Origin of the sequence: Mesorhizobium sp. B263B2A (assembly GCF_020165775.1) — a bacterium.
GTDB classification, from domain to species: Bacteria; Pseudomonadota; Alphaproteobacteria; order Rhizobiales; family Rhizobiaceae; genus Mesorhizobium; species Mesorhizobium opportunistum.
The window spans coordinates 1-54,800 of sequence record NZ_JAIUIU010000016.1 but is presented as its reverse complement, the minus strand read 5'-3'; the positions used below and the strand labels follow the sequence as shown (position 1 = coordinate 54,800).

Here is a 54,800-nt window from a genome sequence, read left to right as displayed (position 1 = left end):
GGACGTCAACAATCCCGGCATTGGAGATGTCGAGCTTGAGCGATTGTCAGGCTGTCCGCGAGAGCATCTCGAGTTTCATCTCTGGTACATGAAGGCAAAGGGTTGGATCGCAAGGATCGAGAACGGGACGATGGCGATCACCGTTGAAGGCATCGACCGCGCCAATTCCGATCATCGCCGTGACCCGACCACCAAACTCCTGGACCACACGGTCGCTTGAAACTCGCGCTTGGCGCCGGCCGGGCGGCGTATCCGCGGCGATGAGGCGCGTGGCGGTGCAGCGACGGTCCGATTTGCTCAGTCGGCTCGCTGGGTGCGCTCCGCGAGGGCAAATGCCTGCAGGTTCCTCGCCTTGCCGACGTCCTGATCCGCATTTGCGATGATCGAAAAGAAGGCCGCCCTGGCGATATCCTTCTTCGAGGCGCCGGGATGCTCCTTCTTGGCAGCCTTGACGAGCTGCTTGGGAGACATGTCGGGCGTGACGACCCTCATGAGGGTGTCACCGATCGCACTCATTTCATTTGCGTCCATGATGGGCATCCCCTGCTGATTGCAAATGCCACGATAGCAAGGACAACTCGCGGCCGCCAACATGGTTCTTGATCAACATGGGCCTTGAAACGAAAAACCCCGCCGGCAGGGACCGGTGGGGTTAGTCCTGGGAGGACGCGCGTAACGCTGCGTTCGTCGACCGCGCGTTCCCTCTATATCGCCCGCGTGCGACACCGATGTGACACGCAGGCGGGCGGCTGCTCCATGCCCGGCATAGTCGGACGATCGGCATCAAGCCTTTGGAAAGGAGAGATGTGGTTCTCTCGGGAAGCGCAAGCGCTGGAGGCGCTGCCGAAAGACGAGGCGATAGGCGGGCGAATGGATATCTTTGGCATCAAGACGCTGTTGATCTGCGCGCTGATCTTCATTCCGTTCGAACATCTGTTCGCCGAGCGGCCGCAGAAGATCTTCCGCAAGGGCCTTGGTGTCGATCTGCTCTATCTGATGTTCAACGCCTTTGTCATAAAGGTGGCCATGGTCATCATGGCGGCGGGTATCCTTGGCGTCGTTGCAATCCTCATCCCGCGATCGGTAACGCAGGCCGTCAGTGGCCAGCCTATCTGGCTTCAGGTTGCCGAAATCACCCTGGTCACCGATATCGGCGTCTACTGGGCGCATCGGGCCTTTCACAAAATCCCGGCACTTTGGAAGTTCCACGCGGTTCACCACGGTATTGAGGAGTTGGACTGGCTCGGGGCCTTCCACTCCCACCCGGTCGACGCAATCGTCACCAAGGCGATATCGCTGACCCCGATCCTTCTGCTTGGCTTTTCGGAAGGCGCGATCGCCGTCTTTTCGTTTATCTATCTCGGGCACACGATGCTCGTTCATTCGAACCTGCGGATTCCGTTCGGCCCGTTGAAGTGGCTGATCGCCGGCCCGCAGTTCCATCGCTGGCACCATGCCAACCAGCGCGAAGCCTATGACAAGAACTTCGCCGGGCAGTTGCCCTTCCTCGATCTGGTGTTCGGCACCTACAACGCCACCGGCGACAAGGTGCCCGACAAATACGGCGTCGACGATCCGATCCCGTCCACCTATTTCGGCCAGGTCGGCTATCCGTTCATGCCCCGCAAGAAACCATCGGATCGCGTCGCGCCAGGCCCCGAAACCCGGCAGCCGGCATCGACGGAGCACGGCCCGTTGCCGCCGGTCTTGCCCGACATTGGCGGCATCGCCTGATTGCCTCGAGGCCAGGGCGCCTTTCCACGGGCAAGCATTTTGCGTCGAATCGGCTAAGTCTTGCGGCATGAACGAGACCTCACTCTATGCGCCGGTGAAGCGGTTCCTCGAAAGTCTCGACTTCGTCGTGAAAGGGGAAATCGGCGGCTGCGACATCGTCGCGCTGCGCGAGGGTGAACCGCCGGTCGTGGTCATCTGCGAGCTGAAGCTGCAGTTCAATCTGGAACTGGTGCTGCAAGGCGTCGACCGTGCGGCCGCCTGCGACGAAGTGTGGCTGGCGGCACGCATGTCGGCGCGCGGCAAGGGGCGCGAAAGCGACGCCAGGTTCCGCAATCTCTGCCGCCGGCTCGGCTTCGGCCTGCTCGGCGTGACCGCGAACGACCGGGTCGAGGTGCTGCTCAGCCCGGTCGCATTGGCGCCGCGCAAGAATGCGCGCAAGCGCTCTCGGATCGTCGATGAGCACCAGCGCCGTCGCGGCGATCCGGTCGTGGGCGGCGGAACGCGCAATCCGATCATGACCGCCTACCGCCAGAGCGCCCTCACCTGCGCCGCCGCGATGATGGATGGACCCAAGCGGCCGCGCGACCTGAAGGCCTTGACGCCGATCGCGCCGAAGATTCTGCAGCACAATGTCTATGGCTGGTTCGCGCGTGTCGACCGCGGTCTCTACGACCTCACCGATGCCGGCCGCGCCTCGCTGGTCCGCTGGCCGCAGGCTTCGCACGATGAGGCCGACACGAGATTTTGATTGCGCCGCCCCCCTGAAAGCGGGCGCTTGCCGAGCATGAAGCGCCCCGCTTGGTTGATTTGTCAGATAAAATATGCTGCTAGTCCCGCCCATGAATAGACCCTGCATGATGGCCATCGCGTCCCTGGCGCTGGCTTTTCCGGCCAGCGCGATGGACAACGCATTGCGTGCCGGACTGATGAAACTCGATCCGCAAACCCGCCTAGAACAGCGCTGCGACGCCGAGGTCCTGGACCGGATCACGCATGACGATCGCAAGTTCAAGGCCGACCGTGTCGTTGCCTATGCCTTCGCGACGCCCGAGATGAGCGCCGACGCGATCAAGAGCTCGGGTGCGGCGTTCCGCAGCAAGGGACAATGGTACCGGCTGAAATTCAAATGCCAGACCGGGCCGGATCATATGGAAGTTCTCCAGCTCCGCTACCGGATCGGTGACGAGATTCCCGAGACCGACTGGGCGAAGTACAATCTCTACGACTAGCTCGTCCGCCGGCGATTGCTGACACCCCTGTAATGCCACGGCCACGAAAGTGGTTTTCAAGCGTTGTCCATTGCTGCGTCTTGACGCCAGCGGACCATGCCTTTAGGCCCGTCTGGACAGTCGACGACGAACACTCGGCGCGAACGAGCAAGGGCCTCCTGGTCGATGGAAATATTCACTGCCGCGGGCTTATCGGCTCTTCTCCAGGTCATCGCCATCGACCTTGCGCTCGCCGGCGACAATGCCATCGTCATCGGCCTCGCCGCGGCGGGTCTGCCCGTTAACCAACGCAAACAGGCCATTCTCGTCGGCATCGCGGCGGCCACCGTTCTGCGCATTTTCTTCGCCCTGATCACGCAATGGCTGCTGACCATCGGCCCCATTCTGCTCATCGCCGGCGGCCTGCTGCTGCTCTGGGTCTGCTGGAAGATGTGGCGCGAACTGCGCGTCAGCCACGAGCAGGAGCGCGATGCGACCGAAGCGCTGTCGAATGGCGACTTCGACAAGGACGGCGTCATTGGCGGCAAGGGACCGAGCAAGACCTTCTCGCAGGCCGCGTGGCAGATTGTCATCGCCGACGTTTCGATGTCGCTCGACAACGTTCTGGCCGTAGCCGGAGCGGCCATGAACCATCCGACGGTGCTGATCATCGGGCTGGCCTTGTCGATCGCGCTGATGGGCTTTGCCGCGTCGTTTGTCGCACGCCTGCTGCACAAATACCGCTGGATCGCCTATATCGGCCTGGCGATCATCCTCTACGTCGCGGTGAAGATGCTGCTTGATGGCGCCGTGCAGCAATTTCCCGATCACTTCGCCTTCCTGGCGCCATGGTTTGGACCGGGAGGCGGCCACTAACCGCTCCTGGAGCAGCCCTGCTCGCGACGGTTCGCAATGTCCTGGCCTGTCGTCCGGTTTGCTTGATCAGGCAAGCCATGCTATTGCGCCGCGCGTATTGGCTTCTGCCAAGCGCCTCAGACCGACATCTATAGCGACTTGAGGCCGGCCCGTTTCGGCCTGTACCCCCATTGGAAACTTGCCTATGTCCGCCCCTCGCGTCAGTTTCGTCAGCCTTGGATGCCCGAAGGCCCTTGTGGACTCCGAGCGCATCATCACGCGGTTGCGCGCCGAGGGCTATGAGATCGCCCGCAAGCATGATGGCGCGGATCTTGTCGTCGTCAACACCTGCGGCTTCCTCGATTCCGCCCGCAACGAGTCGCTCAACGCCATTGGCTCCGCGCTGTCGGAAAACGGCAGGGTCATCGTCACCGGCTGCCTCGGCGCCGAGCCGGACGTGATCCGCGAAAAGCATCCCAACGTGCTGGCGATCACCGGGCCGCAGGCCTATGAGAGCGTCATGGCCGCCGTGCATCAGGCCGCTCCTCCTTCGCACGATCCCTATATCGACCTTTTGCCGCCGCAGGGTGTCAAGCTGACGCCACGCCACTATGCCTATCTCAAGATTTCGGAAGGCTGCAACAACCGCTGTACCTTCTGCATCATTCCGGCTCTTCGCGGCGATCTCGTCTCGCGGCCCGCTGCCGACGTGCTGCGCGAGGCCGAGAAGTTGGCCAAGGCCGGCGTCAAGGAACTGCTCGTCATCTCGCAGGACACCAGCGCCTACGGCATCGACATCAAGTACCAGACGTCGATGTTCGGCGACCGCGAAGTGCGAGCGAAATTCCTCGATTTATCGGAGGAACTGGGCAAGCTCGGCATCTGGGTGCGCATGCACTACGTCTACCCCTACCCGCATGTCGCCGACGTCATCCCGCTGATGGCCGAGGGAAAAATCCTCCCCTATCTGGATATCCCGTTCCAGCATGCCTCGCCGCAGGTGCTGAAGAACATGCGCCGGCCCGCGCACGGCGAAAAGACGCTCGAGCGCATCCGCGGCTGGCGCGACGTGTGCCCCGATCTCGCCATCCGCTCGACCTTCATCGTCGGCTTCCCCGGTGAGACGGACGACGATTTCGAGATGCTGCTCGACTGGCTGGACGAGGCAAAAATCGACCGCGCCGGCTGCTTCAAGTACGAGCCGGTCCGGGGCGCCCGCTCCAACGACCTCGGCCTCGAACAGGTGCCGCAGGAGATCAAGGAAGCGCGCTGGCATCGTTTCATGCAGCGCCAGCAGAAGATCTCGGCGACGCAGCTCGCCAAGAAGGTCGGCAAGCGCCTGCCGGTGCTGATCGACGAAGCGCACGGCACATCGGCAAAGGGCCGCACCAAATACGACGCGCCCGAGATCGACGGCTCGGTCCACATCCAGTCGCGCCGTCCGTTGCGCGCCGGCGACATCGTCACCGTCAAGATCGACCGTGCCGACGCCTACGATCTTTACGGTTCGGCGGTCTGACGGCTGCCGAAAGGGCGCCTTTGCGGCACCCTCGTTTTGGCAATTTTTTCGTCAGAGCTTCACGGACTGGATTGCAGACAGGGACCGGTCGATACCCTGATTGAGGGTCTTGTCCAGTCGCGAGCCGGCGGACTGGCCTTCGATCACCGACAGCCTCGCGGCAAATCCCAGATGGTAATCCACGAACCACTCGGGCCGCGGCTCGGGCTCCGGAAACGGTCCCCACCACGGAGGTAGCTTCGGCAGCTTTGGTAGCGTCGGGCACCAATCGTCGAGGTCGCTCAGCACCCCTTTCATGTCGAGCCCGCCTCGCTCGGCGATCCATGCGTGGCGCACGAATTCGTCGGCTATCGCGGCGCCCAGCTCGTGAGGCGGGAGCGGCTGAGGATTGAGGGCGATTTGTGCAAGCCGCCCCTGTGGTCCGCGCGGAATGACGTCATAGATGGCTGGAATACGCCTACCAATAATGGCTAGGAGTTTTTTATTCAATTGCATAAGATTTTCTCCTGCTGACGTTCGTAACGCCGGCCAATTTTGTCCGGGTCGCAAGATGAACATGTAAGTAAAAAGGCAAATGCGTCTGTGAAGGCGGTCACGGAACTGCGTTACAGACAATTGCGCCCGGCCGGATGCTTCTGCCGCCATTTACCAAATTTCGCGATGGTTCAGGCCTCTTAACCCGCTCAGCCGCGATCCGCACTATGGTCTCAGGACCATAAATGCGGGAATTCGGATGGATACCAGACCTGCCGGGCAGGATTACATCGCGACGCTGGACCTGCTCAGGCTGGCCGCGGCACTTGCCGTCGTGCTCTTCCACTATTTTTTTCGTGGCGCGGCCGCCGAAGGTGTACTTGCCGTGGGCTATCCCGATGCCGCGCCATTCGCCATCTATGGCTACCTCGGCGTCAATCTGTTCTTTCTGATCAGCGGCTTCGTCATCGCGTGGTCGGCGGAAAGCCGCAGCTGGCACCAGTTTGCGATCGCCCGTTTCGTTCGCCTCTATCCCGGCTTCCTGTTTTGTATGACGATCACCTTCATCGTCATCGCTTCGGTCGGTGCACCGCTGTTTGCAACCTCTCTCAGACAGTATGCCGCCAACCTGTCGATGTTCGCGCCGGCTCTCGGCCAGCCTTTCATGGACGGCGTCTACTGGTCGATCGTGCTTGAACTGGTTTTCTACGGATGGGTGACGCTGGCCCTGCTCACCGGTGTTTTTCAGAAGCGCAAGCTTGGGTTGATCTTCATCTGGCTGGCGATATCGGCGTTGAACGAATTCTTCGTCGGCAGTCACGCGGCAAGGCTGTTGTTCATCACCGAGTTCGGCCCGTTTTTCGCCGCAGGCGTGCTGGTCCACCATCTGCATGCGCATGGCCGGTCGTGGCCGGCCTTGGCGCTGCTTGGCGCCGCTTTCCTGTTGTCCTGCGGCACGCTTTCGGTGACGCAGCACTGGATGCTGAATGAATATGGCCTCGCCGTTTCGCAGCGCCCTCTCTGGGCCGCCAATGTCGTCATGCATGGCGCGTTGATCGGCGCGGTCCTGCTGCGCGATCATGTCAGGCCGTCCGCTCTGACGCTGGCGCTCGGCGGGCTGACCTACCCGCTCTACCTCCTGCATCAGAACATCGGCTATCTCGCCATCGATGCCGCCGCACCGTTGATTGGCAAATGGCTCGCGGCGTTCGGTTGCATCGCGGTTCTGCTCGCCTTTTCCTGGGCGATCTGGCGCTACTGGGAACGACCGGCTCAACGGCGGCTCAAGACGTGGCTTGGCCATGCCGTGGAAGCCGTCCTGGCAAGGTTTCGGGCCGCTCCTGGCCGAGCCCAACCCGCCAAATGACCAACCCACCGAATGAAAAGGGCGCCGCGCGGCGCCCTCTCCGTTCGATATCCGTGCAAGCTTACTGCGGCAGCTTGTCGTCGACGCCCTTGACGTAGAAATTCATGCCGAGAAGCGTGCCGTCGTCGGCGACTTCGCCGTCCTTCAGCCATGCCGAGCCGTCCTGCTTGGCGATCGGTCCGGTGAAGGGGTTCCAGCCGCCAGCGATCTTCTTCTCGGTCGCCTCGGCCATCGCCTTAACGTCGTCTGGCATGTTGGTGTAGGGCGCAAGCTTCACCGCGCCGTCCTTGATGCCGAGCCAGACATTGTCCGGCTTCCAGCTGCCGTCGATGGCCGCCTGGACCCGGCTGATATAGTACGGACCCCATTCGTCGGTCAGCGAGGTCAGCTGCGCGTTCGGCGCGAACTTGATCATGTCGGAAGACTGGCCGAAGCCGTGCAGCTTGCGCTCTTCGGCCACCTGCAGGGCAGCGGTCGAATCGGTGTGCTGGACAATGATGTCGGCGCCCTGGTCGAACAGGGCCTTGGCGGCATCCGCTTCCTTGCCCGGATCGAACCATGAGTTCACCCAGACGATCTTGGCCTTGAAGTTCGGGTTGATCGACTGCGCGCCGAGCATGAAGGAGTTGATGCCCATCACCACTTCCGGGATCGGGAAGGAAACGATGTAGCCGGCGACGCCGGACTTCGATTCCTTGGCAGCGATCTGGCCAAGCACGTAGCGGCCTTCATAGAAGCGCGCATTGTAGATGCCGAGATTGTCCGATGTCTTGTAGCCGGTGGCGTGCTCGAACATCACCTTCGGGAACTTCTTGGCGACCTTCACTTCGGCGTCCATGAAGCCGAACGAGGTGCCGAATATGATCTTGCAGCCCTCGCGCGCCAGCCGCTCGAAGGCACGGTCGGCATCGGGACCTTCGGAGACGTTCTCCAGGTAAGCGGTTTCGACCTTGTCGCCGAGCGCCTTCTCGACTTCGAGCCGGCCCTGATCATGCTGGTAGGAGTAGCCGAAATCGCCGATCGGGCCGGTGTAGACCCAGCAAGCCTTCAACTTGTCGGCAGCCTCCGCTGACGCCGCCAGCGACAAGGCCGCTGTCGTCGTCATCAGGGCAATAAGCAGTTTCTTCATTGTGTTACCTCTCTGTGTTAAGCCTTGGAGCTTCCCGTTTTCTATTGTTGTCAACGATCCGGAACGAATGGCTGCCCCAGGGATGCCGGCGTGTTCATCATCGTCAGACGCTTGTTGCGCGAGATTAGAACGAGAACCACGACGGTTGCCAGATAGGGCAGAGAAGAAAGCATCTGCGAGGGCACCGGAATGCCAAAAGCCTGTGCATGAAGCTGGCCAATCCACACCGCGCCGAAGATGTAGGCGCCGGCCAGCACCCGCCACGGCCGCCATGACGCGAACACCACCAGCGCCAGCGCGATCCAGCCACGGCCCGCGCTCATGTTCTCGACCCACTGCGGCGTATAGACCAGCGACAGATGGCCGCCGGCAAGGCCGGCGCAGGCGCCGCCGAAGATGACCGAGAGATAGCGGTAGCGGATGACCCTGATGCCGAGCGCATGCGCCGAGGTATGGCTGTCGCCGATCGAGCGCAGCGTGAGCCCGGTGCGGGTCTTGAACAGGAACCACATCACGGCGGCCGTCAGCGCGATCGAGATGTAGAAGATCGGATCCTGGCCGAACAGCAGCCTGCCAACTATGGGTATGGAGCTGAGGCCGGGAATATCGAGATTGGGCAACCTGACGCCGGGCTGGCCGACGAAGCTGGTCCCGATCATGCCGGAGAGGCCGAGGCCGAGCAGCGTCAGCGACAGGCCGGTCGCCACCTGGTTGGTGGCCAGCGACAGCGTCATGACGGCAAACAGCAGCGAGAACGCCGCCCCCATGGCGATCGCCGCCAAAAGGCCGATCCAGGGCGAGCCGGTCAGGTAGCCGGCGCCGAAGCCGCCGACCGCGCCCATGATCATCATGCCTTCGACGCCGAGATTGAGCACGCCAGAACGTTCGACCACCAGTTCGCCGATCGCCGCGATCAACAGCGGCGTCGCCGCCGTGGCGATGGTCAGGAGGATGTTGACGGTGATGTCCATCAGCGGGCTTCCTTCAACTTTGGCGCGGCTTCGAGCTTTGCAGGAGCTTCCTGTTTCGTCAGCGCCAGGCCGATCAGGCGGATGCGGTAATGGATGAGCGTGTCGCAGCCGAGCACGAAGAACAGCAGCATGCCCTGGAAGACGCGCGCCACCTTGTCGGAAATGCCGAGCGCGCTTTGCACCGCCTCGCCACCGAGATAGGTCAGCGCCAGCACCAGGCCGGCGGCGACGATGCCGAGCGGATTGAGCCGGCCAAGGAATGCGACGATGATGGCGGTGAAGCCGTAGCCGGGCGAGATCACCGGCTGCAATTGCCCGATGGCGCCGGAGACTTCCGAGATGCCGGCCAGACCTGCCAGCGCGCCCGACAGCAGGAAGGCGAAGAACACCATCCGGCTGAGGCCGAAGCCGGCGAAGCGCCCTGCCCTCGGGCTGGAGCCGAGCACGCGGACTTCGAAGCCTTTCAGCATGCGGCCCATCAGGATCCAGATCAGCACCGCGGCAACCAGCGCGAAGACGAAACCCCAATTGGCGCGTCCGGCGTCGGGCATCAGTTCCGGCAGCACGGCCGAGTCGCCGAACTGGATCGTCTGCGGAAAACCATGGCCTTGCGGATCGCGCCATGGGCCACGCACCAGCCAGTCGAGGAAGAGCTGGGCGACATAGACCAGCATCAGGCTGGTCAGGATCTCGTTGGTGTTGAACTTGGTCTTCAAAAGCGCCGGGATCGCCGCGTAGGCCGCACCGCCGACCATGCCGAGCAGAAGCATCAGCGGCAGCACCAGCGGCCCTTCGAATTGCGGAAACAGCACCGGAATGGCGGAGCCGAAGATGGCGCCGAAGATGAACTGGCCTTCGGCGCCGATGTTCCAGATGTTGGCCTTGTAGCAGACGGACAGGCCGACGCCGATCAGGATCAGCGGCGCCGCCTTGATCGCCAACTCATGCAACTGCCAGACCTGGCTGATCGGCTCGATGAAATAGATCCGGAACGCAGTCAGCGGGTTGACGCCGAGCAGCGCGAACAGCACCGCGCCGGCAATGATCGTCAGCGCGAAGGCAATGAACGGCGAAAGTGCCGAAAACAGCGCCGAGCGCTGCGGGCGTTTGACGAGTTCGAGGCGCATCATGCCGTCTCCAGCGTGTGTTCGGCGTGGCCGGGCTCGGCGCCGCCCATCAGCAAGCCGATCTTCTCGAAGGTTGCTTCGGCGATCGGCAGCGGCTTGGAAAGTTCGCCATTGTGCATGACGGCGATGGCATCCGATATTTCGAACAGCTCGTCGAGATCCTGGCTGATGACCAGCACCGCCGATCCGCTGCGCGACAGTTCGATCAGCGCCTGCCGGATGTGAGCGGCGGCACCGGCATCGACACCCCATGTCGGCTGGTTGACCACCATGACGCTGGGCCGGCGGTCGAGTTCGCGGCCGACGATGAACTTCTGCAGATTGCCGCCCGAAAGTGCCGCGGCTTCCGGATCCGGCGCGCTCTTGCGCACATCCATCGCTTCGATGATGCGTTGGGCGGCGGCGTAGACAGCACCGCTCTTCACCATGCCGCCGGTGCCGACAAAGGCCTTGCCGTCGGTTGCATGGCGCGACAGCAGAAGGTTTTCCGAAAGTTTCATGCGCGGTGCCGCGCCATGGCCGAGGCGCTCTTCCGGCACGAAGGCGGCACCCAGCAGCCGCCGTCCGGTGATGGTGAGGCCGCCGGCATCCTTGCCGCGGATGCGCACCGAGGCAGAATCCTGTTGCAGGACTTCCCCCGAGACGGATTCGAAGAACTCGCCCTGGCCATTGCCGGCGACGCCCGCGATGCCGATCACCTCGCCGGCGCGGACATTCAAGCTGATGTTCTTGAGCGGAATGGAGAACGGCGTTGCCGGTTTGCGGGTAAGGTTGCGGATTTCGAGCAGCGGCTGTGCGGTTTCGATCCCCTCGACCGGCGCGCGCACCACGGCCTGCACTTCGTTGCCGACCATCATGCGGGCCAGCGATGACGCCGTCTCCTCGCGCGGGTTGCAGTGGCCGACCACCTTGCCGTGCCGCAGCACGGTCGCGCGGTCGCAGATGCGTTTGACCTCTTCCAGCCGGTGCGAAATGTAGAGGATCGATTTGCCTTCCGCGCGCAGCCGCTCCAGCGTCTCGAACAGCTTGTCGGCCTCCTGTGGCGTCAGCACCGAGGTCGGCTCGTCGAGGATGATGAGCTGCGGCGTTTGCAGCAGGCAGCGGATGATCTCGATGCGCTGGCGCTCACCAACCGACAGGTCGCCTACCAGCGATTCAGGATCGAGCGGCAGGCCGTAGCTGTAGGAAAGCGCCCTCGCCTTGGCGGCGATGCTGCTGATCGGCGAGCCGTCATCCAGCGACAGCGCGATGTTCTCGGCCGCGGTCAGCGCCTCGAACAGCGAGAAATGCTGGAACACCATGCCGATGCCGAGCTTTTTCGCAGCACCTGGACTGGTGATCCGGACCGCCTGGCCGTTCCAGAAAATCCCGCCGGAATTGGGTTCCAGCGAGCCGAACAGCATCTTGACCAGCGTCGACTTGCCGGCGCCGTTTTCGCCGAGCAGCGCGTGGATTTCACCTCTGGCGATGTTGAGATCGATATGATCGCACGCCGTCAGTGTGCCGAATATCTTGGTCAGGCCACGAACCTCGAGCAGGTTCGCCCCATCATGATTTGCACTCACAGTGCCTCCCATCCGTATTGCCGGATATGTTCTGTGTTCCCGCAAGCATGGTAGGCGCCGCCGGCTCTCAACGGAAAGCGGCACGCGTCTTGAAAGAGCTTCAAGAATTTCAGCGGAAATTCAAGGGATAACAAGGCTGGCGGGACTAAGGAACGAGAATTGTCGTTCCGGTGGTCCTGCGGCCTTCGAGATCCGAGTGCGCCTTGCCTGCATCCTTCAGCGCATAACGCTGGTTGATCTTGATCTCGACGGCGCCGCTCAGCACCACCTCGAACAGGGCCTTCGCCGAGGCGTCAAGGTCCTCGCGCTTTGCGTTGTAGACGAACAGCGTCGGCCTCGTGGCGAACAAGGAGCCCTTCTGGGCCAACAGCGACATCGAGAACGGCGGGATCGGCCCCGAGGATTGGCCGAAGCTGACGAACATGCCGAGCGGCCTCAGGCAGTCGAGCGAGGCCGGAAATGTGTCGTTGCCGACCGAATCGTAGACGACGTCGCATTTCCTGCCGCCCGTGATGGCCGCGACGCCGGCGACGAAATCCTGTTCCTTGTAATTGATGACATGGTCGAAGCCGTGCGCCCTGGCGAGCTCGATCTTGTCGGTCGAGCTTGCCGTGCCGATGACGGTTGCGCCCAGATGTTTCGCCCATTGGCCAAGGATGAGCCCGACGCCGCCGGCCGCGGCATGAAACAGGATCGTGTCGCCTGCCTTCACCTTGAAGGTCCGGCGCAGGAGATATTCGGCGGTCATGCCTTTCAGCATCATCGCCGCGGCCTGTTCGTCGCTGATGCCATCCGGAACCTTGACGACCCGGCTGGCATCGATGACGCGCTCCTCGGCATAAGCACCTGTCGTCACCGCATAGGCGATCCGATCGCCCGGCTTCAGCCAGTCGACGTCCTGCCCCACCTTCAGCACCACCCCGGCGGCCTCGCTGCCCGCGATGAGCGGGAATCCGCCCGGCGGCGGATAGAGGCCGGAGCGATGATAGACATCGATGAAATTGAGGCCGATCGCCGTATGCCTGACCAGGATCTGCCCCGAACCCGGCTGGCCGGGATCGGCATCCTCGTAGGTCAGAACTTCCGGGCCGCCATGGGCGTGGATGCGGATCGCTTTGGACATGGATGGGCTTCCTCGAGACGTGGGCTGGTCAGGCCTTCTTGGCACCAAGATTTGGAAAGAACTGCATGATGCCACCGATGCAGGCGAGGTAAAGCCCGGTAACGGAAATACCGATCTTGGTGAACGTGCCGACCTGTTCGCCAAGCACGCCGATCTGGTCGTAGAAGGCCGCGAGAGCCGCCTGCGCAAGCGCAAGCGCGCCGAAAGCGCACCACAATAGCGTCATTGTCAGATTGATGCGCCGCAGCCGCACCACCCGCACCGGGTGAATGAAATTGATCGGGACGAAGGTCAGGATGCCGGCCACCACCACCACCGCGAACGAAACCCATTGTCCCGGCTCGATGACAAACAGCGTGAACACCACCATGTTCCAGACGACGGGGAACCCCTTGAAGAAATTCTCCTTCGTCTTCATGCCGGTGTCGGCATAGTAGATCGCGCTGGAGACGACGATGATCGCCGCCGACAGGAACGACAGGCCCTCGCCCATGAAGCCGCGCTGGTAAAGCGCGAAGGCCGGGATCAGCACATAGGTCACGTAGTCGATGATGTTGTCGAGCATTTCGCCCGACCAGGTCGGCAGGATTTCCTTGACCTCGAGTTTCCTGGCGATCGGCCCGTCGATGCCGTCGACGAACAATGCCAGCCCGAGCCACCAGAACATAGCAGTCCAACGCTCTTCGCTCGCCGCCACAAGCGACAGGAAGGCCAGGAACGAGCCCGAGGCGGTCAGCAGATGCACCGAGAACGCCCTTGCCTGCGGCCAGGTGACTTTCTTCCTCGGCCGCGGAATCCGGTCCGCGATCTTCTTGGCGGCTTTTCTGGCAGCCGTATTCCTGGCCGCCAAGTTCCTGGGCGCCGAGTTCTTGGGCGCCAAGTTCTTGGGCGTTGTGTTCTTGCTCACGGGCCCCGCCAATCCAGCTTGCAGATTTCGGCCGAGCGGCCGGCAAAATTCCAGTTGCGGCCAAAGGCCCGCATCTTGCTCTTGTCGGATTTGGCCACGATGATCTCCGGCGCGATCCAGTATTCCGAATTGCTGATCACCGTATCCTTCTCGCGATCCTTGCCCGCTATCGGCGTCACCGCCCCGTCGATGATCTTCGGTATCTGGAAGATGCGCGTCTTGTCCCGCGTCTCATAGGTGATCGGGACCTGTTCGACGCCCAGGAATTTTCCGACGAGGATCGACAGCAGCGACGTGGTCCCGCCCGCCTTGCCGGTGAAGATCTTGGTCAGCGCCTTGACGGCGTAGATCGAGGCGCGTTGGTCGATGAACAGGCCCGCGGTCCAGTTGCCGCGGCTCATGTAGCCGGGGATTTCCATGACCAGTCCCAGGTTGAGGCCGGAGAGGTCGACCTCTCCGAAATGACCGGCATCGATACGGAAACCCGCCCAGGTCTGGCAATAGCCCTCGGTTGGCGGATGACTGCCAAGCGACAACACGCAAGGGCAAAAAACCGTGCAATTGCAGGAGAGTACGAGCTCTCCTTTCATTGCCCAGCCCGGATCTGTCATTGAATTTCCCCCACTCAAAGCGAGACTACTAGCAGCGCGGCTGCCCAGACAAGCAGTATCGCACCGGCCAGCCGGGTTGGAAGACGGCTCGCCGTTTGTTTTTCGATGAGGGTGAACAGACCGATCAACGCCATCCAGAAGACGTTCATGACGCCGACGGCGAACATCACCAGCATCAGCGCCCAGCAGCAGCCGAAACACCATAAGCCTTGCGCAACTCCGAGCCGGAAGACGCGGACGGCTCTCGCGCTCCAGTTCGAAAACAGGATCGAGAACGGGTTCCGGCATTTCTTCAGGCAGGCCTGCTTGAGGCCGCTGAACTGGTAGAGGCCGGCAACCAGCAATGCGAAGGCGCCGGCGATGCCCAGCACCGGATCGTACATCTGGCCGGACGCGGCGGATGCATGCACCGCAAGCGTCAGCACCGCGAACATCGCGGAGGCGAGGAACCAGACGCTGAGATACCCTGCGACCAGCACCAGCGGGTGGACGACGGGTTCCCCCTTGATCCGTGCCGTATCGGCGATCTCGCAATAGGTGCGGATCATCGGCGCCGCGGAAGGCAGCATCGCCGCGATCGCCATCAGGAACCACATCAGGATGAGCGCCAAGGCGCGCGGGCCGATGCTTCCCTCCAGCGGCGCCGGCGACAGGCAGAGCGCGAAGAACCGTTCCAGGACATCGGGCAGCGGCAGTTGCGGCAGGTGGCGCAGCAGAGCGTCGCCGGGCGCGCTGCCGCCGGTCTCGGCGCCGCGGATCGCCATAGCGGCCAGGAACAGCCAGGCAAGCGCGATGCCGGCGCCCACAACGACGTTGACCGTCAAGCGCGGGTTGCGTGCAATGTCGGCCATGGCGCGGCCGGCGCGGTCGAGATGGCTGAAGTCGTCCTGGTGGCCGGTCATGGCAACCGAATGGGCCGAATCGCCGCGTTGATCAAGCCGCATGATCTGACCTATATGCTCAGCAACTGGCAGGCCGGGTGGCCCGCCTCGCACAGCAAGCCGGAAACCGATCTTGGAGCGTAAGCAAACAGCACGGATACTGGTCGCCGGCACAGGGCCGGCGGGACTGATCGCGGCACTTGCCTTCGCCGATGCCGGTTTCCGGGTAACGCTCGTCGGGCCGGAGGCTTCGGTCCCCGATGGGCGCACCACGGCCCTGATGAACCCTGCTTTGAAGGTGCTTGAACGGCTCGGCGTGCTCGAAGACATCAAGCCCAACGCCGCACCCTTGAAAGTGATGCGCATCGTCGATGCGACCAGCCGGCTGATCCGCAGTCCCGTCGTCACCTTCCGCGCCAGCGAGATCGATGAGGACCAGTTCGGGCTCAATCTGCCCAACGCCGTCTTCGGCCCCGCACTGGCCAGCAAGGTTGCCGCGCATCCGGGGATCGAACGGCTGGTGTCGATGGTCAAGACCTGGCATCTCGACGCCGACATGGCCCATGCCGCTCTCGCCGACGGCAGCGAGGTCGGCGCATCGCTGGCGGTCGCCGCCGATGGACGCCTGTCGCCCGCCCGCGAGGCAGCGGGCATTTCGACCGCGTCGCGCTCCTATCCTCAAGCCGCGCTCGTCCTGAACTTCCATCATAGCCGCGACCACGCTTCCACCTCTACGGAGTTCCATACCGAGACCGGTCCGTTCACGCAGGTTCCGCTGCCCGGCGATCGCTCGAGCCTCGTCTGGGTGGTCAAGCCCGAGACCGCCAGGGAGCTTGCCGCATTGGACGACGCAGCGCTCTCGTTGCGGGTCGAGCAGCAGATGCAGTCGATGCTGGGCCGGGTGACCGTGGAGCCGGGCCGCCAGATTTATCCGCTTTCGACCGTGACCCCCCTGCGCTTTGCCCGGCATCGGGTGGCGCTTGTCGGCGAGGCCGCCCATTTGTTCCCGCCGATCGGCGCGCAGGGTCTCAACCTGGGCATCAGGGATATTGACGATCTGGTTGGAATCGCGAGCGAAAATCGTGAAGACCCCGGCGAGCCCAAGGCGCTGGCCGCCTACGATTTCAAACGCCGGCCCGACATCCTGGCGCGCAGCAGCGCTGTCAATCTGCTCAACATGTCGCTGCTTTCCGACATGCTGCCGGCGCAGATGGCGCGCGGTGCCGGTCTCGGCGTGCTCGGGGGCGTTGCACCGCTGCGTGCCTTTTTCATGCGCGAGGGACTTCGTCCCGGCAGCGGCTTTGCAGCACTTGCGGGTGGCCTGCGAAAACCGGTGCGGCGAAACTGACGATCTTGCGGATTTTGCCGCGATATCGCGACTTCAATCAAAAACTTTGCTCCGCGCGCTGCGTAGCTTGAAGACGCTAAAAACGCTTCGGGATTGAATTGACTCGGAGTCTGCGCCAAATAAAGCCAAGGAATTCAGTGGTGAGTACGATGAAAACGGCCAAATTCGCGATCGGACAGGTGGTTCGCCACCGGTTGTTTCCGTTTCGTGGCATCATTTTCGACGTCGATCCACAATTCGCCAACACCGACGAATGGTACGAGGCCATCCCCGCGGACGTGCGGCCAAGCAAGGATCAGCCATTCTACCATCTGCTCGCCGAGAATTCGGAAACCGAATACATCGCTTACGTATCCGAGCAGAATCTGCTGGCGGATCAGTCGGGCGAGCCGGTTCGCCATCCGCAGATCAAGGAGATGTTCGACAAGAGGCCGGATGGACGCTACGAGCCGAAACGGCAGTCCAGACACTGATTTTCCGGCATTCCGGATGCGGCCAGGAACGAAAAAAGCGGGGCATGGCCCCGCTTTTTCTTTGGCTTCGGTATTGGCCCGATGCCGGTGATCAGTTGGCGGTCTTCGCCTTGTCCTGTTCGTCCTTGAGCTTCTTGGCGAAGTCCTGGTTGTTCTTGGCGACGAAGTCCTGCAGCTTCTTCTGCCGGTCCTCGATGTCCGACTGCTGCAGCGGCGGGCCGTCATAGGCGCCGCTGAAGCCCTGCAGCGCGATCTTGATCGGGTTGGCCTGGTTCTGGAAATTGATCGAGGTCAGCGTGATCCCCTGGCCCTTCTTGAACGAGGCGACAAGCTGGTCGGTCAGCGGCACTTCGGCCACGCAACGGTCCGGGAAGCAGATGACATAGTCGAGCTTCTGCGCCTTGCCGGTGTCGATCTGCAGGCCGATGCCGGGAGGCACGAGGCGGCCCGTCGGGACCGTCACCTGGAACACCTTGCGGTTCACCTTGCCCTTGAGCTCGATCAGGCTGACACCGGTGACGAGCTGGCCGTTGCCCGCGGTGACGATATTCTGGACGTTGCAGATGTCGACGTCTTCCTGCTTGGTGCAGGCCTTGAACCAGCCCTGTGGAATCTGCGGCTGCTGCTGTGCGGAAGCAGCGGGAAGCCCTGCACCCAGAAAGCCGACCACGCCCGCGGCCATGACCGAAAGGCGGTACGCATTGCTGTTCAGGCTCGTCATGTCGTGCACTTCCTCTCAAATAATCCCGGGACCGGCTTCTTCGCGCCGCGTGGTCCAGCTACCTGTTGCCGAAATGAGGCAACAGAATGACTTCGGACGGCGTGTTACACTGCAAGTGGTGTCGAATCCAGCCCGCCCACTTGTAATTCTTGATGACACCATTGGCCGGCACGCAGCCGCCTCATGCTAGTGTGCGCATCGAATCATCAAGCCGACCTGTTAAGGAGACGGTCATGGGCCGCGTTCTTGTTTGGCTGATCACCGCGATATCGTTTCTCACCCTGCCGCAGCCAGCGCTTTCGGCGCCAAAATACGCCATTGCGATGCAGGGCGAACCGGCCCTGCCGCCGGACTACACCCATTTCAGCTATGTCAATCCCGACGCGCCGAAGGGTGGCAACATCACCTATTGCGTCGTCGGCAGTTTCGACAACCTCAACCCTTTCATCCTGAAGAGCCTACGCACGACGGCGCGCGGCATGATGGACACGATCTTCGGCAATCTGGTCTTCGAGCCGCTGATGCAGCGCAGTGCGGACGAGGCTTTTACCCTCTATGGGCTGCTGGCGGACAGCGCCGACATGGACCCGGAGCGCAAGAGCATTGAATTCCATCTCAACCCGAAGGCCAAATGGTCCGACGGGCAGCCGGTGACACCCGAAGACGTGCTGTTCACCTATGATGTCTACACGCAGAAAGGCCGTCCGCCCTACAGCGACCGCATGGCCAGGATCGCCAAGCTGGAAAAGACCGGCGACCACAGCGTGCGCTTCACCTTCAACGACAAGGCCGATCGCGAGTTTCCGCTGATCATCGCGCTGACGCCGATCATCCCCAGGCACGCCTTCGCCATGGACACGTTCGACAGGACGACGTTGAAGCCGTTGATCGGCAGCGGTCCCTACACGATTGCGCAGGTGCAGCCCGGCCAGCGCGTCGTCTTCAAGCGCAATCCCGACTACTGGGGCAAGGACGTTCCCGCCAAGCGCGGCTTCGACAATTACGACCAGATCACCATCGAATATTTCCTCAACGCCAACGCCAAGCTCGAAGCGTTCAAGAAAGGCCTTTGCGCCATCGACGATGACGGCGATCCGGTCAAGCGCGAGCGCGATCTCGACTTCCCGGCGTTCCATAAGGGCGAGGTGGTCTCTGAAACCTTCGACACCGGCATTCCGCCTGTGGTGACCGGCTTCTTGTTCAACACCAGGCTGCCAAAGTTCTCCAATCCGGTGGTTCGGCGCGCGCTCGGCATGCTTTACGATTTCGAATGGGCCAACAAGAACCTGTTCGGGGGCAAATACGCGCGCACGATGAGCTATTGGCAGAACTCCGAGCTTTCCGCGCTCGGCCATCCGGCCGACAACAGGGAAAAGGCGCTGCTGGCGCCCTACCCCGGCCGCGGGCCGGCCGACGTGATGGACGGCACCTGGAAACCGCCGGTGACCGATGGTTCGGGCCAGGACCGCAAGGTGTTGAAGACGGCTTTCGATCTCCTGAAAAGCATCGGATACCACCTGCAGGGCGGCACGATGCTCGATCCCGACGGCAAGCCATTCGGTTTCGAGATCATGACCTCTTCGCAAGACGAGGAGCGCCTGGCCGGCATCTACCAGCGCACATTGGAGAAGATCGGCATCAACGTCAGCATCCGCAGCCTTGACGGCGACCAGATCCAGTCGCGCAAGCAGCGTTTCGATTTCGAGGTGCTGGTCGGCTCGAGCGGCTTCAACAATTCGCTCTCCCCAGGCATCGAGCAGATCGGGCGTTGGTCGTCCAACGCCGCCAGGACCGAAGGATCGTTCAACCTCGCCGGCGTCGCCGACCCGGCGATCGATGCCGCGATCGAGGCAATGCTACGGGCCCGCTCGAAGGAAGATTATGTCGCCGCCGTCCGCGTCCTCGACCGGCTGCTGATCTCGGGCAACTACATGGTGCCGATGCAGTACAACACGCAGCAATGGCTTGCTTACTGGAATTATCTGGAACATCCGAAGAAGACGCCCATATTCGGTTATCAACTGCCAACATGGTGGCGCAAGCCGAACTGAAAATCCGGAGATCGAGATGAGCGAAGCGAACGCCATAACCGTCGATGTGGTGTCGGACGTCGTCTGCCCGTGGTGCTTCATTGGCCAGAAGCGGCTGGACAAGGCGGTCGCCGCGGCCGGCGATGTCGAAGTGCACATACGCTGGCGGCCATTCCAGCTCGACTCGACCATTCCGCCCCAGGGCAAGGATCGCCGTGAATACATGCTGGCCAAGTTCGGCAGCGACGAGCGCATTCGCGAAATTCACGCCCGCATCGAGCCGCTTGGCGAGGCCGAGGGCATCTCCTTTGCCTTCGACGCCATCAAGGTGGCGCCCAACACGCTGGACGCGCATCGCCTGATCCGTTGGGCCGGCGCCGCCGGTGAGGCCGTGCAGAACAGTCTGGTGCGCCGCCTGTTCCAGTTGAATTTCGAGCAGGGCGTCAACATCGGCGACCATGCCGTGTTGGTCGAAGCCGCCCGCGAGGCCGGCATGGATGCGTCCGTCGTGGAGACATTGCTGCCGACCGACGCCGATGTCGAAGCGGTGCGCACCGAGATCGCTACCGCCGCGCGCATGGGCATATCAGGCGTGCCGTGCTTCCTGCTCGAAGGCAAATATGCCGTGATGGGCGCGCAGGATGCCGACACCCTGGCCGACGCGATCCGTCAGGTGGCGGCCGCCAAGGCGCGTGGCGAGTTGGAGAAGGTCGGCTGAGCCGATCACGGGCCATTTCCGGCTGCCGGCAAAGATAGCGGCGGCAAGGAATCAGGCATCCAGAACGGCGTGTTTTCGCAAATTCGGATTGGTCCGCCGCGAAAAATCGGCCTGCCGGGTAAGCCAAAAGAGTAACGAAACCGTGTAAATGCCTTCCCCAAGGGAAGGTGGAGGCGTCTCGGCTCGCCATCGGGTAATCACTTGAATTTATTGTGTTAAATTGCCCTTTCGTCGGCTTTCGCGCGCCGCTGGGAAAGCCCGTCCTGTTGCCTTGTCGACACGCTCGCCACCACAATCCGGCTGACCCCCTACAAAAATTAATAGAAAATGATCAATTGGTGTTACCATCCGTAACAAAAGAAAAAAGGTTTGGGCGGGATCGTGATTCGGATCGGCAGACGATCGCAGGAGTCAGTACCGGATGGACTACACCGCGGCGCCGCAGGGCAGTCGCTTTTGACGCCGGTATCCTCGATGCGCAGTTTCTGGGGGCTCATGCGAGCCTACTGGATCTCGGATCGCTGGAAGGAAGCCTGGACGCTGACAGTGGTGATCGCACTGCTCACCGCGGCATCCAGCAAGGCAGGCGTCTGGTTTGCCGAAGCGTCCGGTGAACTGGTCAATTCGATCGCCTTCTTCCACGACGCCGCCAACACCACGCCGCTGCGCACACTGCTGGTCAACGCCGGCATCCTCGTATTGCTGGTCGTGCTCAAGGACGCCGGCTTCACGGGCGTCCGCAACCTTGTCTCGGTAACCTTGCACCGCAAATGGCGCGGTTGGCTGGACAGCCGTTTCAACGAGGCGCTGCTCGACGGCAACCACACGCATTTCCATGCCCAGCATGCGTCGACCGGCGGCAGCACGCCTGCTCCCGACAACATCGACCAGCGCATCCAGGAATCGATCAAGGACATGACCGGCGGCGCCATTGGGCTGGCCATGGGTGTGCTTGGCGTCGCCACCTCGCTCTATTTCGTCGGCCAGAAGCTGCTTGAAAACTCCGTCGAGGTGAAAGGGCTTGAGTTCCTCGGCAGCTATGGCAGTGCCGTCCTGGCCTTCCTGGCGGTCGCCACCTACGTGCCGTTGAACACATGGATCGCGGTCAGGCTCGGCAGCCTGCTCGAGCGCCTCAACGTTCGCATGCAGCAGGCCGAAGGCAGCTACCGCGGCGAGCTGACGACGTTCCTGCGCCGCAGCTTCCATGTCGCGGCATCCCACGGTGAGGGTGTGCAGAAGAGCATGCATCGCCGGCTCTATGTCGACATCGACGGAACCTGGTCGCGGCTGAACATCGTCAACACCGTCTATATGTCGTTCGAGCTGATCTACAACTTCATCGGCGCCCGCATTGTCGCCTACGGCCCCGGCCTCGTGCCGTTCATCCATAACGGCCTTGACCTCAAGGGCTATATCACCGGCTCCGAACTGGTCAATTCGTTGATCGGCCAGTGTTCGTGGTTCATCCATGTCATGCCGGCGATCGCCACGCTGCGCGCCAACAGCCAGCGTGTCACGGAACTCGCGAATGCGATCGAGACTGTTCAGCATCCGCAGGAATTCTACAGCCAGACCGGCCGCTCCGACTTTAACTATGCCAGCCAGAATCCGGTCTTCGGCCTGACCATCCAGAAACTCGAACTGGCGCATCAGGGCGAGGACGCAACGCCGTTCCTCAGTGCCGCCAACCTGCGCTTCCGGCGCGGCGAGTGGACGTTCCTGAAGGGTGAGTCCGGCTGCGGCAAGACCTCGCTGATCAAGGCGATCAATGGCCTGTGGCCCTATGGCCGCGGCACGATCGTCTTCCCCGAAGGGGTGAAGAGTTTTTATGCCGCCCAGGAGGTCAAGCTGCAGCAGGTGTCGCTGAAACAGCTGGTCTGCTTGCCGGGCTCCGAATACAACCATGGCGACGCACAGGTGGCCGCGGCGCTGCACAAGGCCGGCCTTGGCGACTTCATCGAGCACATGGCCAATGAGCACCGTGAGGGCAAAAGCTGGGATCAGGTTCTGTCGGGCGGCCAGAAGCAGAAGCTGGTTGTGGCGCGCATCATCCTGCAGCAGCCGGGGCTGCTGTTCCTCGACGAAGCAACCGGCGCGCTCGATCCCGACGGCAAGATTGCGTTCCATCAGGCCATCAAGGACAACTGCCCCGATGTCACGGTGATCAGCGTCATGCACGAAGCCGTGGCGCCGAGATCCGTTGCCGGCACGGAGTTCTACCACTCGATGGTGCTGATTGCCGACGGCGTCGCCTCCAAGAAGCCCATGGCTCCGAGCCTGCCTGTCGAACTCACCACGATCCTCGCGCAGCCGCGGCCCGTCGAAGACAAATGGCTGCGGTTCCCGCGCCGGCTGAAGCAGAAATAACGACGCTTTCACCGTGACTTGCCGCGCCTGGCGGCGGCCGGTGATCACAGTCTCGCGATCGGAGCCGTCAGGCGCCGTTTTCCTCCCTCACGATGATTGACTCGGCAAGGCGCGCTTCTATGTTGCGCCGGCTTGCAGACAGTCGAAACGCAAACCCGCAAGCGGAAAGGTCACCGCGCCATGCCTGGCGACAGTATTAGTCGAACGCAACCGCCGTCCGCCTAGACGTGACCTGAACGGTTCATGTCCTGCCGGACGGCAAGGAGTGAACCATGAACGATTTTTTCCCCGTAGCGGACGACGAGGCCGTCGCCATCGCCCGCATCCTTGCTAACGACCATGTCGCCGACGTTGTCGAGGCACTCAATCACGAATCGCGTGAAACAGCGACCGAGCTGCTTTGCGAGGTGCCGTTCGAGCGGTTGGTCGAGATTTTCGACCAACCTGAACTTGAAGACGCTCCCGAACTCGTGGAGGCCCTGCCCCGCCCCAAGGCAAGCAAGCTGCTCACCGCCATGTCCGTCGACCGCGCGGCCGACATCCTGCGCGAGCTCGATGAACCGGCACGCTCGGAACTCCTCGGTGCGCTGGCACCACCGCTGCGCGCGACCCTGCTTTCCATCCTGGGCTATCCCGAAAGCAGCGCCGCATCGATCATGACGACGGAGTTCGTCAGCGTCCCTTCGGACTGGACCGTCGGGCGCACGCTCGACTACATCCGCAAGGTCGAGCGGACACGCGAAACCGTCTACGCGATCTACATCGTCGATCCGCAAACGCATCTCCTGGTGCGCTCGACCGGCCTGCGCCGGTTGATCACCGGCGAACCCGACGACTCGATCATGTCCGTGGCGCCTGATCGTATGCCGGTGACCGTCACCCCGTTGACCGATCGTGAAACCTTGGCGCAGACGATCTCCAAATACGATCTGCTCGCCGTTCCCGTCGTCGACCATGGCAAGATACTCGGCATCGTCACCATCGACGACATCATCGACACGATGATCGAGGAGACGACGGAGGACGTGCACCGCTTCGGCGGCATGGAAGCGCTCGACGAACCCTACATGAAGATGAGCTTCCTCGCCATGATCAGGAAGCGGGGCGGCTGGCTTTGCGCGCTGTTCATCAGCGAGATGCTGACGGCGAACGCCATGCAAAGCTATGAGGGCGAGCTGGAGAAGGCGATCGTGCTCACCTTGTTCATCCCGCTGATCATGAGCTCCGGCGGCAATTCCGGTTCGCAGGCGACGTCCCTGGTCATCCGGGCGCTGGCGTTGCGCGAGATCGGCCTGCGCGACTGGTGGCGGGTGGCGCTGCGCGAACTGCCGACCGGCCTCGTGCTGGGCGCCATGCTCGGCGTGGTCGGCATCTGCCGCATCGCGCTCTGGCAATATATGGGCTTCTACGATTACGGCCCGCACTGGCCGCTGATCGCCACGACCGTCGGCGCGGCGCTGGTCGGCATCGTCACCTTCGGTTCCCTGTCGGGATCGATGCTGCCGTTTGCCTTGAAACGGATCGGCTTCGACCCGGCCAGCGCCTCGGCGCCATTTGTTGCCACGCTGGTCGATGTCACCGGCCTGGTGATCTATTTCTCGGCGGCGCTGGTGATCCTGCGCGGCACGCTGCTGTAGCAGCGTCAACGCTTTCCGCCGCTGGCAGTCGCCGGCGGCGGAACCCTCTCTCCCCGAAATGATCTTAGACCTGCCTGCCGTAGATGGTGTCGCGGAGTGCGTCGGGGAAGGCGCCCATCATGCCTGCTATCGCCGTGTTGGTCAGTGCCACCACCGTCAGGTCCAATGCCGGATCCACGAACCAGGAATGACCATAGACGCCGCCCCAGCGCCAGGTGCCGGCGGTCTGGGGCGTCGATGCTGCGAGCGGGTCGCGCAGGACACCAAATCCGAGCCCCCAGCCCCAGCCGGGCATGGTGGTTTCAAGACCCGGTATCGCGTCCATGGTCATCGCCGCTGCCATATCGGGGTGGATGACTGGCTTGCCGCCCGAACGCAGCGCTTCGAGCAGCTTGAGGACATCGCTTGCCGTCCCATTCATCCCGGTGCCGCCCGAGGCGAAGGAAGCATGGTCGAAGACGCGGCCGGGCGAGAATGCGATAAAACCGTCGGCGAAGGGCACGCGGTGATACGAGCCCATCGCGACGGCCTTGCCCTGCCCGTCGGCATAGGGCGTCACCAGCCGCGATCGATCGCGCACGGCAAAGGATGCGTCATGCATGCCGAGCGGCTGGACGACCAGGCGATCGACCAGCTCCGGCAAGGAAACGCCGGTGGCCCTCGCCATAACCTCGCCCAGCACATCCATCGCCACCGAATAGCCCCAGCCGGTTCCCGGCACGTAGGACAGCGGCAGCGAGGCGATGCGGTCGAGGTTGTCGGCCATGGAGAGGCCGGGCTGGTCGAGACCGTCGGAGACGCCGGCGCGATGATAGGGTCCGTCCGCCGGTTGCCGGAAACCGTAGCTGAGCCCGGCGGAGTGCGTCAGCAGCTGCCGGATGGTGATGACGGGTTCACTGCCATCAGCCAGCTTCGGGCGGAATTCAGGGATGTACTTCGATATGGGATCGTCGAGGCCGATCACATCCGCTTCGACCAGGGCAAGTGCCGCCGTCGCGACCACGGGTTTGGTCACCGACGACAGCCGGAAGATCGCGTCCGCCGTCATCGGTTTGTTCGTCTCGCGATCGGCAAGGCCGGCAGCGCGGCTGTAGAGGATTTCGCCACGCCTGGCGACAAGGATCATGGCGCCGACGATGCGCCCGTCCTCGATGGCCCGGTCGACGACCTGATCGACACGTCCGCCAAAACTACCGTCAAGCGGTGCGGAAATGGTGGTTTCGGACATCGATAGCTCCCTTACCGCAAGCGCCAGGCGGCGGACGAAGCGTGTCAGACGCGCTCGCCGTCCTTCACGCGGTATGTCGGCTTGTACATGGTGACGAGCTCTTCCGCCGCGGTCGGGTGCACGGCCATCGTGCGGTCGAAATCATCCTTGGTTAGTCCGGCCTTCAGCGGAATGCCGAGCAGCTGCGCCATTTCGCCGGCATCCGGCCCCAATATGTGGGCGCCGAGCACTTTTCGCGAAGCGCCATCGACCACCAACTTGATCAGCATTTTTTCGTCGCGGCCCGACAGCGTATGCCGCATCGGCCGGAAGCTGGCGCGGTAGATCTCGATATCGGCGAAACGCTTGACGGCTTCATCCTCCGACAGGCCCACCGTGCCGATTTCCGGCTGTGAAAAGACGGCGGTCGCGATCGTGTCGTGGTCGGGTGCGCTCGGGTTGTCCTTGAATGCCGTCTCCACGAAGCACATCGCTTCGTGGATCGCCACCGGCGTCAGCTGCACGCGGTTGGTGACGTCGCCGATCGCCCAGATGTTGTCGATGTTGGTGCGGGAATAATCGTCGACCTTGATCGCGCCGACAGGGGTCATCTCGATGCCGATGCCTTCAAGGCCCATGTTCTCGGTGTTGGGGATACGCCCGATGGCCAGCATCACCTGGTCGACCGTCAGCGTCGTGCCGCTGGTGAGCAGGGCGTCGAGCCGGCCGTCCGGGCGCTTGCGCACCCACTCGGTCACCGAATGCAAGAGTATCTTGATCCCCTTCTTCTCCATGGTCTCGTGCAGCGTGCGGCGCAGATCCATGTCGAAGCGGCTGAGGATCTCCTTGCCGCGATAGACCAGCGTGGTGTCGACGCCGAGACCGTGGAAGATGTTGGCGAACTCGACGGCGATATAGCCGCCGCCTTCGATCATGATCGCCTTCGGCAGCTCCTTGAGGTCGAACGCCTCGTTGGAAAAGATGCAGTGCTCGTGGCCGGGCAGCGCCGGATGCGCCGCCGGACGGCCGCCGGTGGCGATCAGGATCTGGTCGGCGGTGACGGTGCGGTCTTCGCCCAGAAGATGGACCACGTGCGGGTCGACGATCACCGCCCGCGAGTGAAAGGTCTCGCCGCCGGAGCCCTCGACATTCTTCTTGTAGATCGCCTCCAGCCGGCTGATCTCGCGATCCTTGTTGGCGACCAGCGTTTGCCAGTCGAAAGTGGCTTCCGGCACGGTCCAGCCATAGCCGGCCGCGTCGGCAAAAAGCTCCGGAAATTGCGAGGCATAGACATAGAGCTTCTTTGGCACGCAGCCCCTGATGACGCAGGTGCCGCCGAACCGGTACTCCTCGGCGATGCCGACGCGCTTGCCGAGCGACGCGGCGACGCGTGCCGCCCTCACCCCGCCGGAACCGCCGCCGATGACGAACAGATCGTAATCATAACCGGCCATGACGCGGCTCCTTGAACTTCAGGAAAATGAGCTTCGGAAATCCCGTCACAGGTAGGCTGCAAACCGTCAAAAGAAAAGCCCGGACAAGCCGGGCTTCGCAAATGGCCGCAAGGCCGTTTGAGGATGCTGATCAGTTCGCCGAATTGTCCGCGGGGGCCGAACCATCGGCAGGCGCCGCGCCATCCGCGGGAGCGGCTCCGTCCGCGGGGGCGGCAGCATCGGCGGGCGCCGCCGGCGCCTTCGCCTTGGCCGCCGCGGCCAGCGTTTCGCCGACCTGCTGTGCGAGATCGCGGGCAACGCCGTTTTGCCAGATGTCGGCCGCCTTGACCAAATCACGCGTCACCGTCGGGCCGCTGTCGAGCAGCTTCTTGCCGGCCTCGGAGGTATAGAAGGCCGCGATGTCGTTGAGATCTTTTTCGGAAAACACCTTCGCGTAGGCAAGGGCTGCTTCCTTCTCGAGATCCGCGCGGCGCGAGGCCATGGCCAGCGCCTTCTCGTTGATCGTCTTGCCGATCAGCTCCTGCATGTCCGGGTTCTTCTGGATGAGCTGCGATTCGAGCGCGGCCGCCGCCTGCGGCAAGATGTTGTCGAACGGGTCGGTCGCATGGATCGCCGCGACCGCCGCCCGGGCAGCCTTCAGGTGCGATTCCGTGACATCCTGTGAAAACGCCGGCGAGGAGAAGGCGATAACGGCCGAAGCCGCCAGAACGGCGCAAAGGCTGCGAACCCGGTTATGCAACATCATGGTCGATAGAACTCCCTGGTTTTCGGGCGGCATGGACGGTTTGGATACCGTCGCCGCCGGCGATGATGGCCGCTGACGCCAGCCCGATGAAAAGACCATGCTCGACCACGCCCGGAATGGCGTGGAGAGCATTCGAAAGCGCTCTTGTATCCGGAATGCGGCCAAAAGATGCATCGAGGATAAAATGGCCGCCGTCTGTAACAAAAGCCTGGCCTCCCGTCATCCTCAATGTAACCGGACCGGAAAGACCGAGCTTTTCAGCCGCTGCCGCGACCGCGATCTCGGTGGCGCGCAGGCCGAACTGGTTGACTTCGATCGGCAGCGGAAACCGGCCGAGCGTCTCGACCATCTTCGACCGGTCGGCAATGACGATCATGCGCTGCGAGGCCGCGGCGACGATCTTCTCGCGCAGCAGCGCGCCGCCGCCGCCCTTGATCAAGGTCAGCGCCGGATCGACCTCGTCGGCGCCGTCGACCGTGAGATCGAGCTCCGGCGTTTCCTCCAGCGTCGACAGAGGCACGCCAAGTTCGCGACACAGCGCGGCCGTGCGTTCCGAAGTCGGCACGCCGATGACGGTCATGCCGGTTGCGACCCTGTCGGCAAGCAGCCGCACGAACTCTTCCGCCGTGGTGCCGGTGCCGATACCGAGCCGCATGCCATCCGTGACATGGGCAAGCGCCGCCCGCGCGGCCTCGACCTTCAACTGTCTTGCATCCATGCCGCTTATTGCCCAGAAATCTTGGTGTTTTGGGCTCGTAGCATTTTTGCCGCCGGGATCAAAGCTTTTGACCGTGATCAAAGCCTTTGGCAGCCTGTCCACCCGTCTGCTTGCCTTGACGCGCGGCAGCCGCTATCGCCTGCCGATGCACAAACCTGCGCAGGATGGATCATGAGTCGCCCGATCATCGTGTTCGACCTCGACGGAACGCTGATTGATACGGCGCCGGACCTGCTCGACAGCCTCAACCACAGCCTGGCGGCAAGCGAGCTCGCGGCCGTCGACGAGGCCGGCTTCAGGCGCTTCGTCGGCCATGGCGGCCGCGTCATGATCGAGCGGGCGCACGCCGCCCAGCAGCGATCGCTCGACGTCGCCGAGCACGACCGGCTGCTGAAGCTGTTCCTCGATCACTACACCGACAACATTCCCGGCAAATCCCGCCCCTACCCCGGTGTCGTCGAGGCGATCGCGCGCTTCGAGAAGGCAGGCTATCTGCTGGCCATCTGCACCAACAAATACGAGGCCAACTCGCTGGCGCTGATCGAAGCGCTCGGCTTGACCAGGCATTTCGCGGCCATCGCCGGCCAGGACACGTTCGCGTTCCGCAAGCCCGATCCGCGCCACTTGACCGAAACCATCAAGCTCGCCGGCGGCGATCCGCACCGCGCCCTGATGGTCGGCGATTCGCAAACCGACATCGACACCGCCAAGGCCGCCGGCATTCCGGTCGTCGCCGTCGATTTCGGCTACACCGACCGCCATGTGCGCGAGTTCGAGCCCTCGGCCGTGATCTCGCATTTCGATGCACTGACGCTGGAACTGGCGGAGCGGCTGATCGCCGCCGCGGGACACTGACAAAAAAAGCGGTCGGCGCCACGCTGGCGACAGGTTCCGAATGGCGGCAAATCCGATCCGTATCAGAACGCCGGACACCGCCTTGACTTCCCCAGCCTGCCTCCCTTATATCGCGGCTCGCTTGGCCTTCGGGCAACGAGCGGGCGATTAGCTCAGCGGGAGAGCACACCCTTCACACGGGTGGGGTCGCAGGTTCAATCCCTGCATCGCCCACCATCTAACCCTTCGAAGCGGTTGGATGAATTGGACCGAAAATCCCAAGAATGATCGGGACTGGCGCTCAGTATTTTCGCATTCGGCCTCATCTAGAATTTTGGCCGGAGGAACTTGACGCTTGGGAACTATTTGCTTTGAAAGCGTAGCGATGCAATTGGCTCTCCGTCGTCCTCTGCAAAGCGCTCTATGTAAAATTGACGCCCGGTGTCCCATTTGAACCCGTTTTTCTCTCCTTGGTATACGTACCAACGGCCAGAGCCGGGGTTTCTGAAAAGAATAACATTGCCGGGTGCAATCTTTTCGACGATCGTGAGCAGGGTTCCATCTGCCTTGCAGAACTGCATGCCGGCCTTGACGGTCAAAAGCGGCACGGATCGTACATCACTATCCAAAATGCATTTGGACGTGTCGAATTTTCCCGCAGCATCTACCAGCGCGTTGTTGACGACCGAGGGTTGAGATTTTGCTGCCTGAGCGGCAACAGCAGCAGCAACAAGCGCTCTAAGCTTTGACTCGTCTACGCCTCCTGAACCTTCTTTGCCGGCAGGCCCCGCGTCACCTTGAGGTCCTTGGTCCCCTTTCGGCCCACGGGGCCCGGTTGGCCCAACATCGCCTAGGTCCCCTTTGTCTCCTTTGATGCCCTTCGCCGATACATTGGCCGCACTCACCGTATCGAGCTTAGCCCTTAAGTCGGTGATTTCCCGTTGCGCAGAATCCAATTGGCTTTGCAAGCCCGTCGCATACCAAATGCCGCCTGCAAGCAGGCCGGCAAGGGAAACCACCCCCACCGCAGTGTCGAGTAAATTACGATTACCTTCAGCCATATCCCGCCCCTCAACGACCCAAAAAAGAACCAAGCAAATTGACGCTGAACTGGCAAGCGGGTGAAATAGATCGGAAGTGGAAAACGCAGTTCAAATTCCGCCATCTAAGGAAACAGGTTGAGGTTAACCCTTAAAGGTACAGTTCGCTTCGGGTAGGGTCACCGGGCAGATGCAATGGTCATGCATTCTAGCTACGGAACAAACCAACCCACCAGCGAGTTTTCCTCTGTTGAACCTTGAGGGAAAACCATGTCCAGATTTCTCGTGTCGACAAGCGTCGCCGTTCTTCTTGCCGCCGCGCCGGCCTTTGCCGCGGATGACACGCCGCTGCCGCCGCCCAATGCCAAGAAGCTGTCGGATATCCTCGCCAAAGTCGAGCAGCGCGACGGCTTCCGCTATGTGAAGGAAGTCGACTGGGATGATGGCGCCTACACCGTCACCTACTACACCGCGGACAAGGCGAAGGTCGAAATCACCTATGACCCGGTGACCGCCGAGCCGAAATAAGGCTCCTCGCAAGCACCTGTCGTTCGGCTGATCGTGCGCCGGCGGCTGTCGGCGCAGTCAGCGGCGCAGCATCTGTGCGGCGGCGCCTGAGCCGCCTGCAACGCTTGCCATGATGACACGGCTTTTCGGCTCCCCTTGCGTTGGCTCGTCTTTGATGGCTGACTGTATCGGCGCCGCATTGGGGAATGGGCATGGCGACGGCGAAGCACATATTGAAGCGCATCCTGATGATGCTTGCCGGTTATCTGGTCGCCGTGCTGGTCGGCCTGGTCGCCGTGGCGGCGATTTACGGCGTGCTCAGTTCCCTGCCCGACGCGCCCCAATATTTCGACGTCATGGGCGTGACCCCGATCGCGGTCCTGGTGGTGCCGCCGCTCGGCATGTTCGTCTATTTCCTGACGATCGTGGTGACCGGCCTGCAGACGCTCATCTTCGCGCTGATCGCCGAGTTCTTCTCGCTGCGCAACTTCCTGCTGCACATGTTCTTCGGCGCCGCCGCCGCTGCCGGCGGCTTTTTCCTGATCTGGCCAGGCACAACGGAGGACATGGACCCCGAACGCTGGGCCGACATCGGCATCATCGCCGCCGCCGGCCTGTTCGCCGGACTTGTCTATTGGCTGATCGCCGGCCGCGAGGCCGGATTCAGGCGGCCCCTGACGGCGGGTTGACTATTATCAGCTCGAGGGCGAGCGCACCGCTTCGGTCGCGTCCATGGCCTGCTTCAGCCGCGAATCGCGATCGTAGACATCGCCGAAATATTCGACCTTGCCGGACATGTCGGGCCAGGCGGTGAAATAGGCGACATAGACGGGAATCTTGCGCGTCACATCCTGGGTCGAATGTCCGTGCTTCAACTTCTCGGCGATGTAGTCGACCGAGGTGTCGAGCACGGCCGCCGCCATGCCGCGCGGATCCTGCAGCCGCACGCAGCCATGGCTGAGCGCGCGCATATCCTGCTTGAAGAACGATTTCTGCGGCGTGTCGTGCATGTAGATCGCATGCTTGTTGGGGAACAGGATTTTCAGTTCGCCCAACGCGTTGGCCTCGCTCGGCTGCTGGCGCACACTGTAGGGGATGTTGGCGCCATAGCCGCCCCAGTTGACCGCCGCCGACGGAATACGCTTGCCGCGCGAATCGGTCACCTCATAGCCGGCACGGTCGAGATAGCCGGGATCGTTGCGCAGCCGGGGCAGCATTTCGTTGACGATGATCGACTGCGGCACCCCCCAATAGGGGTGAAAGTCGACCTGCTTGATCTGGTCGTAGAAGAAAGCGGTCTGGTTGGTGGTCCGGCCGATCACGGCGCGCGTCTTCAGCTTTTCCTGGCCGTCGTCGATATAGCTGGCGGTGAATGCTGGCTGGTTGATGAAAACGCGCGGACTGCCGAGATCGGAAGGCAGCCAGCGCAGTTCTTCCAGCGCCACTTGCACCTTGAGCAGCCTGTCGGCCTTCGACGTCCCGGCCAGCAAGGCGACCGTGCGCGGTCCGATGACGCCGTCACCCTTCATGCCTTCCTTCTGCTGCACCGCCTTGATCAGCGGTATCAGCTCGGGAACGTAGACCTCGCTCGTCGCCAGCCGCGACAGCATCTCGCCATAGGCGCCGCCCATCTCGTCATCGAGATTGCGCGCGATCAGCGTCAGCAGTTTCGGCAGCTCCGGGCTGGTGTCGCCCGGCTTCAGCAGCAGCTTGGGATCGACGACGATCTCGTTCTCGGCGCTGGCCTGCAAGGATTCCAGTTCGACGCGCAACGCCTGGTATTCGGGGTTCTGCGGATGGCGCGATTCGAGATAGGTGCGCACTTCCTGCGTATGCGCCAATGTTTTCAGCACGCCCACGAGGTCGAGCGGCTTGGCCGGGAAATCATAATAGCCGGTCATGCGATTGGGTTCGATCCGGCCGCTTTGGGCGTCATGGGCGTAGCGCAGCACACGCGCCGACAGCGCCATCTCGAAGCGTACGAGTTCCTTCAGCCGTGCCGCCTCGTCGGCCGTCGACGCGCTGGCCGCGGGCACCTCGACCGTATAGTCGGCGGGCGTCAGGCCATAGCTCGCGGCCTCCCCCAGCACCCGCACCGCATCCTGCGCACGGCTGTTCGGGGTGGTTCCGCCCACCCAGATGAAATCAGGGTTGGCCGAGTAGTAGGCGATCAGCGCCTTGGCGATGTCCGGCTCGGCGTAGAGCTCATAATCGGAAAGCCCTGCAATGGCCTCGTGGAAAGCAGCGACCGTGGCCGATGGCACAAAAGCGGCGTCTTGCGGCGTCGCCGGCTGCGGCGCGGCCGCCAATGCCGAGAAGTCGACGCGCACCAGCCTGTCGGCCTTGTACGTATAGTAGGAGGGACTGCTGATCTTCACGCCGCCGCCACCACCAGCCGAGACTTTAGGCTTGGGTTTGTTCTTTGGCGGCGGAGGCGGAAAATCGCCTTTTGGCGCGTGCTTGATGCCGCCGCCGAACAGCATGTCGAAGAGCCCTTGAGCGCCTGCCTGAGGCGTGCCGAAAGCAAGTGTCGCCGTAATCGCCATCAGCGACACTGCGGTTGTTTTTTTACCGAGGAATTTCATGGATCACCCGCTCCGGCCGCAACCGGTTCCCGTTCCGCACGTAAACCGTCCCGCTCACCGCATGGCGGATGTAAGGCGCGACTATACCGATTCATACCGATTTCGTTAAGCTTTCATAAATTTCCGAAAGCCTGTTGCAGAACAGTTTCACAACATCGTGACGGCTGGAGCGAGGGTGTTCGCTCCAGCCCGGGCAACGCCCTGGAATCAGGCGTTGGCGCCTCCGTCGATGGTCAGCGCGGCGCCGGTGACGAAACGTCCCTCCGGACCGGCGAGCCAGGCCACCATGCCGGCGATGTCATCGGCCTTGCCGAAGCGCGGCGTCGCCATCTTCCGGCGCTGATGTTCGGCATGCGGTCCATCCGCCGGGTTCATGTCGGTATCGGTCGAGCCGGGATGGACGATGTTGGCGGTGATGCCGCGCGGGCCGAGGTCGCGCGCTAGCGCCTTGGTCAGGCCAACCAGTGCCGCCTTGCTGGCGGAATATGCTCCAAGGCTAGTGTCGGTGACGCGTTCGGCGAGATTGCTGCCGATCGAGATGATCCTGCCGCCCTCGCCCATGTGTCGCGCAGCCGCCTTCGAGGCGATGAACGGAGCCCTGAGATTGACCGACATGGTTTCATCGAAATCGGCGAGCGAAAGCGTGTCGATGGGCGCCGCTCGCCAGATGCCGGCGCTGTTGACCAGGATATCGAGCCGGCCGAACGCGGCCACGGCATCGTCGACCGCCCGGTCTATCGCCACGGCGTCCTTGTTGTCGGCTTTGATGGCGATCGCGCGGCCGCCTTCGGCCTCTATCTCGGCGACGACAGAGCGGGCTTGCTCCTCGCCATGCACATAGGTCAGCGCGACGCTGGCGCCATCGGCCGCGAGCCTTCGTGCGATCGCCGCGCCGATGCCGCGGCTGCCGCCGGTGACGAGCGCCGACTTGCCGTGCAACCTGGGGCCATTCAACCTGCGGTCGTTCAACTTGGTGGAAGACATTGGTTTCTCCATTTATGTAGTGATTGATACATAAATATCTGGCAGCCTTGTCCAACCGCGTCAACAGATTTATGTATCGATCAACACAGAAAGAGCGACATGTCGGAAAGAGGCCGCCCTCGCACCTTCGATCGAACCGCAGCGCTGCGGCGGGCGATGGAGCTGTTTTGGGTCAAGGGCTACGAGGGTACTTCGATTGCCGAACTGACCACGGCGATGGGAATCAACTCACCCAGCCTCTATGCCGCCTTCGGCAGCAAGGAAGCACTGTTCCTCGAAGCGACCGAATATTACACGCAAGCCGAAGGCACCGAGATCTGGGCCGCCTTGGAAAAGGCGCCGACGGCATGCCAGGCGATCGAGAACTTCCTGCGGCAGACGGCAAAAGCCTATTCGCAAACCGATCGTCCGCAAGGCTGCCTGATCACGCTCGGTGCGCTGCATCAGGATTCGACCAGCAGCGCCATCTGCGCCGATTTGCGACGCCGCCGCGCTGAGAACCAGGCGGCCCTGCAAGAGCGGCTCGAGCGTGGAGTCGCCGATGGCGAATTGCCGGCGGGGTTCGACTGTCGCGCCGCCGCGATTTTTTTCGCAACGGTGCAGCACGGCATGTCGATCCAGGCACGCGATGGTGCTTCGTGCGCCGCGCTGATGGCGACGGTCGCCGGGGCGATGGCCGCCTGGCGGACGATGGCCGGCGCCGACAAGACGTGACAAACGCCAGCCATTGTGCTGGAAATCCAAACAGCAGCCAGATGCGCGATCGGGAGGAAAGCCTGTGAAGAAGGGTTATCGCGAACTGCTGGATGAGGCGAATGCCGAGATCGAAGTGGTTTCGCCGGAGGAAGCCGCCGGACTGCTCGAGGACGAAGGCACCATCTTCGTCGACCTGCGCGATCCGCGCGAGATCGAACGCGACGGCAGGATTCCCGGCGCCAAGCATGTCACCCGTGGCATGCTGGAATTCTGGATCGATCCCGAAAGCCCCTACCACAAGCCGTTCTTTGCCTCGGAAAAGAGCTTCGTCTTCTTCTGTGCCGGCGGCTGGCGTTCGGCGCTGGCCACCAAGACGGCGCAGGACATGGGACTTTCGCCGGTCAAGCACATCCTTGGCGGCTACACCGCCTGGAAGGCGGCCGGTTTGCCGGTCGAGCCCGGCGAGAAGAAGAAATAATCTCGACGTCGCTCAATGCAGCAGCGACGGCTCGCGGGCCACGAAGGCGACGGCGCGTTCGACCACGCCCTTGTCGGCGAGAATGCGCCGGTGGCCGAGCCCGTCGGCCCAATGCAGCCGCACGTGATCCCCGGCACCGGCATAGCGCCTGGCATGATCGGCCGGCACCTCGCGGTCGTCAGGTGCGTGGATGACAAGCGTCGGCACCGGCGCCTGGGCGAGCTGCCGGTCGCCGGTGAATTCGTGCAGCGGCCGGCCGGAAAGGTGTTGGACACGGTCCGCCATCGCGACCTGTGAGCGCGGCCCGACATTGAGCATGCGGCTGAAGTCGGCGAAGATCGCCGGCAGCGAGCTTGGCGCCGCGATCAGCACCAGACGTCCGGCCGCCAGTGGCGGGATGTTCTTGACCGAACCGGCGATGGCGTTGGCCGCGACGGCGCCGCCAAAGGAATGGCCGATAGCTGCCGCGAACGGACCGAACCATTCGCCGGCAACGCGCACCGCTTCAACGGCGTTGACCATGTTCAGGTGCCTGCCCTGCGACTGGCCATGCCCCGGCAGGTCAAGCGAAACGACCCTGTAGCCGGCCGCGCGATAGCCTTCGATCAAGGCGCGCATATATTCAGTGCGCGAACGCCAACCATGAACGACAAGCACCGTGCCGGCGGCCGCCTTGCCCGGCTCCGGCCGGAATTCGTGCACCATGACGCAGCCGGTCGCGGTCTTCAGCCGATGATGGCGCGCTTCGGTCATGAACTCGGCGGCGCGGCCGATGGCGCGGCGCTCGCCGTCGGTCAGCGCCTTGGCGCTCGGCGTGCGGCAGAACAGTTCGAACGCCGCGCGCCCGGTGATGCGTGGCGCGATATGTTCGGCCGCACCAAACACACCTCGGATGACCTTCAGCCCGAATGATGCCATAGTGAGAATCCATCCATACGTTCAAGCATGAACATAATAGTTCAAAGATGAACAATAGACAAGAGCTACCCTGGGACAACCCGCGTTTTCGCAACTGGGTCGCGGTGGCGCGCGCCTGCCATGTGCTGGAGCGCACGCTGGCGGTGAAACTCGCACCGCTCGATCTCAAGCCGGCGCAGCTCGACGTGCTGATGAACCTCTACCGCCACCCCGGCATGTCGCAGCACGACCTTGCCCGCAAGCTGCTCGTCGGCCGCTCCAACATCACCATGCTGCTGCCGCAGCTGGAGGCACGCGGCCTGCTGCGCCGCGAGAGCGACGAGAAGGACAGGCGCATCCTACGGCTCGCTCTGACCGAAGCCGGCGAGGCACTGCTGATGCAGGCGCTGAAAGTGCACATGGCGCTGATCGAGAAGGCGATGAGCCAGTCGACACCGGAACAGTGCGACATGATCGGCGAGCAGATGCGCAAGATTTACGAGGTGCTGAAGGAAGCTTAGTACCCAAGGTATGCCGAGATTCAGGTCAGCCTCACCTGAATATCGGTGCTCCGGCTACCACATCGTCTTCTTCGCCCGTTCCGGCCATTCCTTGTCGTAGGTCTCGCCGTCGATGTTCTTGCGGCTGGTGATTTCCAGGATCTGTCCGGGCGTCGGCAGCGACTTCGGATCGACATGCCTGGCCGGGTTCCACAGTTCCGATCGCACGATGGCGCGGGCGCACTGGAAATAGACCGAATCGACATCGATGACGGTCACCGAGCGTGCCGCCTTGCCCTCGATCGTGAACGACGTGCAAAGCGCAGGGTCCGTGGTGATATGGGCCCGGCCGTTGATGCGCAGCGTCGTACCGGAACCCGGCACCAGGAACAGCAGCCCGACACGCGGATCCCTGATGATGTTCTTCAGCGAATCGGCGCGGTTGTTGCCACGCCGGTCCGGCATCATCACCGTTCGCGGATCGACGATCCTGACGAAGCCGGCGAGATCGCCGCGTGGCGAGCAGTCGAGCCCCTCCGGCCCGCTGGTCGCCAGGGCGACGAAGGGCGAGGCCTCGATGAAGGCGGTATATTCAGGGATGAGATGGTCGAGCTCCTTGACCAGCGAGGCCTCGCCCGGAATTCCATAGAGCGCCTCGAGCTGCTCGACCGTGGTGATGATGGACATCGTTTCGTCTCCGAACCTTTGCCGGCGCTACTCCAGATATGTGACGTCCTGACGACGCCGGCATGCCGGGGAATCAGCGATCCCGGCTCAAGCCCTTCTCCGCCAATTCCGCGAGATAGGCATTCCAGCGTTCGTCCTTCTCGTGTCCGAGCGTGTGCAGGTAGTTCCAGGTGAAGATACCGGTGTCGTGGAAATCGTCGAAGGTGATGCGCACGGCATAATTGCCGATCGGCTCGATCTTCAGGATCGCCACATTGCGCTTGCCGGGAACCGTCACCCGCTGTTCGGGCGAATGGCCCTGCACCTCCGCCGAAGGCGACGCCACGCGCAAGAGCTCGGCCGGCAGCTCGAAAGGCTGGTGACCGGGAAACGTCACGGTGAGCTGCTTGCGGTCCTTGGAGACCCTGAGTTCTTTTGGCGCGGTCATTCTGTTCGATCCGGTGTCATCCACCCTTCCCTACGCTGCTTCGCCAGGGCGGAAAAGGCCGTTTGAGATGAGCCGACATGCAATGTCGGCCTCGAGATGTTACCAAGGATCAACACCTTCTATCTTGAATGGCTAGCCGCTTCGTATCACATAGCGGTATATAACGATGCCACTCACGGCTACGGGAAGCGCTTGAGGCATGGACATGATCGACCCCTTCGGTCGCACGATCAGCTATCTCAGAGTGTCGGTCACCGACCGCTGCGATTTCCGTTGCACCTATTGCATGGCCGAGGACATGGCCTTCCTGCCCAAGAAGGACCTGCTGTCGCTGGAAGAACTCGACCGGCTCTGCACCGTCTTCATCGAAAAAGGTGTCAGACGGCTGCGCCTCACCGGCGGTGAACCGCTGGTGCGCAAGAACATCATGCATCTGGTGCGCCAGCTGTCGAGGCATCTCGAAAGCGGCGCCCTGGAAGAATTGACGCTGACGACCAACGGCTCGCAGCTTGCGCGCTTCGCCGCCGAACTCGCCGATTGCGGCGTCAAGCGCATCAATGTTTCGCTCGATACGCTCGACGCCGACAAGTTCCACAAGATCACCCGCTGGGGCCATCTCGACAAGGTCATGGCCGGCATAGAGGCCGCGCAGGCGGCCGGACTGAAGGTCAAGCTCAACGCGGTGGCGCTGAAGGATTTCAACGACGCCGAACTGCCCGAGATGATGCGCTGGGCGCATGGCCGCGGCATGGACCTGACGGTCATCGAAACCATGCCTATGGGCGAGATCGACGCCGACCGCACAGACCAGTACCTGCCGCTGTCGCTGCTGCGGGCCTCGCTGGAGCGCCAGTTCACGCTGACCGACATCCCCTTCAAGACCGGCGGCCCGGCGCGTTACGTTCATGTCGCCGAGACGGGTGGAAAACTCGGCTTCATCACACCGATGACGCACAATTTCTGCGAGAGCTGCAATCGCGTCCGGCTGACCTGCACCGGCACGCTCTATATGTGCCTCGGCCAGGAAGATGCCGCCGATCTGCGCGCGCCCTTGCGTGCGTCCGAAGGCAATGAGTTGCTCGCCGACGCTATCGACGAAGCCATCGGCCGCAAGCCCAAAGGTCATGATTTCATCATCGACCGCCGAACCAGCCGCCCATCGGTGTCCCGGCATATGAGCGTCACCGGCGGCTGACCTTCCCACCGATTTGTGCAAGGATTGCCTCGTGGCCATCGGACTACGGGCAAGGCATGCGGCGGTTCTTTTCGATCGTGACGTCTTTCGCGACGATTTCGGCAAGCGCCGCGATCGCCGCGCCTTTCACCTATATGAACGAGCGTTTCGGCACGGTCTGCACCTTCCCGGATGAGATCTTCAACGATCGCCAGCCTGAGCCGGACAATGGCGACGGACAGGTATGGCTGAGCGCGGACGGCGCCAGCCTGACCTGCTCCGGCATCGCCAACATCGACGACGAAACCCCGAAAGGGTTTCTCGCCGAAGAGAAGGCGAGCAAGGAGCCAGGCTACAAGATCACCTACAGCAAGACCGGCAAGGACTGGGCGGTGTTGTCGGGGCTCAAGGACGACAAGATCTTCTACGAGCGGCGTTTGTTCGGAAGGGACAGCGTCATCCGCACGGTGTGGATCGATTACCCGCCGGCTGTGAGATCGAAATACGACCCGCTGGTCGGTGCGATCACCGGCAGTCTCAAAGGGCCATGAGCATTCTCCAGCACATCCCAGAAAAAGTCTGATCCGCAAACGGTTGTCGGATTTACCGCCAGCGCGTTCCGGCCTAGCTTTCCCCGCGGCGGAATCGTCGCTCACAGGGGGTACATCATGCGCAAACTCATTCTTTCTCTCGCATTGCTCGGCCTTGCGGCCGTGCCCGCGGCAGCCCAGTCGATCGGCGGCACCTACACCGTTGCCGGCACCAATTTCGACGGATCGCCCTATGGCGGCGAGGCCACCATCACGCTGACCAGCGGAACCACCTGCACGATCCATTGGGAGACGGGCGGCTCTTCTTCCGACGGCATCTGCATGCGCAACGACAATGCCTTTTCGGCCGGCTATGTCATGGACAAGGATATCGGCCTCGTCGTCTACAAGGTTCAGGATGATGGCTCGCTGCATGGCCTGTGGACGATCGCCGGCAAGGAAGGCAACGGCACCGAGATCCTGACGCCGAAGAAATAGCCACCTCGGCGGCACGGCTTGTCGGGATGCGAATTCGCTTTCCGGCAAGATACGCCACGAATCCGGGCATGATTTCCCATCAGGACGATGGACGACCCGGCCCTGGTACAGCCCTTTGCCGTTGCTGTTTCGCGGCGGGCTGTTACAGGCTTGCTTGCCAAAGCAAACGGTAGATGTCTTGCCTCTTTCTCCAAATCTTCGCGGCGCGTTGTTCATGATAGTGGCGATGGTTGGCTTCACGCTCAACGACGCCATCACCAAATACTCGTCGCAATCGATGAACATGGCGCAGGTCATGCTGATCAGGGGAGCGTTCGCCTCGCTCTTCGTCGGCCTGCTGGCCTGGCAGCGTGGCGCGCTTTTCCAGCCGCGCCTGATGCTGCAGCCTTTGGTGGCAATCCGCGTCCTAGCCGAAGCCGGCGCTACAGTGTCATTCCTCGTGGCGCTGGCCCATCTGCCGATCGGCAGTGTCTCGGCCGTTCTGCAGGCGCTGCCGCTGGCGGTGACGATGGGTGCGGCGCTGTTTTTCGGCGAAGCGGTTGGCTGGCGGCGCTGGCTGGCGATAGCCGCCGGTTTCGCCGGCGTTATGATCATCGTGCGACCGGGCTTTGACGGTTTCAGCCTGTATTCCCTTTGGGCGCTGGCCAGCGTTGCCTGCTGCACCGTGCGCGATCTCGCCACCAGGCGCATCCCTCGGGCCATCCCGACCATGCTCGTCTCGACCGCCACCGCCCTTGCGATGACCGTCGTCGGAGCGGCGTTGCTGGCGCCGATGGGCGGCTGGACGCCGATGACCGGCAAAAGCACGGCGCTGCTGGCGCTGGCGGCGGTGCTGGTGCTCGTCGGCTATCAGTTCATCATCATGGCGATGCGCTCGGGCGAAATCTCCTTCGTCGCGCCTTTCCGCTACACCGCGCTCCTCTGGTCCATACTGCTCGGCTTGATCGTCTTCGGCGATTTTCCGGACGCGCCGATGATCGTCGGCGCAACAATAGTCGTCGGCTCGGGTCTCTATACGCTCTATCGCGAACGGGTGGTCGGCCGGCGAAGGATCGTCGCCGAAAGCACCGGGCCGGCCATGGCGCCAGATGGTATCTAGGAAGATGGGATCTAGCCAGACGGGATCTGGAAAGAGGGGGTCCAGGAAGTTGCTTGCGATTTCCGGCGGCAGGCCTACAGGCTGAGCGTCATGAAACGAGACGTCGCAGGGATCATCCTGGCTGGTGGCCAGTCGAGACGAATGGGCGGTGGCGACAAGAGCCTGTTGCCGCTCGGCGGCGGCTGCGTGCTCGACCAGGTGCTGTCGCGCTTCGGCCCGCAGATCAAGACCCTGGCGCTGAGCGCCAATGGCGATCCGGCACGCTTTTCCCGTTTCGGTTTACCCGTGCTTGCAGACACGGTCCCGGGCTTTGCCGGTCCGTTGGCCGGCGTCCTGACCGGCCTCGAATGGGCCGTTGCCGGCACGCACTGCAAGGCGATCGTCACCGCGGCCGGCGATACGCCTTTCCTGCCGCTTGACCTCGTCGACCGCCTGGCGGCGGCGGCAGGCGAGCATCCAGGGTCAATTGCCGTCGCCTCTTCGGCCGGCCGATGGCACCCGACCTTCGCGCTGTGGCCGGTCGGATGCCGTGATGCGCTGCGGCACTTTCTGGTCGATGAGGACAACCGGCGGGTTTCGACCTTCATCGAGCGACATGGCCATGTCGAGGTGGAATTCCCGGTCCTGCAATCCGCCGGGCTCGACCCTTTCTTCAACATCAACGTGCCCGACGATCTTGCCCAGGCCGCGCGCCTGTTGCACAGCATGACGCCATGAACATCTTCGGCATCACCGGCTGGAAGAACTCCGGCAAGACCACACTGACCGAAAAGCTGGTTGCCGAGCTCGTGCGGCGCGGCTGGAAGGTCTCGACGGTCAAACATGCCCATCATGATTTCGACATCGACAAGCCGGGCACCGACAGCTTCCGCCATCGGCAGGCCGGCGCCACCGAGGTTGCGATCGTGTCCGGCAATCGCTGGGCGCTGATGCACGAGCTGCGTGGCGAGGATGAACCGCCGCTGGACGGCATCCTCTCGCGGCTCGCCCCGTGCGACATCGTGCTGGTCGAAGGCTACAAGCGCGAATCCCACCGCAAGATCGAAACCAGGCGGCTGGAAGCAAAGGACCAGACGCCGCTTTCGGCGGACGATCCCAATATTGTCGCTGTCGCCGCGGATTTCGCCATCGCGGACAAGAGCCTGCCGGCATTCGACCTCGATGACGTAAAATCGATAGCCGACTTCATCGAGCGCACGACCGGCCTCATTGCTTGAGAACTAACGTAACGGCAGAACGCCATTGCCGATTTTGGTGGTTTTGCAGTTGCTTTTTTCTTGGAAAGAGTGGGAGTATCGCCGTCAGCGGGCGGTCAAAAGCACCGCCCCACAGAGCCGTTTCGGAACGACGGCCGGGACCGTAAAGAGAGGACTATCATGCGTATTGCACTGCGTATCGCGCTCGCCGCATCGGCCGCGCTGCTGACGCTCGGCGTAGCCCAGGCCCAGGAGAAAACCCTGAGGATCGGCACCGAGGGCGCCTACCCCCCGTTCAACAACCTGACGTCTGACGGCAAGCTCGTCGGCTTCGACATCGACATCGCCCAGGCGCTTTGCGACCAGATGAAGGTCAAGTGCACCTTCGTCGCCCAGGATTGGGACGGCATCATCCCGGCGCTTCAGGCTGGCAAGTTCGATGCCATCGTCGCCTCGATGTCGATCACGCCGGAGCGGAAGGAAAAGGTCGACTTCTCGCACAAATACTACAACACACCCTCGGCGCTCGCCGTGCCGAAAGACTCGACGCTGAAGGGTGTGACCAAGGAAGATCTCGCCGGCAAGACCATCGGTGTCGCCACCACGACCACCCATTTCAATTATGCCTCGAAGACCTACACCGACAGCACCGTGAAGGGCTATCCGAGCAGCCCCGAAGAGCAGGCAGATCTTGCCAATGGTCGTCTCGACGCCATCGAGGACGACATCGTCGTGCTGCAGCAATGGCTGGATTCGCCTGATGGCGCCTGCTGCAAGATCCTCGGCCAGCCGTCGCCGCAACCCGTCGATATCTTCGGACCGGGCGCAGGCATTGCGGTGCGCAAGGGCGAGACTGACCTGGTCAACAAGCTCAATGAAGCCATCGACGCCATCCGCGCCAATGGAAAATACAAGGAAATCAACGACAAGTACTTCAAGTTCGACGTCTACGGCGCCGAGTCCTGATAGACAGGTTCAAGACGGCGGGGAATTCCCCGCCGTCTTTCTATTCATCTTGGGAACGCCGTGGGGATAAGATCCGTCGATGCCAGCCCAGAGCATATGGACACTTCTCAGTTGGGGACCTGATGGCTGGAGTGATGATATTGCGTATGGCATCGTAGTAACGGTTCTGCTCGCACTGGCGACGCTGCCCATTGGCTTGACGATTGGCTTTTTCATCGCGCTGGGCAAGCAATCCGAAGAGCCCTCACTGCGCCTCGCTGCCAATATCTACACCACGGTCTTCCGTGGCCTGCCGGAACTGGTGACGCTCTTCCTGTTCTTCTTCGGCGTGCCGATCCTGCTGCAGCACCTCATCCGCTATTTCCGCCCCGAAGCGACGATCGACGTCAACAGCTTCGTCGCCGGGATGATCGTGCTCTCGCTGATCTTCTCATCCTACGCCAGCGAGGTTTTCCTTTCGGCCTTTCGTGCCATCCCGAAGGGCCAATATGAGGGTGGCTACGCCATCGGTCTTTCCTACGGGCAGACAATGCGCAAGGTGATCTTGCCGCAACTGCTGCGCATCGCCTTCCCCGGTCTCGAAAATTGCTGGCTCAGCCTGTTGAAGGACACCTCGCTGGTGTCGGTCGTCGGTCTGGCCGAGACGTTGCGCAACGCCGGTGTGGCCGCTCGCGTGACAAAACATTCGTTCCTGTTTTATGGCGTGGCGGCCTTGGTCTTTCTCGGTCTGGCCATCGTGTCGTCTTTCGCCACCAGCGCCATCTTGCGCTCGCTCGGCAAACGGGAGGCGCAACGATGAGTGCCACGGCCACGATGGTTGAACGGCCGCCGCCGCAGGTGCGCGGCTGGCCACGCAAGCGTATCGTCGGCTATGCGCTGGTTGGACTGTGGATAGCCTTTGGCCTTGGCATCGTCAGCTACCTCTTCTTTGCCTGGAACGCCGCCTTCTTCGCCAAATATGCGCCGGCCTATCTGCGGGGGCTGGGCGTCACCCTGTCGCTGGTGGCCATTTCGATGGTGCTTGGCGCTGTTTTGTCCGTGCCTGTTGCCTATGGGCGTATGTCCAGGAACCGGATCCTGTCCGGCCTTGCCTATTGCTACGTCTACTTTTTCCGGGGCACGCCGCTGCTGGTCCAGACATTCCTGGTCTATTATGGGCTGGGCTCGTTCCGGCCGGAGCTCCAGATGATCGGGCTCTGGGATTTTTTCAAGGATGCTTTCAACTGTGGCGTCTTTGCCTTTTCGCTCAACACCGCCGCCTACCAGGCGGAAATCCTGCGCGGCGCCATCGAGAGCGTGCCGAGGGGCCAGTGGGAAGGAGCTGCTTCGCTTGGCCTGCACAAATTGCAGACGCTGCGCAAGATCGTCCTGCCGCAAGCGCTGATCGTCGCCTTGCGGCCTTACGGCAATGAGCTGATCCTGATGGTCAAGGCGTCGGCGATCGTCGCCATCATCACTGTCTACGACCTGATGGGCAATGCAAAACTCGCCTTCGCCAACTCCTTCGACATCCAGGCCTATATCTGGGTTGCCCTGGTGTATCTTGTCATGGTGGAGTTGTTGCGCCATGGCATCGAATGGATCGAGCGACGGATCACCATCCACCTGAAACGCTGATCATTTTCGATTCGGCTGTACCAGTCGATCGGACCATGCGCGTCTTGACGAATTGAGCGCAGAGCCTAGAGCTTTCGCAACAATTCCATTTTCAGTCTGAAGGGCAAGCTCATGGCATCTGTGGCATTTCTCGGTCTTGGCGTCATGGGCTATCCCATGGCCGGGCACCTGAAGAACAAGGTCGGCCACGACGTCACCGTCTATAACCGCACCCGCACGAGAGCCGAACAGTGGGTCACTCAACATGGCGGCAGCCTTGCCGCGACGCCGGCGCAGGCCGCCGAGGGCAAGGATTTCGTCTTTTCCTGCGTCGGCAATGACGACGATCTGCGCTCGGTGACGATAGGTCCCGAAGGCGCGTTCAAGGCAATGAAGAAAGGTTCTGTCTTCATCGACAACACCACGGCCTCGGCGGAAGTCGCGCGCGAACTGGCGGAAGCCGCGCGGTCGAGCGGGTTTTCCTTCCTGGACGCGCCCGTCTCTGGTGGCCAGGCCGGCGCCGAGAACGGCGTCCTGACAGTCATGGTCGGCGGCGACCAGGCTGCTTTCGACAGCGCCAGGCCGATCATCGACGCCTATGCCCGCATGGTTGGACTGATGGGACCGGTGGGCGCCGGCCAGCTCACCAAGATGATCAACCAGATCACCATTGCCGGCCTCGTGCAGGGTTTGGCCGAAGGCATCCATTTCGGCAAGAAGGCCGGGCTCGACATCGAGAAGGTGATCGAGGTGATCTCCAAGGGCGCCGCCGGTTCGTGGCAGATGGAAAACCGGCACAAGACGATGAACGCCGGAAAATATGATTTCGGTTTCGCCGTCGACTGGATGCGCAAGGATCTCGGCATCTGCCTGGCGGAGGCCGATCGCAATGGCGCCAGGCTGCCGGTGACCGCGCTTGTCGACCAGTTCTACAAGGACGTGCAGGCGATGGGTGGCAAGCGTTGGGACACGTCCTCGCTGCTGGCGCGGCTGGAGAAGTAGGCGACGATGTCCCTGCCCGTTCCAGGTTGGACCGCGCAGGACATCGTCACGCATCTGCGCTCGATCGGCACCAAGGAGAACCGCGCCGGCATGGCCCGGTTCGGCATCAACACCGCCACCGCGCTCGGCGTCGGCAACACGGATTTGCGGCCCCTGGCGCGCAAGCTGAAGCGCAACCACGAGCGGTCCCTGGCGCTGTGGAACAGCGGCATTCGCGAAGCGCGGCTGATGGCGGCGTTCACCGGCGAGCCGAAGAGGATCACCATCGAAGATTGCCGCCGCTGGGCCGGCGACTTCGATTCCTGGGAGATCGTCGACACTGTCTCCGACCTGTTCGTCGATACGCCGTTCTGGCGCGAGCTGATCGAGGAGTTCGCCGTCGACGAGCGTGAATTCGTGCGCCGCACAGCCTTTGCCATGCTCGCATGGGCAGCCGTGCATTTGAAGAAGGAGCCGGACGCGACGTTCCTGTCCTACCTGCCTTTGATCGAAGCCCATGCCGGCGATGAGCGCAACTTCGTCAGGAAGGCGGTCAACTGGGCGTTGCGGCAAATCGGCAAGCGCTCGACGGACTTGCATGCCCCTGCCCTTGTCCTGGCGCGGAAACTTGCGGCCGCCACGGACAAGACCGCGCGCTGGATCGGCAAGGACGCCGCGAAGGAACTATCCGATGCCAAGACACTCGAACGCCTCGCCGTCAGAAAAGTTTGACATCGCCAATATCCGTTTCACCGAGGTGACGCGGGCAACGCGCGGCGGCTTCGAGACCTTGTTCGAACAGCCCGGCGCGCCGAAATATTGCTGGTGCATGGCATGGCGGTACTCCGGCCGCGAACATATCCAGAGCGACGAGAAGAAACGCCTGATGACGGCGCTCATCCATACCGGCACACCAGTCGGCATCCTCGCCGAGATAGACGGCAAGGCGGTCGGCTGGTGTTCCGTTGCGCCGCGCGAAACCTACCGCAGGCTTTCAAATCGGCAAGATGACAGCGAGACCGGCGTGTGGTCGATCGTCTGCTTTTATGTGCCAAGGGCGCTGCGCGGCGGTGGCCTTGCCTCCGCATTGCTCGACGCAGCCATTGACCATGCCTTCGCCAAGGGGGCGCGCATCATCGAGGCCTATCCGGTGGAGGATGCGTCGCCGAGTTATCGTTTTATGGGCTTTCGCGATCTATTTGCGGTTCGCGGCTTCCACGAGATCGGCATGGCTGGTTCTCGCCGACATGTGATGCGGTTGGAGCGTTGACGTCATCGGCGGCGGCGTCTTTACTCGCCCGCAAAGGAAGCGGCCGATGAGCAATCTTCTCAAGTCGATCGTAGCGCTCGCGGCCGCACTGTTTGCATCCGCGGCCACTTCCGCCTCGGCCGAAACCTCACATATATTCTGGAAGGATCTCCGCCCGGCGACCCAGGCGGTTGCCGAAGACGCAGGGTTGCCGATGATCGCGGCAAAGCTGCCCGATCACGGCGAGACGCTGTCGCTCGATCTAAGGGACAAGACCATAGAATTGGCCGGCTATGCATTGCCGGTCGATCGCGACGGCGACCTCGTCTATCAGTTTCTGCTGGTGCCGTGGACGGGTGCGTGCAGCCACATGCCGACGCCACCGCCCAACCAGATCGTGCTGGTCACACCAGCCCGTCCATACAAGATCTCGCAAGCCTACCAGCCGGTGGCCGTCACCGGCGCCCTGAGGCCGGACATGGAGAAGAGCCAGCTGTTCATTCTCGACGGCGTCAGCGTCATTCAGTCCGGATATAGCGTGCGCAAGGCGGAGGTGGTCGGCGTCGACACCGTACCGGACACCATCACCTTGCCGGTGAATTCGCCCTGGAGTTTCCTCAACAAAAAGAAGAACTGAGGAGCAACCTTGTCTCAGGCCGCGTTGGCACCCGATTCCTTGTCCAGCATCATGTAGTCGAGCGGGATTTCGGTGGTGTACTTGATCTGCTCCATGGCGAAGGACGACGACACGTCACGGATCTCGATCTTGGCGATCAGCCGCTTGTAGAAGGCGTCATAGGCGGCAATGTCGGGCACCACGACGCGCAAGAGATAATCGACGTCACCGCTCATGCGGTAGAACTCGACCACCTCGGGAAATTCCTGGATGACCTCGGAAAACCGCCGCAGCCATTCGTGGCTGTGCGAATTGGTGCGGATCGACACGAAGACGGTGACCCGCACATTGACCTTCTCATGATCGAGAATGGCGACGCGCCGCTTGATGACGCCCTCTTCCTCGAGCTTCTGGATCCGGCGCCAGCAAGGTGTGGTCGACAGACCGACTTTCTTGGCGACATCGGCGACCGCGAGCGTCGCGTCCTCCTGCAGGAGGCGGAGAATTTTTCTGTCAAGGCGGTCCATTGAAGCGCTCCTGGGGAATAGATTGGCTATACTCCCTCTTATTTCGGCCTTTCACAAGAAAGAAATTCTGCCGAACGGCGTAAAAGCGAGTGATTTCTTGCTGAATGCCTAGCCAAGGCGATAGCGGATTTCCGACCGCAGGAAAGGCAGCAAATCCATTTCAAACCACGGATTCTGCTTCAACCAGCCGGTATTGCGCCAGGACGGATGCGGCAGCGGCAAGACTTTCGCACCAACGGAATTCTCCCAGATGGCGCGCCAGTCCCTCACCGTTTCCGTCAGCGAGGGGCGGCGCGCGGCGCCCATGTGCCAGGATTGCGCATAGATGCCGATCGTCAGCACCAGGTCTATCCGCGGCATCAGGGCCATCAAGGGCGCGCGCCAGGCAGGCGCGCATTCGCGCCTCGGCGGCAGGTCGCCGCCCTTGGCGTCCTGTCCCGGAAAGCAGAAGCCCATCGGCACGATGGCGAATTTCTCCGTGTCGTAGAATTCGTCGCTGGTCACGCCGAGCCAGTTGCGCAGGCGGTCGCCCGAGGCATCGGTGAACGGCATGCCTGACAGGTGCACCTTGGTTCCCGGCGCCTGGCTGGCGATGAGGATGCGGGCGCTGGACGATGGCCGCAGCACCGGTCGCGGCTCATGCGGCAGCGGTTTGCCGATGGGATTTTCGACGCAGATGCGGCAGGCGCGGACTGCTGCCGCGAAGCTGTCGAGTTCCACGCTCAAGCAGCCGCACTCGGCCGGCTGGAGATCGTTTGATGCCAACGCAGCACATTGGTGCATTCCTCCGGCACCTTGATGCGTGCCGGTTTCATGAAGTCGACGGCGATCAGGCCGGTGATATCGGCAATCGAATAATCGTCGCCGGCGGCGAATTCCCGGTTCGCCAACTCGCCGTCGAGAAGTTTGAGAAATTCGACGGCCTTCGGCTTGTTGGCCTCGCCCCATTCGGGGATCTGCGGGATTTCCCAGTCCTTCATGGCCGGATGGATGTGGCGAAAAGCCTGCGTGACGCTGCTGAGCAGGTTGAACTCCATCCGCCTCTGCCACATCTCGACCTGCGCCTTGCCGAGCGCACCGCGTCCGAACAGGGCCGGCTCCGGATGCAACTCCTCGAAATAGCGGCAGATGGCAACGGATTCGGTGATGACGGTGCCGTCATCGAGTTCCAGCACCGGCAGCCTTTGCAAGGGGTTGCGTGAACGTACCGCCTGGCCCTTGTGCTCCAGCGCGCCCATGTCGATGGACACCAGCGGCACCGCGATCCCCTTCTCGGCAAGGAAAACACGAACCCGCCGCGGGTTGGGCGCCCGGCCACCGTCGAAGAGCTTCATTCGATCCTCCTTTTCCTCCAGGCAGATGCGCTTCACCAGAAGCGAAAAATCTCCCGAGCGGCGTCGCCGATCGACGCCAGCGTACCGTGTTTTCGTTCGACGACCTCGCCGTGATGGCTGTCGCGCCAGTCCTGCGGCTGATCGAACGTGCCCGCCCAGATACCAGATTTCGCCGCGCGGGCAGTTGCTTCCTCGCTTTCGAAGCCGCCATAGGCGACGGCCCAGCCGGCCTCGACCTGGGCGCGGTTGAGGTCGGTGCCCCCGGCCTTGCAGTCGCCAAGCAACCGGCCATAGCGGTCACGCTGCCAGCCGCTGCAGGTGACGGGCCTGCCGGCGATCAGGCGCACCAGCGACTGGCGCGCAAGCGTGCCACAGGGATAATCGGCGCCGTTCCTGCGGCAGGTCTGGGTGTATTCAGGGGCGTCGATGCCGCGCATGCGGATGCGTTCGGTGCCGAGCGTGATGGAATCGCCGTCATTGACGATGGCCGTGCCTTGCGTCTTGCGCGTCTCGACCCGGTCGAGGCGCGCCGCGAGCAAGATCAGCAGTCCCAGGATGATGGCAGCCAGGCCGTAGTCCAGCAGCTTGCGCCACAAGCTTCTCGGGCGCGGCGCCGCGTATCGCCGGCGCGGTCTTGGCGACCAGGAACGACTCATATGGCAAACGGTTGGTTAATCATTCGAACGTAGCTTAACACCTTGAAATCGCTGCGCGCATAAATTGAAGTTTCCATGCCTTTGCAACGCTCGAACACAGCGGACAAGTTCATTGTGGACCGCAGGAAACCCCATCGCAACAGCGATGTGGCACGCGCGGTGCGCAAGACGCGCGACCGTCTTTCGCAGCAGGCCGGCAATCTCGATTTCGACCGCGAACTCCTGAAACTGCACGCCCGCGCGATGACAAGCGGCGCCGTGGTCATCCCGCTGCTCGTTCTGGCGATCGCCGCGGCCGGCCGGCTCGCCGGCGTCGGCAATGAGATTGGGCTTTGGGCGCTATTCACGCTCACCTGCTACACGATCGTCGTCTTCATGGCGCGTCGGATCGAGCGCACGGAAGCTTCCGAGCTCAACCCATTGCAAGCGCGCAGGGAATTCCTGGTCGGCCATTTCCTTTGCGGTCTCGGCTGGGCATGGTTCGTCTGGCTGGGCTGCGGCGCCTGCGCGGTCGACCAGTTGCATGTGGTCAAGGCGGTGGTTCTGTTGTTTGCCATGGCGGGGACGGCTATCATGGCCTCGTCCCTTCGCGGGGCACTGTTGGCGACCTTTGCCGTTCCGGTGGCGCTTTATGCCTATGCCGGCGCCAAGCTGTGGATGCCGCTCGAGGCGATCATGGCCGGACTGCTGGTCTTGTCGTTGCCTTTCTTCGCCTATGTCGCCCGTCACCTCAACGATTCATCCCTCATGATGTTGTCGTTCCGCTCGGAAAAGGACGCGCTGATCGCCGAACTGGAGACAGCGAAATCGATGTCGGACGAGGCGCGGCGGCGGGCCGAGGATGCCAATTTGGCAAAATCGCGTTTCCTCGCTTCGATGAGCCACGAATTGCGCACGCCGCTCAACGCCATTCTCGGCTTTTCCGAGGTGATGGCGAACGAGGTGCTGGGGCCGATGAGCAATCCGACCTATCGCGACTACGCGCATGACGTGCATGATTCCGGCCAGCATCTGCTCGACCTGATCAACGAGATCCTCGACCTCTCGCGCATCGAAGCCGGCCGCTACCAGCTCAATGAAGAGCCGGTGATGTTGCTCAACATCGTCGAGGATTGCTGCCACATGATGGAGCTGAAGGCACGCAACAAGGATATTCGCGTGATCCAGGATTTCGAACAGACATTGCCGCGCCTGTTCGCCGATGAGCGCGCCTTGCGCCAGATCACACTCAATCTTCTGTCCAACGCCATCAAGTTCACCGCCACCGGCGGCGAGATCCGCGTGCGCGTCGGCTGGACGGCGGGCGGTGGACAATACATTTCGATCAAGGACAATGGCCCGGGCATCCCCGAAGACGAGATCCCGGTGGTGCTCTCGGCTTTCGGCCAGGGCTCTATCGCCATCAAGAGCGCCGAACAAGGCACGGGGCTTGGCCTGCCGATCGTGCAAGGCCTGCTCGCCATGCATGGCGGCGAGTTCGAACTTCATTCCAAGCTGCGCGAAGGCACCGAGGCGATCGCCATCTTCCCGCTGAGCCGGGTGATGGAAGAACTGCCGGCTTTGCCGACCGCGGCGGTGGCGGCACGGCGGCGATAGCGGATTTCATCGAAGCGCGGAGCGTCTAGCCTCGAACAGCGGCTGCCATGCCCGAGCTGGTCAGTGCCGCCGCCTTGACCAGGCCTGCGCCAAGCGCTGCCCCTGCCCCTTCGCCGTGGCTTATGCCCCAGTCGAGCAGCGGTCGAAGGCCGAGCCGTTCGGCGGCCTGTGCGTGGCCCGGCTCCGGCGACAGGCTGGCAAGAAGACAATGGTCTATTGCCGAAGGGTTCGCGGCATGCAGCACCGCCGCGGCGGCCGTCGCGGCAAAGCCGTCGAGCAGCACGGGGATATTCTGCATCCGCGCGGCGAGGATGGCGCCGGCCATCGCCGCGAACTCGCGGCCGCCGACCCGGCGCAGCACCTCCAACGGGTCATCGAGATGGCCGGCGTGAAAGGCCAGCGCCGCATCGACGACGTCCGCCTTGCGGGCCTGCATCGCCGCATCGGCGCCGGACCCCGGGCCGATCCAGTCGGCACCCCTGCCCCCGAACAGCGAGGCGAGCAAGGCCGCGGCGACGGTCGAATTGCCGACGCCCAGATCGCCGAGGCAAAGCAGGTCGGTGCCTCCGGCAATCGCTTCCATGCCGAAGGCCATGGTGGCCGCGCAGCCGCGCTCGTCGAGCGCGGCGTCCACGGTGATGTCGCCGGTCGCGATGTGCAGGGCAAGATCGAACACTTTCAGCCCAAGGTCGTTAGCAATGCAGATCTGGTTGATCGCGGCGCCGCCAGCCGCGCAAAGCTCGACCGCGTTGGCGGTAGCCGCCACCGGACGCGGCGAAATGCCGTGCCTGACAACCCCATGATTGCCGGCAAAGACCGCCATCAGCGGCCTTGTCACGGCGGGCGGAGTCCGGCCGCTCCAGGCCGCAAGCCACGCGGCGACGTCCTCTATACGGCCAAGCGAATTCCCCGGTTTGTCGGCTTTGGCGAACAGCGTGCGTACGCGTGCCTGGGCTGTCATGTCGGCTGCCGGCAGGTTGGCGAGCAGGTGGCGAAAATCGTCGAAAGGCAGTGCGCTGGTCATGTCGGGAGCAATCGTTCCTGGAGGTGGTGAGCGGCATAGCTGCCTTGCGTGATCGGCACAACCTCTCGATCGTCCTTCTTGCCCGGTCGCCCTTCTTGCCCGATCGTCCTTCTTGCCCGATCGTCCTTCTTGCCCGATCGTCCTTCTTGCTTGATTGCCGCAAAGACGGCGGCGGAGGGCGCGATCGCGAGGGCTTGCATTGGCTTTGCCGTTGCACCATGTGGAGATGGAACGAGGGATTCCGAGCGGAAACCTCAAGAGAAAGTCATGACGGCCATCGAATCCCCGTGCATCCTCGTCTGCTCGATCGACATGAAGACCGGCTTCTGCTTCGGCTGCGGCCGCACGCGCGAGGAAATCGGTGCCTGGATGGGGATGACGCCGGAAACGCGCCGCAGCGTGATGGCCGAACTGCCGGCCCGGCTGGAAACGGTCGAGCGCCGGCCGCGCCGGGAAACGCGCCGCACCCGCATGGCGCGCGAACGCGACGCACTCTAAGCAGTTGATCGTTTCACGGAAACGGCGAACTGCTCTAACTCTTTGGTTTAACGAGGCATGGATGGGCCGGCTGTTCTGGATTCTGATGGCCGTGATCGGCATGGGGGCAGTCCTGCTCATGCTCAACGATTCCGCCGGCAGCACGCTCGGCGTCGACAATGACGATTTCGGCCGGCTGATCTGGCTTGGCGCCTTCGGTGCCCTTATCGGTGCCGGCCTGCTGCGGTCGGGCCGCCCGTTGGGCGACATGGCCCGCAATCTTGGCGCCTGGGCGGCAATCGTGCTCGCGCTGATCGCCGGCTATCAGTATCGCTACGAACTGCAGGACGTTGCCAGCCGGGTGACCGCGGGCCTTGTTCCCGGCAGTCCGCTGGCGCTCGGCGTCGAAGACGGCCACGCCACCGTGACCCTCGACAAGGCTGACAATGGCCACTTCGAAGCGCGCATCCTGATCAACGGCAACCCGGTCCGCGCCGTGGTCGACACCGGCGCGACCAGCACCGTGCTGACATCGCAGGACGCGCAAGCCGCAGGTTTCAATCCGGCGGTGCTCAACTACACGATACCGGTTTCGACCGCCAACGGCATGGCGCGCGCCGCTGCCGTCAAGACCAACGAGGTGGCGATCGGCGGGATCGTGCGCAAGGACATGTCGGTGATGGTGGCGGCACCCGGCATGCTCAGCCAGAGCCTGCTCGGCATGAACTTCATCGGCTCGCTGTCGGGCTTCGACGTGC

The 54,800-nt window shown here is 62.6% G+C and carries 61 protein-coding genes and 1 tRNA gene (1 of these 62 running past the window's edge); 36 read left to right on the top strand and 26 right to left on the bottom strand.

Going from position 1 to position 54,800, the window contains the following annotated elements; genetic code table 11:
- A protein-coding gene (locus LB568_RS22865) for a DnaJ domain-containing protein (protein ID WP_140569793.1) crosses the window boundary here: on the top strand, positions 1-220 show its 3' end. 320 nt of this gene lie to the left of the window's left edge; the window shows 220 of its 540 coding nt (coding positions 321-540); the start codon falls outside the window, past its left edge; the stop codon is at positions 218-220.
- A 77-nt stretch (positions 221-297) separates the two neighbouring features.
- On the opposite strand, the gene LB568_RS22860 is transcribed toward LB568_RS22865, so the two are convergent.
- Positions 298-531, bottom strand: coding sequence for a hypothetical protein (locus LB568_RS22860; RefSeq protein WP_140569792.1), 234 nt, complete (start codon positions 529-531; stop codon positions 298-300).
- 273 nt (positions 532-804) lie between these two features.
- Between LB568_RS22860 and LB568_RS22855 the strand changes: the two genes are divergently transcribed.
- From LB568_RS22855 to rimO, 5 genes are all read left to right on the top strand, one after another.
- A complete protein-coding gene (locus LB568_RS22855; RefSeq protein WP_224731291.1) occupies positions 805-1,734 on the top strand; it encodes a sterol desaturase family protein in 930 nt (309 codons plus the stop codon).
- A gap of 67 nt (positions 1,735-1,801) precedes the next feature.
- Complete coding sequence (locus LB568_RS22850) at positions 1,802-2,482, top strand: DUF2161 domain-containing phosphodiesterase (protein WP_224731290.1); 681 nt, start codon at positions 1,802-1,804, stop codon at positions 2,480-2,482.
- Positions 2,483-2,555: 73 nt separating this feature from the next.
- Positions 2,556-2,963: a DUF930 domain-containing protein gene (locus tag LB568_RS22845; protein ID WP_032927719.1), complete on the top strand. Its 408-nt coding sequence runs from the start codon at positions 2,556-2,558 to the stop codon at positions 2,961-2,963.
- A gap of 165 nt (positions 2,964-3,128) precedes the next feature.
- Positions 3,129-3,818, top strand: a complete 690-nt coding sequence (locus tag LB568_RS22840) for a TerC family protein (protein WP_224731289.1) — start codon at positions 3,129-3,131, stop codon at positions 3,816-3,818.
- 184 nt (positions 3,819-4,002) lie between these two features.
- Entirely contained in the window at positions 4,003-5,316 is a 1,314-nt protein-coding gene (gene rimO, locus LB568_RS22835) for a 30S ribosomal protein S12 methylthiotransferase RimO (RefSeq protein WP_224731288.1), read from the top strand.
- 51 nt (positions 5,317-5,367) lie between these two features.
- On the opposite strand, the gene LB568_RS22830 is transcribed toward rimO, so the two are convergent.
- Positions 5,368-5,811 carry a hypothetical protein gene (locus tag LB568_RS22830; protein ID WP_224731287.1) on the bottom strand — a complete coding sequence of 148 codons (444 nt, stop codon included), beginning with the start codon at positions 5,809-5,811 and terminating at the stop codon, positions 5,368-5,370.
- 238 nt (positions 5,812-6,049) lie between these two features.
- On the opposite strand from LB568_RS22830, the gene LB568_RS22825 reads away from it, so the two are divergent.
- Positions 6,050-7,156, top strand: coding sequence for an acyltransferase family protein (locus LB568_RS22825; protein WP_224731286.1), 1,107 nt, complete (start codon positions 6,050-6,052; stop codon positions 7,154-7,156).
- A 61-nt stretch (positions 7,157-7,217) separates the two neighbouring features.
- On the opposite strand, the gene LB568_RS22820 is transcribed toward LB568_RS22825, so the two are convergent.
- From LB568_RS22820 to LB568_RS22785, 8 genes are all read right to left on the bottom strand, one after another.
- Complete coding sequence (locus tag LB568_RS22820) at positions 7,218-8,285, bottom strand: BMP family ABC transporter substrate-binding protein (RefSeq protein ID WP_224731285.1); 1,068 nt, start codon at positions 8,283-8,285, stop codon at positions 7,218-7,220.
- A 50-nt stretch (positions 8,286-8,335) separates the two neighbouring features.
- Complete coding sequence (locus tag LB568_RS22815) at positions 8,336-9,256, bottom strand: ABC transporter permease (RefSeq protein WP_013895593.1); 921 nt, start codon at positions 9,254-9,256, stop codon at positions 8,336-8,338.
- Positions 9,256-10,386 carry an ABC transporter permease gene (locus LB568_RS22810; protein WP_013895592.1) on the bottom strand — a complete coding sequence of 377 codons (1,131 nt, stop codon included), beginning with the start codon at positions 10,384-10,386 and terminating at the stop codon, positions 9,256-9,258. The genes LB568_RS22815 and LB568_RS22810 overlap by 1 nt, the downstream gene beginning before the upstream one ends.
- Positions 10,383-11,960, bottom strand: a complete 1,578-nt coding sequence (locus tag LB568_RS22805) for an ABC transporter ATP-binding protein (protein WP_041164228.1) — start codon at positions 11,958-11,960, stop codon at positions 10,383-10,385. The genes LB568_RS22810 and LB568_RS22805 overlap by 4 nt, the downstream gene beginning before the upstream one ends.
- A gap of 133 nt (positions 11,961-12,093) precedes the next feature.
- The gene (locus LB568_RS22800) at positions 12,094-13,071 is read right to left on the bottom strand and encodes a quinone oxidoreductase family protein (RefSeq protein ID WP_013895590.1); all 978 of its coding nucleotides are present in this window, start codon (positions 13,069-13,071) and stop codon (positions 12,094-12,096) included.
- A 28-nt stretch (positions 13,072-13,099) separates the two neighbouring features.
- A complete protein-coding gene (pcsA, locus tag LB568_RS22795; protein ID WP_280739558.1) occupies positions 13,100-13,879 on the bottom strand; it encodes a phosphatidylcholine synthase in 780 nt (259 codons plus the stop codon).
- A gap of 95 nt (positions 13,880-13,974) precedes the next feature.
- Positions 13,975-14,589, bottom strand: a complete 615-nt coding sequence (locus LB568_RS22790; RefSeq protein WP_013895588.1) for a DUF1326 domain-containing protein — start codon at positions 14,587-14,589, stop codon at positions 13,975-13,977.
- A gap of 14 nt (positions 14,590-14,603) precedes the next feature.
- Complete coding sequence (locus LB568_RS22785) at positions 14,604-15,533, bottom strand: DUF2182 domain-containing protein (protein ID WP_013895587.1); 930 nt, start codon at positions 15,531-15,533, stop codon at positions 14,604-14,606.
- Positions 15,534-15,603: 70 nt separating this feature from the next.
- Here LB568_RS22785 and LB568_RS22780 point away from each other — a divergent pair, with 70 nt between their 5' ends.
- On the top strand, positions 15,604-16,818 hold the full coding sequence (locus LB568_RS22780) for a UbiH/UbiF family hydroxylase (RefSeq protein ID WP_013895586.1): 1,215 nt from the start codon (positions 15,604-15,606) through the stop codon (positions 16,816-16,818).
- Positions 16,819-16,967: 149 nt separating this feature from the next.
- Complete coding sequence (gene hspQ / locus LB568_RS22775; protein ID WP_041164227.1) at positions 16,968-17,291, top strand: heat shock protein HspQ; 324 nt, start codon at positions 16,968-16,970, stop codon at positions 17,289-17,291.
- Positions 17,292-17,382: 91 nt separating this feature from the next.
- On the opposite strand, the gene LB568_RS22770 is transcribed toward hspQ, so the two are convergent.
- Positions 17,383-18,012, bottom strand: a complete 630-nt coding sequence (locus LB568_RS22770) for an invasion associated locus B family protein (RefSeq protein ID WP_013895584.1) — start codon at positions 18,010-18,012, stop codon at positions 17,383-17,385.
- A 233-nt stretch (positions 18,013-18,245) separates the two neighbouring features.
- Here LB568_RS22770 and LB568_RS22765 point away from each other — a divergent pair, with 233 nt between their 5' ends.
- The 4 genes from LB568_RS22765 (at position 18,246) to mgtE (ending at position 24,764) form a co-directional block, all read left to right on the top strand.
- Positions 18,246-20,063, top strand: a complete 1,818-nt coding sequence (locus LB568_RS22765) for an extracellular solute-binding protein (protein WP_224731284.1) — start codon at positions 18,246-18,248, stop codon at positions 20,061-20,063.
- A 16-nt stretch (positions 20,064-20,079) separates the two neighbouring features.
- Positions 20,080-20,760: a DsbA family oxidoreductase gene (locus tag LB568_RS22760; RefSeq protein WP_224731283.1), complete on the top strand. Its 681-nt coding sequence runs from the start codon at positions 20,080-20,082 to the stop codon at positions 20,758-20,760.
- A gap of 474 nt (positions 20,761-21,234) precedes the next feature.
- Positions 21,235-23,127: an ABC transporter ATP-binding protein/permease gene (locus LB568_RS22755; RefSeq protein ID WP_224731282.1), complete on the top strand. Its 1,893-nt coding sequence runs from the start codon at positions 21,235-21,237 to the stop codon at positions 23,125-23,127.
- Positions 23,128-23,399: 272 nt separating this feature from the next.
- Positions 23,400-24,764 carry a magnesium transporter gene (gene mgtE / locus LB568_RS22750; RefSeq protein WP_013895580.1) on the top strand — a complete coding sequence of 455 codons (1,365 nt, stop codon included), beginning with the start codon at positions 23,400-23,402 and terminating at the stop codon, positions 24,762-24,764.
- A gap of 64 nt (positions 24,765-24,828) precedes the next feature.
- Here the strand turns inward: mgtE and LB568_RS22745 are convergent, their stop codons facing one another.
- From LB568_RS22745 to rpiA, 4 genes are all read right to left on the bottom strand, one after another.
- Complete coding sequence (locus LB568_RS22745) at positions 24,829-25,992, bottom strand: serine hydrolase domain-containing protein (protein ID WP_013895579.1); 1,164 nt, start codon at positions 25,990-25,992, stop codon at positions 24,829-24,831.
- A 44-nt stretch (positions 25,993-26,036) separates the two neighbouring features.
- Positions 26,037-27,425, bottom strand: coding sequence for a glutathione-disulfide reductase (gene gor / locus LB568_RS22740; protein ID WP_224731281.1), 1,389 nt, complete (start codon positions 27,423-27,425; stop codon positions 26,037-26,039).
- Positions 27,426-27,555: 130 nt separating this feature from the next.
- Positions 27,556-28,170, bottom strand: coding sequence for a DUF2059 domain-containing protein (locus LB568_RS22735; RefSeq protein WP_013895577.1), 615 nt, complete (start codon positions 28,168-28,170; stop codon positions 27,556-27,558).
- Positions 28,157-28,888, bottom strand: a complete 732-nt coding sequence (gene rpiA, locus LB568_RS22730; RefSeq protein WP_013895576.1) for a ribose-5-phosphate isomerase RpiA — start codon at positions 28,886-28,888, stop codon at positions 28,157-28,159. The genes LB568_RS22735 and rpiA overlap by 14 nt, the downstream gene beginning before the upstream one ends.
- A 171-nt stretch (positions 28,889-29,059) precedes the next feature.
- On the opposite strand from rpiA, the gene LB568_RS22725 reads away from it, so the two are divergent.
- Positions 29,060-29,743, top strand: a complete 684-nt coding sequence (locus tag LB568_RS22725) for a phosphoglycolate phosphatase (protein WP_013895575.1) — start codon at positions 29,060-29,062, stop codon at positions 29,741-29,743.
- A 141-nt stretch (positions 29,744-29,884) separates the two neighbouring features.
- Positions 29,885-29,959: transfer RNA gene (locus tag LB568_RS22720), tRNA-Val, on the top strand.
- Between the two features lie 125 nt (positions 29,960-30,084).
- Here the strand turns inward: LB568_RS22720 and LB568_RS22715 are convergent.
- Positions 30,085-30,783 carry a collagen-like protein gene (locus LB568_RS22715; RefSeq protein ID WP_013895574.1) on the bottom strand — a complete coding sequence of 233 codons (699 nt, stop codon included), beginning with the start codon at positions 30,781-30,783 and terminating at the stop codon, positions 30,085-30,087.
- A 249-nt stretch (positions 30,784-31,032) separates the two neighbouring features.
- On the opposite strand from LB568_RS22715, the gene LB568_RS22710 reads away from it, so the two are divergent.
- Together LB568_RS22710 and LB568_RS22705 are read left to right on the top strand one after the other, a co-directional pair.
- The gene (locus LB568_RS22710) at positions 31,033-31,290 is read left to right on the top strand and encodes a PepSY domain-containing protein (RefSeq protein ID WP_013895573.1); all 258 of its coding nucleotides are present in this window, start codon (positions 31,033-31,035) and stop codon (positions 31,288-31,290) included.
- A gap of 185 nt (positions 31,291-31,475) precedes the next feature.
- On the top strand, positions 31,476-31,958 hold the full coding sequence (locus LB568_RS22705; protein ID WP_224731280.1) for a hypothetical protein: 483 nt from the start codon (positions 31,476-31,478) through the stop codon (positions 31,956-31,958).
- 6 nt (positions 31,959-31,964) lie between these two features.
- Here LB568_RS22705 and LB568_RS22700 read toward each other — a convergent pair whose 3' ends face one another.
- Positions 31,965-33,854 (bottom strand): L,D-transpeptidase family protein, encoded by a 1,890-nt coding sequence (locus tag LB568_RS22700; RefSeq protein ID WP_224731279.1) that lies wholly within the window; start codon positions 33,852-33,854, stop codon positions 31,965-31,967.
- Between the two features lie 207 nt (positions 33,855-34,061).
- The gene (locus LB568_RS22695) at positions 34,062-34,838 is read right to left on the bottom strand and encodes a 3-oxoacyl-ACP reductase family protein (RefSeq protein WP_224731278.1); all 777 of its coding nucleotides are present in this window, start codon (positions 34,836-34,838) and stop codon (positions 34,062-34,064) included.
- Between the two features lie 99 nt (positions 34,839-34,937).
- Between LB568_RS22695 and LB568_RS22690 the strand changes: the two genes are divergently transcribed.
- Both LB568_RS22690 and LB568_RS22685 read left to right on the top strand, forming a co-directional pair.
- Complete coding sequence (locus LB568_RS22690; protein ID WP_224731277.1) at positions 34,938-35,552, top strand: TetR/AcrR family transcriptional regulator; 615 nt, start codon at positions 34,938-34,940, stop codon at positions 35,550-35,552.
- Positions 35,553-35,616: 64 nt separating this feature from the next.
- Positions 35,617-36,012, top strand: a complete 396-nt coding sequence (locus LB568_RS22685) for a rhodanese-like domain-containing protein (protein ID WP_224731276.1) — start codon at positions 35,617-35,619, stop codon at positions 36,010-36,012.
- Positions 36,013-36,024: 12 nt separating this feature from the next.
- Here LB568_RS22685 and LB568_RS22680 read toward each other — a convergent pair whose 3' ends face one another.
- The gene (locus LB568_RS22680) at positions 36,025-36,930 is read right to left on the bottom strand and encodes an alpha/beta hydrolase (protein WP_140569752.1); all 906 of its coding nucleotides are present in this window, start codon (positions 36,928-36,930) and stop codon (positions 36,025-36,027) included.
- 47 nt (positions 36,931-36,977) lie between these two features.
- Between LB568_RS22680 and LB568_RS22675 the strand changes: the two genes are divergently transcribed.
- Positions 36,978-37,430: a MarR family winged helix-turn-helix transcriptional regulator gene (locus tag LB568_RS22675; protein WP_224731275.1), complete on the top strand. Its 453-nt coding sequence runs from the start codon at positions 36,978-36,980 to the stop codon at positions 37,428-37,430.
- Between the two features lie 54 nt (positions 37,431-37,484).
- Here LB568_RS22675 and LB568_RS22670 read toward each other — a convergent pair whose 3' ends face one another.
- Positions 37,485-38,096, bottom strand: coding sequence for a pyridoxamine 5'-phosphate oxidase family protein (locus tag LB568_RS22670; RefSeq protein ID WP_224731274.1), 612 nt, complete (start codon positions 38,094-38,096; stop codon positions 37,485-37,487).
- 73 nt (positions 38,097-38,169) lie between these two features.
- Positions 38,170-38,523 carry a gamma-butyrobetaine hydroxylase-like domain-containing protein gene (locus LB568_RS22665; protein ID WP_023777322.1) on the bottom strand — a complete coding sequence of 118 codons (354 nt, stop codon included), beginning with the start codon at positions 38,521-38,523 and terminating at the stop codon, positions 38,170-38,172.
- A gap of 199 nt (positions 38,524-38,722) precedes the next feature.
- On the opposite strand from LB568_RS22665, the gene moaA reads away from it, so the two are divergent.
- The 13 genes from moaA (at position 38,723) to LB568_RS22600 (ending at position 48,449) form a co-directional block, all read left to right on the top strand.
- Positions 38,723-39,718 carry a GTP 3',8-cyclase MoaA gene (gene moaA, locus LB568_RS22660; RefSeq protein WP_224731273.1) on the top strand — a complete coding sequence of 332 codons (996 nt, stop codon included), beginning with the start codon at positions 38,723-38,725 and terminating at the stop codon, positions 39,716-39,718.
- 56 nt (positions 39,719-39,774) lie between these two features.
- Positions 39,775-40,248, top strand: coding sequence for a hypothetical protein (locus tag LB568_RS22655; RefSeq protein ID WP_224731272.1), 474 nt, complete (start codon positions 39,775-39,777; stop codon positions 40,246-40,248).
- A 117-nt stretch (positions 40,249-40,365) separates the two neighbouring features.
- Positions 40,366-40,725, top strand: coding sequence for a hypothetical protein (locus tag LB568_RS22650; RefSeq protein ID WP_013895561.1), 360 nt, complete (start codon positions 40,366-40,368; stop codon positions 40,723-40,725).
- Between the two features lie 178 nt (positions 40,726-40,903).
- On the top strand, positions 40,904-41,824 hold the full coding sequence (locus LB568_RS22645) for a DMT family transporter (RefSeq protein WP_224731271.1): 921 nt from the start codon (positions 40,904-40,906) through the stop codon (positions 41,822-41,824).
- Positions 41,825-41,914: 90 nt separating this feature from the next.
- On the top strand, positions 41,915-42,541 hold the full coding sequence (mobA, locus tag LB568_RS22640) for a molybdenum cofactor guanylyltransferase MobA (protein ID WP_224731270.1): 627 nt from the start codon (positions 41,915-41,917) through the stop codon (positions 42,539-42,541).
- Positions 42,538-43,041 (top strand): molybdopterin-guanine dinucleotide biosynthesis protein B, encoded by a 504-nt coding sequence (mobB, locus tag LB568_RS22635; RefSeq protein ID WP_224731269.1) that lies wholly within the window; start codon positions 42,538-42,540, stop codon positions 43,039-43,041. The genes mobA and mobB overlap by 4 nt, the downstream gene beginning before the upstream one ends.
- A gap of 159 nt (positions 43,042-43,200) precedes the next feature.
- The gene (locus LB568_RS22630; RefSeq protein ID WP_013895557.1) at positions 43,201-43,986 is read left to right on the top strand and encodes an ABC transporter substrate-binding protein; all 786 of its coding nucleotides are present in this window, start codon (positions 43,201-43,203) and stop codon (positions 43,984-43,986) included.
- A 79-nt stretch (positions 43,987-44,065) separates the two neighbouring features.
- Complete coding sequence (locus LB568_RS22625) at positions 44,066-44,785, top strand: ABC transporter permease (RefSeq protein WP_023767677.1); 720 nt, start codon at positions 44,066-44,068, stop codon at positions 44,783-44,785.
- Positions 44,782-45,603, top strand: coding sequence for an ABC transporter permease (locus tag LB568_RS22620; RefSeq protein WP_023777328.1), 822 nt, complete (start codon positions 44,782-44,784; stop codon positions 45,601-45,603). Before LB568_RS22625 ends, LB568_RS22620 begins: the two co-directional genes overlap by 4 nt.
- A 111-nt stretch (positions 45,604-45,714) precedes the next feature.
- Positions 45,715-46,584, top strand: a complete 870-nt coding sequence (locus tag LB568_RS22615; RefSeq protein ID WP_224731268.1) for an NAD(P)-dependent oxidoreductase — start codon at positions 45,715-45,717, stop codon at positions 46,582-46,584.
- 6 nt (positions 46,585-46,590) lie between these two features.
- Entirely contained in the window at positions 46,591-47,295 is a 705-nt protein-coding gene (locus LB568_RS22610) for a DNA alkylation repair protein (RefSeq protein WP_224731267.1), read from the top strand.
- Complete coding sequence (locus LB568_RS22605; RefSeq protein ID WP_224731266.1) at positions 47,255-47,833, top strand: GNAT family N-acetyltransferase; 579 nt, start codon at positions 47,255-47,257, stop codon at positions 47,831-47,833. Before LB568_RS22610 ends, LB568_RS22605 begins: the two co-directional genes overlap by 41 nt.
- A gap of 46 nt (positions 47,834-47,879) precedes the next feature.
- Complete coding sequence (locus LB568_RS22600; RefSeq protein ID WP_140569734.1) at positions 47,880-48,449, top strand: DUF3299 domain-containing protein; 570 nt, start codon at positions 47,880-47,882, stop codon at positions 48,447-48,449.
- Between the two features lie 14 nt (positions 48,450-48,463).
- On the opposite strand, the gene LB568_RS22595 is transcribed toward LB568_RS22600, so the two are convergent.
- The 4 genes from LB568_RS22595 to LB568_RS22580 form a co-directional block, all read right to left on the bottom strand.
- Positions 48,464-48,955: an Lrp/AsnC family transcriptional regulator gene (locus LB568_RS22595; RefSeq protein WP_027169345.1), complete on the bottom strand. Its 492-nt coding sequence runs from the start codon at positions 48,953-48,955 to the stop codon at positions 48,464-48,466.
- A 108-nt stretch (positions 48,956-49,063) separates the two neighbouring features.
- Positions 49,064-49,738, bottom strand: coding sequence for a uracil-DNA glycosylase family protein (locus LB568_RS22590; RefSeq protein ID WP_041164224.1), 675 nt, complete (start codon positions 49,736-49,738; stop codon positions 49,064-49,066).
- Positions 49,678-50,289 (bottom strand): glutathione S-transferase, encoded by a 612-nt coding sequence (locus LB568_RS22585; RefSeq protein ID WP_140569731.1) that lies wholly within the window; start codon positions 50,287-50,289, stop codon positions 49,678-49,680. The genes LB568_RS22590 and LB568_RS22585 overlap by 61 nt, the downstream gene beginning before the upstream one ends.
- Positions 50,290-50,321: 32 nt before the next feature.
- Complete coding sequence (locus tag LB568_RS22580; protein ID WP_013895548.1) at positions 50,322-50,945, bottom strand: thermonuclease family protein; 624 nt, start codon at positions 50,943-50,945, stop codon at positions 50,322-50,324.
- A 75-nt stretch (positions 50,946-51,020) separates the two neighbouring features.
- Here LB568_RS22580 and LB568_RS22575 point away from each other — a divergent pair, with 75 nt between their 5' ends.
- Positions 51,021-52,541, top strand: a complete 1,521-nt coding sequence (locus tag LB568_RS22575; RefSeq protein WP_013895547.1) for a sensor histidine kinase — start codon at positions 51,021-51,023, stop codon at positions 52,539-52,541.
- Between the two features lie 25 nt (positions 52,542-52,566).
- On the opposite strand, the gene LB568_RS22570 is transcribed toward LB568_RS22575, so the two are convergent.
- Complete coding sequence (locus LB568_RS22570; RefSeq protein ID WP_224731265.1) at positions 52,567-53,565, bottom strand: nicotinate-nucleotide--dimethylbenzimidazole phosphoribosyltransferase; 999 nt, start codon at positions 53,563-53,565, stop codon at positions 52,567-52,569.
- Positions 53,566-53,832: 267 nt separating this feature from the next.
- Here LB568_RS22570 and LB568_RS22565 point away from each other — a divergent pair, with 267 nt between their 5' ends.
- Positions 53,833-54,063, top strand: a complete 231-nt coding sequence (locus LB568_RS22565) for a DUF1289 domain-containing protein (protein WP_013895544.1) — start codon at positions 53,833-53,835, stop codon at positions 54,061-54,063.
- A gap of 61 nt (positions 54,064-54,124) precedes the next feature.
- Positions 54,125-54,800 (top strand): TIGR02281 family clan AA aspartic protease (locus tag LB568_RS22560; RefSeq protein WP_224731264.1); only part of this gene is annotated, 676 nt, incomplete at its 3' end.

Bases quoted from the DNA above. Each gene is read 5' to 3' on its own strand.
- LB568_RS22860 (WP_140569792.1), bottom strand. From the start codon at position 531: ATGGACGCAAATGAAATGAGTGCGATCGGTGACACCCTCATGAGGGTC.
- LB568_RS22855 (WP_224731291.1), top strand. From the start codon at position 805: ATGTGGTTCTCTCGGGAAGCGCAAGCGCTGGAGGCGCTGCCGAAAGAC.
- LB568_RS22850 (WP_224731290.1), top strand. From the start codon at position 1,802: ATGAACGAGACCTCACTCTATGCGCCGGTGAAGCGGTTCCTCGAAAGT.
- LB568_RS22845 (WP_032927719.1), top strand. From the start codon at position 2,556: ATGCTGCTAGTCCCGCCCATGAATAGACCCTGCATGATGGCCATCGCG.
- LB568_RS22840 (WP_224731289.1), top strand. From the start codon at position 3,129: ATGGAAATATTCACTGCCGCGGGCTTATCGGCTCTTCTCCAGGTCATC.
- rimO (WP_224731288.1), top strand. From the start codon at position 4,003: ATGTCCGCCCCTCGCGTCAGTTTCGTCAGCCTTGGATGCCCGAAGGCC.
- LB568_RS22830 (WP_224731287.1), bottom strand. From the start codon at position 5,811: ATGCAATTGAATAAAAAACTCCTAGCCATTATTGGTAGGCGTATTCCA.
- LB568_RS22825 (WP_224731286.1), top strand. From the start codon at position 6,050: ATGGATACCAGACCTGCCGGGCAGGATTACATCGCGACGCTGGACCTG.
- LB568_RS22820 (WP_224731285.1), bottom strand. From the start codon at position 8,285: ATGAAGAAACTGCTTATTGCCCTGATGACGACGACAGCGGCCTTGTCG.
- LB568_RS22815 (WP_013895593.1), bottom strand. From the start codon at position 9,256: ATGGACATCACCGTCAACATCCTCCTGACCATCGCCACGGCGGCGACG.
- LB568_RS22810 (WP_013895592.1), bottom strand. From the start codon at position 10,386: ATGATGCGCCTCGAACTCGTCAAACGCCCGCAGCGCTCGGCGCTGTTT.
- LB568_RS22805 (WP_041164228.1), bottom strand. From the start codon at position 11,960: ATGGGAGGCACTGTGAGTGCAAATCATGATGGGGCGAACCTGCTCGAG.
- LB568_RS22800 (WP_013895590.1), bottom strand. From the start codon at position 13,071: ATGTCCAAAGCGATCCGCATCCACGCCCATGGCGGCCCGGAAGTTCTG.
- LB568_RS22790 (WP_013895588.1), bottom strand. From the start codon at position 14,589: ATGACAGATCCGGGCTGGGCAATGAAAGGAGAGCTCGTACTCTCCTGC.
- LB568_RS22785 (WP_013895587.1), bottom strand. From the start codon at position 15,533: ATGCGGCTTGATCAACGCGGCGATTCGGCCCATTCGGTTGCCATGACC.
- hspQ (WP_041164227.1), top strand. From the start codon at position 16,968: ATGAAAACGGCCAAATTCGCGATCGGACAGGTGGTTCGCCACCGGTTG.
- LB568_RS22770 (WP_013895584.1), bottom strand. From the start codon at position 18,012: ATGACGAGCCTGAACAGCAATGCGTACCGCCTTTCGGTCATGGCCGCG.
- LB568_RS22765 (WP_224731284.1), top strand. From the start codon at position 18,246: ATGGGCCGCGTTCTTGTTTGGCTGATCACCGCGATATCGTTTCTCACC.
- LB568_RS22760 (WP_224731283.1), top strand. From the start codon at position 20,080: ATGAGCGAAGCGAACGCCATAACCGTCGATGTGGTGTCGGACGTCGTC.
- LB568_RS22755 (WP_224731282.1), top strand. From the start codon at position 21,235: ATGCGCAGTTTCTGGGGGCTCATGCGAGCCTACTGGATCTCGGATCGC.
- mgtE (WP_013895580.1), top strand. From the start codon at position 23,400: ATGAACGATTTTTTCCCCGTAGCGGACGACGAGGCCGTCGCCATCGCC.
- LB568_RS22745 (WP_013895579.1), bottom strand. From the start codon at position 25,992: ATGTCCGAAACCACCATTTCCGCACCGCTTGACGGTAGTTTTGGCGGA.
- gor (WP_224731281.1), bottom strand. From the start codon at position 27,425: ATGGCCGGTTATGATTACGATCTGTTCGTCATCGGCGGCGGTTCCGGC.
- LB568_RS22735 (WP_013895577.1), bottom strand. From the start codon at position 28,170: ATGATGTTGCATAACCGGGTTCGCAGCCTTTGCGCCGTTCTGGCGGCT.
- rpiA (WP_013895576.1), bottom strand. From the start codon at position 28,888: ATGGATGCAAGACAGTTGAAGGTCGAGGCCGCGCGGGCGGCGCTTGCC.
- LB568_RS22725 (WP_013895575.1), top strand. From the start codon at position 29,060: ATGAGTCGCCCGATCATCGTGTTCGACCTCGACGGAACGCTGATTGAT.
- LB568_RS22715 (WP_013895574.1), bottom strand. From the start codon at position 30,783: ATGGCTGAAGGTAATCGTAATTTACTCGACACTGCGGTGGGGGTGGTT.
- LB568_RS22710 (WP_013895573.1), top strand. From the start codon at position 31,033: ATGTCCAGATTTCTCGTGTCGACAAGCGTCGCCGTTCTTCTTGCCGCC.
- LB568_RS22705 (WP_224731280.1), top strand. From the start codon at position 31,476: ATGGGCATGGCGACGGCGAAGCACATATTGAAGCGCATCCTGATGATG.
- LB568_RS22700 (WP_224731279.1), bottom strand. From the start codon at position 33,854: ATGAAATTCCTCGGTAAAAAAACAACCGCAGTGTCGCTGATGGCGATT.
- LB568_RS22695 (WP_224731278.1), bottom strand. From the start codon at position 34,838: ATGTCTTCCACCAAGTTGAACGACCGCAGGTTGAATGGCCCCAGGTTG.
- LB568_RS22690 (WP_224731277.1), top strand. From the start codon at position 34,938: ATGTCGGAAAGAGGCCGCCCTCGCACCTTCGATCGAACCGCAGCGCTG.
- LB568_RS22680 (WP_140569752.1), bottom strand. From the start codon at position 36,930: ATGGCATCATTCGGGCTGAAGGTCATCCGAGGTGTGTTTGGTGCGGCC.
- LB568_RS22675 (WP_224731275.1), top strand. From the start codon at position 36,978: ATGAACAATAGACAAGAGCTACCCTGGGACAACCCGCGTTTTCGCAAC.
- LB568_RS22670 (WP_224731274.1), bottom strand. From the start codon at position 38,096: ATGTCCATCATCACCACGGTCGAGCAGCTCGAGGCGCTCTATGGAATT.
- LB568_RS22665 (WP_023777322.1), bottom strand. From the start codon at position 38,523: ATGACCGCGCCAAAAGAACTCAGGGTCTCCAAGGACCGCAAGCAGCTC.
- moaA (WP_224731273.1), top strand. From the start codon at position 38,723: ATGGACATGATCGACCCCTTCGGTCGCACGATCAGCTATCTCAGAGTG.
- LB568_RS22655 (WP_224731272.1), top strand. From the start codon at position 39,775: ATGCGGCGGTTCTTTTCGATCGTGACGTCTTTCGCGACGATTTCGGCA.
- LB568_RS22650 (WP_013895561.1), top strand. From the start codon at position 40,366: ATGCGCAAACTCATTCTTTCTCTCGCATTGCTCGGCCTTGCGGCCGTG.
- mobA (WP_224731270.1), top strand. From the start codon at position 41,915: ATGAAACGAGACGTCGCAGGGATCATCCTGGCTGGTGGCCAGTCGAGA.
- mobB (WP_224731269.1), top strand. From the start codon at position 42,538: ATGAACATCTTCGGCATCACCGGCTGGAAGAACTCCGGCAAGACCACA.
- LB568_RS22630 (WP_013895557.1), top strand. From the start codon at position 43,201: ATGCGTATTGCACTGCGTATCGCGCTCGCCGCATCGGCCGCGCTGCTG.
- LB568_RS22625 (WP_023767677.1), top strand. From the start codon at position 44,066: ATGCCAGCCCAGAGCATATGGACACTTCTCAGTTGGGGACCTGATGGC.
- LB568_RS22620 (WP_023777328.1), top strand. From the start codon at position 44,782: ATGAGTGCCACGGCCACGATGGTTGAACGGCCGCCGCCGCAGGTGCGC.
- LB568_RS22615 (WP_224731268.1), top strand. From the start codon at position 45,715: ATGGCATCTGTGGCATTTCTCGGTCTTGGCGTCATGGGCTATCCCATG.
- LB568_RS22610 (WP_224731267.1), top strand. From the start codon at position 46,591: ATGTCCCTGCCCGTTCCAGGTTGGACCGCGCAGGACATCGTCACGCAT.
- LB568_RS22605 (WP_224731266.1), top strand. From the start codon at position 47,255: ATGCCAAGACACTCGAACGCCTCGCCGTCAGAAAAGTTTGACATCGCC.
- LB568_RS22600 (WP_140569734.1), top strand. From the start codon at position 47,880: ATGAGCAATCTTCTCAAGTCGATCGTAGCGCTCGCGGCCGCACTGTTT.
- LB568_RS22595 (WP_027169345.1), bottom strand. From the start codon at position 48,955: ATGGACCGCCTTGACAGAAAAATTCTCCGCCTCCTGCAGGAGGACGCG.
- LB568_RS22590 (WP_041164224.1), bottom strand. From the start codon at position 49,738: ATGCACCAATGTGCTGCGTTGGCATCAAACGATCTCCAGCCGGCCGAG.
- LB568_RS22585 (WP_140569731.1), bottom strand. From the start codon at position 50,289: ATGAAGCTCTTCGACGGTGGCCGGGCGCCCAACCCGCGGCGGGTTCGT.
- LB568_RS22580 (WP_013895548.1), bottom strand. From the start codon at position 50,945: ATGAGTCGTTCCTGGTCGCCAAGACCGCGCCGGCGATACGCGGCGCCG.
- LB568_RS22575 (WP_013895547.1), top strand. From the start codon at position 51,021: ATGCCTTTGCAACGCTCGAACACAGCGGACAAGTTCATTGTGGACCGC.
- LB568_RS22570 (WP_224731265.1), bottom strand. From the start codon at position 53,565: ATGACCAGCGCACTGCCTTTCGACGATTTTCGCCACCTGCTCGCCAAC.
- LB568_RS22565 (WP_013895544.1), top strand. From the start codon at position 53,833: ATGACGGCCATCGAATCCCCGTGCATCCTCGTCTGCTCGATCGACATG.